General features: G+C 66.6%; 52 protein-coding genes and 2 riboswitches (1 of these 54 running past the window's edge). Of the genes, 24 read left to right on the forward strand and 28 right to left on the reverse strand.

The window, feature by feature from the left end; translation table 11 throughout:
• Positions 1-371: 371 nt before the first annotated feature.
• From FB478_RS19985 to FB478_RS20030, 10 genes are all read right to left on the reverse strand, one after another.
• Positions 372-785, reverse strand: a complete 414-nt coding sequence (locus FB478_RS19985; protein WP_056391090.1) for a hypothetical protein — start codon at positions 783-785, stop codon at positions 372-374.
• 126 nt (positions 786-911) lie between these two features.
• Positions 912-1,178 (reverse strand): GlsB/YeaQ/YmgE family stress response membrane protein, encoded by a 267-nt coding sequence (locus FB478_RS19990; RefSeq protein ID WP_018769627.1) that lies wholly within the window; start codon positions 1,176-1,178, stop codon positions 912-914.
• A gap of 132 nt (positions 1,179-1,310) precedes the next feature.
• Positions 1,311-2,144: an aldo/keto reductase gene (locus tag FB478_RS19995; protein WP_018769628.1), complete on the reverse strand. Its 834-nt coding sequence runs from the start codon at positions 2,142-2,144 to the stop codon at positions 1,311-1,313.
• Between the two features lie 35 nt (positions 2,145-2,179).
• Complete coding sequence (locus FB478_RS20000) at positions 2,180-3,736, reverse strand: long-chain fatty acid--CoA ligase (RefSeq protein ID WP_144601447.1); 1,557 nt, start codon at positions 3,734-3,736, stop codon at positions 2,180-2,182.
• Positions 3,737-3,759: 23 nt separating this feature from the next.
• Positions 3,760-4,956: an acetyl-CoA C-acetyltransferase gene (locus FB478_RS20005; protein ID WP_056391084.1), complete on the reverse strand. Its 1,197-nt coding sequence runs from the start codon at positions 4,954-4,956 to the stop codon at positions 3,760-3,762.
• 31 nt (positions 4,957-4,987) lie between these two features.
• Positions 4,988-6,244 (reverse strand): acyl-CoA dehydrogenase family protein, encoded by a 1,257-nt coding sequence (locus FB478_RS20010; protein ID WP_144601425.1) that lies wholly within the window; start codon positions 6,242-6,244, stop codon positions 4,988-4,990.
• A 118-nt stretch (positions 6,245-6,362) separates the two neighbouring features.
• Positions 6,363-7,073, reverse strand: coding sequence for a TetR/AcrR family transcriptional regulator (locus FB478_RS20015; RefSeq protein WP_166673153.1), 711 nt, complete (start codon positions 7,071-7,073; stop codon positions 6,363-6,365).
• 80 nt (positions 7,074-7,153) lie between these two features.
• Positions 7,154-8,176, reverse strand: coding sequence for an SDR family oxidoreductase (locus FB478_RS20020; protein ID WP_134166056.1), 1,023 nt, complete (start codon positions 8,174-8,176; stop codon positions 7,154-7,156).
• Positions 8,170-9,141 carry an aldo/keto reductase gene (locus tag FB478_RS20025; protein ID WP_056391073.1) on the reverse strand — a complete coding sequence of 324 codons (972 nt, stop codon included), beginning with the start codon at positions 9,139-9,141 and terminating at the stop codon, positions 8,170-8,172. The genes FB478_RS20020 and FB478_RS20025 overlap by 7 nt, the downstream gene beginning before the upstream one ends.
• Before the next feature lie 49 nt (positions 9,142-9,190).
• Positions 9,191-10,024 carry an aldo/keto reductase gene (locus FB478_RS20030; RefSeq protein WP_018769635.1) on the reverse strand — a complete coding sequence of 278 codons (834 nt, stop codon included), beginning with the start codon at positions 10,022-10,024 and terminating at the stop codon, positions 9,191-9,193.
• A gap of 212 nt (positions 10,025-10,236) precedes the next feature.
• On the opposite strand from FB478_RS20030, the gene FB478_RS20035 reads away from it, so the two are divergent.
• Together FB478_RS20035 and FB478_RS20040 are read left to right on the forward strand one after the other, a co-directional pair.
• Positions 10,237-11,136 carry a helix-turn-helix transcriptional regulator gene (locus tag FB478_RS20035; RefSeq protein ID WP_026265828.1) on the forward strand — a complete coding sequence of 300 codons (900 nt, stop codon included), beginning with the start codon at positions 10,237-10,239 and terminating at the stop codon, positions 11,134-11,136.
• A gap of 140 nt (positions 11,137-11,276) precedes the next feature.
• On the forward strand, positions 11,277-11,483 hold the full coding sequence (locus FB478_RS20040; protein ID WP_018769637.1) for a hypothetical protein: 207 nt from the start codon (positions 11,277-11,279) through the stop codon (positions 11,481-11,483).
• An 82-nt stretch (positions 11,484-11,565) separates the two neighbouring features.
• On the opposite strand, the gene FB478_RS20045 is transcribed toward FB478_RS20040, so the two are convergent.
• Both FB478_RS20045 and FB478_RS20050 read right to left on the reverse strand, forming a co-directional pair.
• Positions 11,566-11,778 carry a dodecin gene (locus FB478_RS20045; protein WP_018769638.1) on the reverse strand — a complete coding sequence of 71 codons (213 nt, stop codon included), beginning with the start codon at positions 11,776-11,778 and terminating at the stop codon, positions 11,566-11,568.
• Positions 11,779-11,875: 97 nt separating this feature from the next.
• Positions 11,876-12,580 carry a FadR/GntR family transcriptional regulator gene (locus FB478_RS20050; protein WP_018769639.1) on the reverse strand — a complete coding sequence of 235 codons (705 nt, stop codon included), beginning with the start codon at positions 12,578-12,580 and terminating at the stop codon, positions 11,876-11,878.
• Between the two features lie 174 nt (positions 12,581-12,754).
• Between FB478_RS20050 and FB478_RS20055 the strand changes: the two genes are divergently transcribed.
• The 7 genes from FB478_RS20055 (at position 12,755) to FB478_RS20085 (ending at position 19,916) form a co-directional block, all read left to right on the forward strand.
• Positions 12,755-14,233: a four-carbon acid sugar kinase family protein gene (locus tag FB478_RS20055; protein ID WP_134166058.1), complete on the forward strand. Its 1,479-nt coding sequence runs from the start codon at positions 12,755-12,757 to the stop codon at positions 14,231-14,233.
• A 51-nt stretch (positions 14,234-14,284) separates the two neighbouring features.
• Entirely contained in the window at positions 14,285-15,184 is a 900-nt protein-coding gene (locus tag FB478_RS20060) for an NAD(P)-dependent oxidoreductase (protein WP_018769641.1), read from the forward strand.
• 163 nt (positions 15,185-15,347) lie between these two features.
• Entirely contained in the window at positions 15,348-16,814 is a 1,467-nt protein-coding gene (locus tag FB478_RS20065) for a GntP family transporter (protein ID WP_134166059.1), read from the forward strand.
• A complete protein-coding gene (locus tag FB478_RS20070; RefSeq protein ID WP_144601426.1) occupies positions 16,814-17,677 on the forward strand; it encodes a class II fructose-bisphosphate aldolase in 864 nt (287 codons plus the stop codon). Before FB478_RS20065 ends, FB478_RS20070 begins: the two co-directional genes overlap by 1 nt.
• A 59-nt stretch (positions 17,678-17,736) precedes the next feature.
• Complete coding sequence (locus FB478_RS20075; protein ID WP_144601427.1) at positions 17,737-18,141, forward strand: DUF1304 domain-containing protein; 405 nt, start codon at positions 17,737-17,739, stop codon at positions 18,139-18,141.
• Positions 18,142-18,230: 89 nt separating this feature from the next.
• Positions 18,231-19,571, forward strand: coding sequence for an acyltransferase (locus FB478_RS20080; protein WP_056391053.1), 1,341 nt, complete (start codon positions 18,231-18,233; stop codon positions 19,569-19,571).
• A gap of 15 nt (positions 19,572-19,586) precedes the next feature.
• The gene (locus FB478_RS20085; RefSeq protein WP_018769646.1) at positions 19,587-19,916 is read left to right on the forward strand and encodes a GNAT family N-acetyltransferase; all 330 of its coding nucleotides are present in this window, start codon (positions 19,587-19,589) and stop codon (positions 19,914-19,916) included.
• A gap of 6 nt (positions 19,917-19,922) precedes the next feature.
• Here the strand turns inward: FB478_RS20085 and FB478_RS20090 are convergent, their stop codons facing one another.
• On the reverse strand, positions 19,923-20,246 hold the full coding sequence (locus FB478_RS20090) for a hypothetical protein (protein WP_144601428.1): 324 nt from the start codon (positions 20,244-20,246) through the stop codon (positions 19,923-19,925).
• Between the two features lie 164 nt (positions 20,247-20,410).
• Between FB478_RS20090 and FB478_RS20095 the strand changes: the two genes are divergently transcribed.
• Entirely contained in the window at positions 20,411-21,184 is a 774-nt protein-coding gene (locus FB478_RS20095) for an SDR family oxidoreductase (RefSeq protein ID WP_018769648.1), read from the forward strand.
• Here FB478_RS20095 and FB478_RS20100 read toward each other — a convergent pair.
• Both FB478_RS20100 and FB478_RS20105 read right to left on the reverse strand, forming a co-directional pair.
• Positions 21,152-22,267 carry an FUSC family protein gene (locus FB478_RS20100; RefSeq protein ID WP_018769649.1) on the reverse strand — a complete coding sequence of 372 codons (1,116 nt, stop codon included), beginning with the start codon at positions 22,265-22,267 and terminating at the stop codon, positions 21,152-21,154. The genes FB478_RS20095 and FB478_RS20100 overlap by 33 nt on opposite strands.
• A gap of 208 nt (positions 22,268-22,475) precedes the next feature.
• Complete coding sequence (locus FB478_RS20105; protein WP_018769650.1) at positions 22,476-24,065, reverse strand: MFS transporter; 1,590 nt, start codon at positions 24,063-24,065, stop codon at positions 22,476-22,478.
• Positions 24,066-24,502: 437 nt separating this feature from the next.
• Between FB478_RS20105 and FB478_RS20110 the strand changes: the two genes are divergently transcribed.
• Positions 24,503-24,760, forward strand: coding sequence for a hypothetical protein (locus tag FB478_RS20110; RefSeq protein ID WP_018769651.1), 258 nt, complete (start codon positions 24,503-24,505; stop codon positions 24,758-24,760).
• 125 nt (positions 24,761-24,885) lie between these two features.
• Here the strand turns inward: FB478_RS20110 and FB478_RS20115 are convergent, their stop codons facing one another.
• Positions 24,886-27,429, reverse strand: coding sequence for an ATP-dependent DNA ligase (locus FB478_RS20115; RefSeq protein ID WP_018769652.1), 2,544 nt, complete (start codon positions 27,427-27,429; stop codon positions 24,886-24,888).
• A 40-nt stretch (positions 27,430-27,469) separates the two neighbouring features.
• Here FB478_RS20115 and FB478_RS20120 point away from each other — a divergent pair, with 40 nt between their 5' ends.
• From FB478_RS20120 to FB478_RS20130, 3 genes are all read left to right on the forward strand, one after another.
• The gene (locus tag FB478_RS20120; RefSeq protein WP_144601429.1) at positions 27,470-28,567 is read left to right on the forward strand and encodes a Ku protein; all 1,098 of its coding nucleotides are present in this window, start codon (positions 27,470-27,472) and stop codon (positions 28,565-28,567) included.
• Positions 28,568-28,698: 131 nt separating this feature from the next.
• Positions 28,699-29,541: a class I SAM-dependent methyltransferase gene (locus tag FB478_RS20125; protein ID WP_018769654.1), complete on the forward strand. Its 843-nt coding sequence runs from the start codon at positions 28,699-28,701 to the stop codon at positions 29,539-29,541.
• A 3-nt stretch (positions 29,542-29,544) separates the two neighbouring features.
• Positions 29,545-29,976 carry an SRPBCC domain-containing protein gene (locus FB478_RS20130; protein ID WP_056391037.1) on the forward strand — a complete coding sequence of 144 codons (432 nt, stop codon included), beginning with the start codon at positions 29,545-29,547 and terminating at the stop codon, positions 29,974-29,976.
• A 142-nt stretch (positions 29,977-30,118) separates the two neighbouring features.
• Here the strand turns inward: FB478_RS20130 and FB478_RS20135 are convergent, their stop codons facing one another.
• The 5 genes from FB478_RS20135 to FB478_RS20155 all read right to left on the reverse strand — a co-directional run bounded on the left by FB478_RS20135 (position 30,119) and on the right by FB478_RS20155 (position 34,927).
• The gene (locus FB478_RS20135) at positions 30,119-30,394 is read right to left on the reverse strand and encodes an HPr family phosphocarrier protein (RefSeq protein WP_018769656.1); all 276 of its coding nucleotides are present in this window, start codon (positions 30,392-30,394) and stop codon (positions 30,119-30,121) included.
• Between the two features lie 67 nt (positions 30,395-30,461).
• Positions 30,462-32,558 (reverse strand): fructose-specific PTS transporter subunit EIIC, encoded by a 2,097-nt coding sequence (locus tag FB478_RS20140; protein WP_056391033.1) that lies wholly within the window; start codon positions 32,556-32,558, stop codon positions 30,462-30,464.
• Positions 32,559-32,560: 2 nt separating this feature from the next.
• Positions 32,561-33,598: a 1-phosphofructokinase family hexose kinase gene (locus FB478_RS20145; RefSeq protein ID WP_018769658.1), complete on the reverse strand. Its 1,038-nt coding sequence runs from the start codon at positions 33,596-33,598 to the stop codon at positions 32,561-32,563.
• Positions 33,595-34,401, reverse strand: coding sequence for a DeoR/GlpR family DNA-binding transcription regulator (locus FB478_RS20150; RefSeq protein ID WP_056391029.1), 807 nt, complete (start codon positions 34,399-34,401; stop codon positions 33,595-33,597). The genes FB478_RS20145 and FB478_RS20150 overlap by 4 nt, the downstream gene beginning before the upstream one ends.
• 268 nt (positions 34,402-34,669) lie before the next feature.
• Positions 34,670-34,927, reverse strand: a complete 258-nt coding sequence (locus tag FB478_RS20155) for a DUF6458 family protein (protein WP_018769660.1) — start codon at positions 34,925-34,927, stop codon at positions 34,670-34,672.
• Between the two features lie 172 nt (positions 34,928-35,099).
• On the opposite strand from FB478_RS20155, the gene FB478_RS20160 reads away from it, so the two are divergent.
• The 3 genes from FB478_RS20160 to FB478_RS20170 all read left to right on the forward strand — a co-directional run bounded on the left by FB478_RS20160 (position 35,100) and on the right by FB478_RS20170 (position 39,159).
• Positions 35,100-35,717, forward strand: coding sequence for an alpha/beta hydrolase (locus FB478_RS20160; protein ID WP_056391027.1), 618 nt, complete (start codon positions 35,100-35,102; stop codon positions 35,715-35,717).
• 218 nt (positions 35,718-35,935) lie between these two features.
• The gene (locus FB478_RS20165) at positions 35,936-36,673 is read left to right on the forward strand and encodes an HAD family phosphatase (protein WP_144601430.1); all 738 of its coding nucleotides are present in this window, start codon (positions 35,936-35,938) and stop codon (positions 36,671-36,673) included.
• Positions 36,674-36,813: 140 nt separating this feature from the next.
• Positions 36,814-39,159 (forward strand): glycoside hydrolase family 65 protein, encoded by a 2,346-nt coding sequence (locus FB478_RS20170; RefSeq protein WP_144601431.1) that lies wholly within the window; start codon positions 36,814-36,816, stop codon positions 39,157-39,159.
• A 25-nt stretch (positions 39,160-39,184) separates the two neighbouring features.
• On the opposite strand, the gene lipA is transcribed toward FB478_RS20170, so the two are convergent.
• The 6 genes from lipA to gcvP all read right to left on the reverse strand — a co-directional run bounded on the left by lipA (position 39,185) and on the right by gcvP (position 47,745).
• Positions 39,185-40,198, reverse strand: a complete 1,014-nt coding sequence (lipA, locus tag FB478_RS20175) for a lipoyl synthase (RefSeq protein WP_144601432.1) — start codon at positions 40,196-40,198, stop codon at positions 39,185-39,187.
• Positions 40,199-40,245: 47 nt separating this feature from the next.
• The gene (locus FB478_RS20180; protein WP_144601433.1) at positions 40,246-41,697 is read right to left on the reverse strand and encodes an L-serine ammonia-lyase; all 1,452 of its coding nucleotides are present in this window, start codon (positions 41,695-41,697) and stop codon (positions 40,246-40,248) included.
• A 264-nt stretch (positions 41,698-41,961) separates the two neighbouring features.
• Positions 41,962-43,284 (reverse strand): serine hydroxymethyltransferase, encoded by a 1,323-nt coding sequence (glyA, locus tag FB478_RS20185; protein WP_144601434.1) that lies wholly within the window; start codon positions 43,282-43,284, stop codon positions 41,962-41,964.
• A complete protein-coding gene (gene gcvH, locus FB478_RS20190; RefSeq protein ID WP_018772259.1) occupies positions 43,281-43,664 on the reverse strand; it encodes a glycine cleavage system protein GcvH in 384 nt (127 codons plus the stop codon). The genes glyA and gcvH overlap by 4 nt, the downstream gene beginning before the upstream one ends.
• Before the next feature lie 49 nt (positions 43,665-43,713).
• Positions 43,714-44,862, reverse strand: coding sequence for a glycine cleavage system aminomethyltransferase GcvT (gene gcvT / locus FB478_RS20195; RefSeq protein WP_144601435.1), 1,149 nt, complete (start codon positions 44,860-44,862; stop codon positions 43,714-43,716).
• A gap of 9 nt (positions 44,863-44,871) precedes the next feature.
• The gene (gene gcvP / locus FB478_RS20200; RefSeq protein WP_144601436.1) at positions 44,872-47,745 is read right to left on the reverse strand and encodes an aminomethyl-transferring glycine dehydrogenase; all 2,874 of its coding nucleotides are present in this window, start codon (positions 47,743-47,745) and stop codon (positions 44,872-44,874) included.
• A gap of 160 nt (positions 47,746-47,905) precedes the next feature.
• Positions 47,906-48,006, reverse strand: a riboswitch (glycine riboswitch).
• Positions 48,007-48,297: 291 nt separating this feature from the next.
• A riboswitch (glycine riboswitch) is annotated at positions 48,298-48,396 on the forward strand.
• A gap of 146 nt (positions 48,397-48,542) precedes the next feature.
• On the opposite strand from gcvP, the gene FB478_RS20205 reads away from it, so the two are divergent.
• The 3 genes from FB478_RS20205 to FB478_RS20215 all read left to right on the forward strand — a co-directional run bounded on the left by FB478_RS20205 (position 48,543) and on the right by FB478_RS20215 (position 51,796).
• The gene (locus tag FB478_RS20205; RefSeq protein WP_261377482.1) at positions 48,543-50,090 is read left to right on the forward strand and encodes an amino acid permease; all 1,548 of its coding nucleotides are present in this window, start codon (positions 48,543-48,545) and stop codon (positions 50,088-50,090) included.
• A 172-nt stretch (positions 50,091-50,262) separates the two neighbouring features.
• A complete protein-coding gene (locus FB478_RS20210) occupies positions 50,263-51,063 on the forward strand; it encodes a hypothetical protein (protein ID WP_026266216.1) in 801 nt (266 codons plus the stop codon).
• On the forward strand, positions 51,047-51,796 hold the full coding sequence (locus FB478_RS20215; protein ID WP_144601437.1) for a LamB/YcsF family protein: 750 nt from the start codon (positions 51,047-51,049) through the stop codon (positions 51,794-51,796). Before FB478_RS20210 ends, FB478_RS20215 begins: the two co-directional genes overlap by 17 nt.
• Before the next feature lie 178 nt (positions 51,797-51,974).
• Here FB478_RS20215 and FB478_RS20220 read toward each other — a convergent pair whose 3' ends face one another.
• Positions 51,975-53,252 (reverse strand): DUF445 domain-containing protein, encoded by a 1,278-nt coding sequence (locus FB478_RS20220; RefSeq protein ID WP_018772224.1) that lies wholly within the window; start codon positions 53,250-53,252, stop codon positions 51,975-51,977.
• Between the two features lie 133 nt (positions 53,253-53,385).
• Between FB478_RS20220 and FB478_RS20225 the strand changes: the two genes are divergently transcribed.
• The 4 genes in view from FB478_RS20225 to FB478_RS20240 are tightly spaced (at most 59 nt apart) and all read left to right on the forward strand, a layout consistent with a single transcriptional unit that may run on beyond the window.
• Positions 53,386-54,285, forward strand: coding sequence for a glycerophosphodiester phosphodiesterase family protein (locus tag FB478_RS20225; RefSeq protein WP_018772223.1), 900 nt, complete (start codon positions 53,386-53,388; stop codon positions 54,283-54,285).
• A gap of 7 nt (positions 54,286-54,292) precedes the next feature.
• Positions 54,293-55,678: a CoA transferase gene (locus FB478_RS20230; protein ID WP_144601438.1), complete on the forward strand. Its 1,386-nt coding sequence runs from the start codon at positions 54,293-54,295 to the stop codon at positions 55,676-55,678.
• Between the two features lie 59 nt (positions 55,679-55,737).
• Positions 55,738-56,295, forward strand: a complete 558-nt coding sequence (locus FB478_RS20235; RefSeq protein ID WP_395858367.1) for a hypothetical protein — start codon at positions 55,738-55,740, stop codon at positions 56,293-56,295.
• Positions 56,292-56,885, forward strand: the 5' portion of a protein-coding gene (locus FB478_RS20240) for an AzlC family ABC transporter permease (protein ID WP_134165223.1). Its footprint extends 207 nt past the window's final position; only the first 594 of its 801 coding nucleotides appear in the window; its start codon is at positions 56,292-56,294; its stop codon lies off the right edge, out of view. The genes FB478_RS20235 and FB478_RS20240 overlap by 4 nt, the downstream gene beginning before the upstream one ends.

Below are 56,885 nucleotides of genomic sequence, written 5' to 3' on the forward strand. Positions count from 1 at the left end.
GAGGATGGCAGGGCCGGATCCCTCCCCGCCGGGGACGGCGCGAAGGCGGGCCGGACTCGTCCGCCGGCTGCCGGCGTCGTCAGCGTTCCCGCCGAGCAACCCACCGTATAACCCGCCGAACGGCCCGTCCAGCTGCTCCCCAATGGCCTCCATAACCCAACTCTGCCAGCCACCACCGACAATCAAGAGCCCCCAAAACCCCTATGTGGAAAACCCGGCAGGGCGGCAATGCAGGCCGCGTTAAACGCTGCCGGCCGCCGCGTCCCCCAAGGATCGCGACGGCCGGCAAGGCGATTCAGTTGTAGCACAAAGCCCGCATCTTCCCATGTCATACGCACTTTCATGCGTAATGATGAGGGCGGAAGCGGGAATCAGGCCTTTGTGCCCGTCCCGTCGGACGTACCAAGGTTGGTGGTGTCCGGGTGCGTGCTGTGGGCCGGGATGTGGTCTTCGCCCAGGCTGTTGGCATCGCTCCCCACGGAAGAGGTGGTGGGAGTACCTGTGGAAGGCCCGGATGACTGGCTTCCGCTGGAGCTGCCCTCCCGGTGCATCGCAGAGCCAATGACCGTGCCTGCCCGGCGTGCGGCTTCACCCAACTGGTCCGCAACCTCGGGAGCCTTTTCCTTGATGGCCTCGGTGGCCACGGATACCTTGTCCTGGACCGGCTTGCTGTCCCAGATGCCGGCTGCCCGGGCCTTGAGCTTGTCATAGGCGGCACGGCCTGACCGCGAGCCGAGGACATAACCTACAGCAACGCCTACACCCAAAAGAAGCTTGTTTTTCACGATGAACTCCTGCTCTGCGAGAAGGTTGTCAGTCCCGGCCGGCGTATCGGGCGCCTAATACCGGAGAAAAAGAAAGCCGGCCTGGGGATGGTGTCCCCAGGCCGGCTTCCTGGCTTGCCCGTACAGTTATCCGCGGGCGCTTCGCTTGGTGACCATGCCGTAGATGGCAAGGACGATCAGCGAGCCGACGATCGCCAGCAGCCACGTCTGGATCGAGAAGAACTCCTGCAGTCCGCTGCCGAAGATCATTCCACCCAGCCAGCCACCGAGGAAGGCGCCAACGACGCCCAGGATCAAGGTGATGACCCAGCCGCCACCCTGCCTGCCCGGGAGGATCGCCTTAGCGATCGCACCAGCAATAAGTCCGAGAATCAGAAATGCAATAAATCCCATTTGTTGCTCTCTTCCTGCTTAGAGGAGGCCTCCGGGTTCCGGAGGCACTTCATCCTTCTGCCCCAATAGTAATCATGCTTACTATCTATTTGCCAACCCCGCTTTTGGGAAAAAGAGCAGTTCAGGAGTGTTTTAGTGCCCGGTTTTGTCCGAGTCGTTGCCCGCACCGGGGCCCTCGTCGAGGATCGATAATTCCGCTAGATCCTGCGGGTCCAGGGCGAAATCGAACACGTCCAAATTCTCTGCCATCCGCTCCGGGGAAGCGGTCTTGGGAATCGTTACCAATCCGTTTTGTATGTGCCACCGAAGGACCAGTTGGCCGGGTGTTTTTCCATGCTTTTCGGCCAACTGGGTAAGGATGGGAGCACCCAATAAGCCGGCGCCCGATCCGCCAAGCGGGCTGTAGGATTCCGTGACAATCCCGTGGCGTGCGTGGAATTCACGTTCTGCGGTTCGGGTGATTGCGGGGCTGAGCTGGATCTGGTTTACCGCCGGAACCACATCAGTCTCCGCCATCAGCCGTTCCAGGTGCGCGGGCTTGAAGTTGGACACCCCGATGGACCGGACTTTCCCCTGTGCCTGCAGCCGTTCGAACGTCTGCCACGTGGAGACATACTGGTCCCGTCCCGGCAGCGGCCAGTGGATCAGCAGCAGGTCCACATAATCCAGCCCCAGGCGCTTCAGGGATCCATCCAGGCCCGCCACAGCGCGGTCGTGGCCCTGGAATTCCCCGTCCAGCTTGGTGGTAATGAAGAGTTCGCTCCGGTCCACCCCGCTGGCGCGGATGCCGTTGCCCACGCCGCGTTCGTTGCCGTACTTCACGGCGGTATCGATGTGCCGGTAGCCGGCTTCCACGGCGTGTACGACGGCGGCAGCCACCTGTTCGTCGTCCAGCGGCCAGGTGCCAAGCCCCAGTTGCGGAATCCTGTTGCCATCATTGAGGTCGATGAGGGGTGCAAGTGTCATGCCATCAGTCTGCCCTCCCACGGCCGTTCCTGTCCCTAGGCGGGGTCCTCAGCCAGCTTCCGCTTCAAAATCTTCCCGCTGGGCCCCAGCGGGAGTTCGGAAAGAATCCTGATCACCCGAGGGTACTTGTACGCCGCGAGCTGGTTGCTGGCGAAATCCATCAGCTCAGTTTCGCTGACGGTTGCCCCGGCATCCAGCACGATCGCCGCTGCGATTTCCTGCCCGTGGACGTCATCGGGGATGCCGTAGACGGCAGCACTCACCACAGCCGGGTGGGTCAGCAGGACTTCCTCCACTTCCCTGGGATAGACGTTGTATCCGTTGCGGATGATCATGTCCTTCTTGCGGTCCACGATGGTGAGGTACCCGTCGTCGTCCTTCGTCCCCAGGTCACCGGTGCGGAACCAGCCGTCCACCACCGCCTCCGCCGTTGCCTCCGGCCGGTTCAGGTACCCCTTCATCAGCAGGTGCCCGCGGATGACGAGTTCACCGAGTTCCCCGTTGGGCAGCAGCTCAATGCTCTCCACCGTCTCCGGGCGGGCGATTTCGATGTCGACGCCCCAGATCGGGATCCCGATCGTTCCGGGCCGCGGCGCCGTGCCCACATGGTTGAAGGCCGCCACCGGGGAGGTCTCCGTCAGGCCGTAGCCCTCATGGATTTCCACCCCGAAGACGTCGCGGAACTTGTCCATGACGGCCAGTGGAAGCGATGCTCCGCCGGAGATGCCGTAGCGGAGCGCCGTGGGCCGGTCCGGCACGGTCTTGGCGGCTTCCAGGAGCGCCACATACATCGTGGGTACGCCCAGGAAGATGTTGACGTTGTGCCGTGCCAGCAGCTTCAGGGCGTCCTCGCCGCTGAAGCGCGGCATAAGCACGATGGTGGCCCCTGCGCGCAGTCCGGTGTTGAGGACCACGGTCTGTCCGAAGGTGTGGAAGAGCGGCAGTCCGCCGAAGAGGACGTCGCCAGGCCGGAAGTCCATCACGCTGGTCAGCAGGACACTGGTCTGTTCCACCAGGGCGAAGTGCGTGCCCAGCGCGCCCTTCGGTTTACCGGTGGTGCCCGAGGTGTACAGGATGGTGGCTGTATCCGACGGGCGGCACGGCTCATACGTCCGGATCGGCTCGGTGCGGGCGGCCTCCGCTTCCAGTCGGCGGAACCCGCCGTCGTCGGGAGCCATCACGGTCAGCACGTCAATGCCGTTGGCCGCCGCGCCGGCGGCCCCCTCCGCCAGCAGGGGAGCGGCGCAGACCAGCAGCTTGGAACTGCTGTCCTGGAGGACGTACTCGATTTCGCGTGCCTTCAGCAGGGCATGCACCGGGACAACGATGGCGCCGAGCGACAGGATGGCGTAGTACACCCGGGCGAAGTCCGGGACGTTGGGGATCAGGACGGCGACGGCGTCTCCCGGGCCGATGCCGCGGGCCCGCAGGGCTCCGGCGTAGGCCAGGGTCTGGCTCCAGAGGTCGGCGTAGCTGACCTGGTCCTCCCCAACGACGAGGGCAATGCTGTCCGGAGTCCTTTTGGCTGATTCAGCCAGAACGGCTGCGACGGAGATGGTGGCGAAGCCGTCGGCGGAGTGGGTATTGGTCATGGCCTGCTTCTTCGGTGGGAGGGTCATGCTTTGAGGATGAGGGCGTCGCCCTGTCCGCCGCCGCCGCAGAGGGCCACGACGCCGGTGCCACCGCCGCGGCGCTTCAGCGCCAGCGCCTGGTGCAGCACCAGGCGTGCGCCCGAGGCGCCAACGGGGTGGCCCAGGGCGATGGCACCGCCTTCGGCGTTCACGGCTTCGGGGTCGATGCCCAGGTCGTTGGCGGACTGGATGAGGACCGAGGCGAACGCCTCGTTGATTTCCACCACGTCCAGTTCCTGGACCGTGAGCCCCTCGTCCTTGAGGGCACGTTCGATGGCCCGGGCAGGCTGGGAGTGCAGGGACCCGTCCGGTCCCGCCGTCTGGCCGTGTGCTCCGATCTCGGCGATCCACTCCAGCCCTGCGGCAATGGCGGCCGCCTTGCTGGCGATGACCAGGGCTGCGGCGCCGTCGGAGAGGGGAGACGATGAACCGGCGGTGATGGTGGCCGTCTCCTCCTTGGAGAACGCAGGGCGGAGCTGCGCCAGTGATTCGGCCGTGGTTTCCGGGCGGATGCCCTCATCGTGTTCAAGCGTCACGGCAGGGCCCTTCCGCTGGGGCACCTGGATGGGGGCGATTTCCTCAGCCAGCACCCCGGCGGCCCGGGCCGCTTCGGCGCGCTGGTGGGAGCGGGCCGCCACGGCGTCCTGCCCGGCACGGGTGATCCCGCGCTCGGCGTTGCCGGCGTCGGTGGCCTCGCCCATCAGCTTGCCGCTCACCGGATCCTGCAGCCCGTCGTGGTTCAGGGAGTCGAGCATGGGAGCGTCGCCGATCACGACGCCGGCGCGAAGCCCGGGGACCAGGTGCGGTGCGTTGGTCATCGACTCCTGGCCGGCGGCGACAATGAAGTCGGCTTCCCCGGTGCGGATCATCCGGGCGGCGTCGATCACGGCCGTGAGGCCGGACAGGCAGAGCTTGTTGATGGTGATGGTGGGAACGTCCCAGCCGATTCCGGCGGCCAGGCTGGCCTGGCGGGCTGGGCCTTGCCCGGCACCGGCCTGGATGACCTGCCCCACGATGACGGCGCCGATCTGCTCCGGGGCAACGCCGGTCCGTTCCAGGGCCGCCCGGATGGCGTGGGCACCGAGCTGGCTGGAGGAGAAGGGCGTGAGGCCACCGCGGAACCTGCCGAACGGGGTGCGGGCGCCGCCCAGGATGACGGGGATGTTGGCGTTCTGGTTCAAGAACAGTCCTTTCGGGGATGCGGGGCGGAGATCAGGCGAAGGCGGACATGCCGGTGATGCCCCGGCCGATGATCAGGGCCTGCACAGTCTCGGTGCCTTCGTAGGTGTGGATGGCTTCGATGTCGGCCAGGTGCCGGGCCACGCGGTTTTCCAGCAGGATGCCGTTGCCGCCCAGCAGGTCGCGCGCATTGGACGCTATGCCCCGGGCGGTCCGGGTGCAGGTGTACTTGGCCAGCGACGCCTGCTCCGGGGTGAGTAATCCGGCGTCGTCCAGCCGTGTCATCTGCACCACCATCAGTTGCATGGTGGCCAGTTCGCTGAGCATCCGGGCCAGCCGTTCCTGCACGATCTGGGAGGCGGCCAGCGGCCGCCCGAACTGCTTGCGCTGCCTGGCGTACTGCACGGCAGTCTCGTAGCAGGCGGTGGCGTGCCCGACGGCGGACCAGGCCACGCCCAGGCGGGTGGCCAGGAGGACGCGGGCTGTGTCCTTGAAGGTCCGGGCGCCCGGCAGGACGTTCCCTTCCGGGACAAAGACGTTTTCCAGCCTGATATGGGCCTGCCAAATGGCGCGCAGGGCCAGCTTGCCCTCGATTTTGGTGGCGGTGTAGCCGGGGGAGTCCTGCGGGACCAGGTAGCCATGGACCTGGCCGTCGTCGCCGCGGGCCCACACAACGGTGACGCCACCTACGGAGCCGTTGCCGATCCACTTCTTTTCGCCGTTGAGCAGGAAACCACCGTCGGTACGGGTCGCCGTGCTTTCCAGGGCCACCGAGTCGGAGCCGTGGGTGGGCTCCGTCAGGGCAAAAGCGGCGTACTCGCTGCACCTGGCGATCGGCGGGAGCCAGCGCTCCCGCTGCGCGGCTGATCCGCATTCCGCCACGGACCGCAGGGCCAGGCCGCCCTGGACAGCGATCATGGTTGCCACGGAGCCGTCACCGCGGCTGATCTCCATGTTTACCAGCCCGGCGGCCATGCTGCTCATCGGCGCGAAACCATCAACCGCCACGCCGTCCCGCAGCAGGTCCAGTTCGCCAAGGCGCCGGAGCAGGTGCAGCGGGTACTCGCCGCGTTCCCAGTAGCCGTCGATGACGGGGAGGACCTCATCCTGGACGAAGCGGCGGGCCCGGTCCCAGTACGCGCGGTCCTCATCGCCGATGCGGGTGAAAACGGATGCGGGGTCAGTCCCGAGGGCCTCGGTCAGAAAGTAGTCCGGCTCCACGGTGCCTGCAGGAAAGCCTGCGGGGCTTTCGGTGCGGCCGGACACGTCGGTCCGCGACGTCGTCGTCATTAATCTGCATCCTTTAAATCAGTGGCGGGAAGCATGTGGCTTGCACCACACCGACTAAGGATGCCTTGAAACTCAGTTCCACGTCAAGAAACTGGGTACCACGGAGGGATGCAGCGGACTAGGGAAGGGCGTCGAGGACGGCCTGGGCGATCGCCTCCCTGCCGGCCTGGCCCGGGAGAACGGTGACGACGACGGTCGGCGCGGGTTGGGCGGTGGCGGCGGCACCAAGGAGTGCAGGCCGGAACGTATCTGAGAGGGCACGAAGTTCGGCCGCGAGGGCTGCAGCCCTTTTCCGGTCCCCATCGTCGGTTTCCCCGGCGCCGGGCGAGGCGCGCAACCACTGCCGCAGGAAGGCGTTGTGCACGGCCACCACGGCTGCGGCGAAGGCCACGGCCTTGTATCCGCTCCGCTGGTCGTCGGGCAGCCTGTCGTTCAAGTATTTCAGGAATGCCCGCTCGTACCGGTGCGACGTGACCAGCTCGCGGTCCCTGAGGGCCGGAACCGCCTGCAGCAGTCCATACCGGGCCCGGGACGTATCGCGGTTCCGCATATGGTGTTCGAAGACCAGCAGTGCCGCGTCCGCGACGGCGGCCAGGGGCTCGAGCCTGGATTCCGCGAGCCGGTCATTCACCTGGCGCAGGATCCGTTCGTGGTCGGCGAAGACCACGTCCTCCTTTGACCCGAAGCGTCGGAAGAACGTGCTCCGGCTCATGCCCGAGGCCTCGGCAAGCTCCTCAACGGACGTTGCATCGAAACCCTGCGAGGCCAGGAGCGCGATGGCGGCGGCGACAGGCTTATCGACGGGCTGTTCGGAAGGGGGCAACGTCATGCGCCGAAATTAGCACAGCCGGCAGGCATCGCTGGCCCGCCGCTGGATGCGGCGGCCCCAGCGATACCGGCGACGCAGGCTCAGGCGCCCTGGCGGGACCAGCCGGTGAGCTTGTCCGAAAGCTGCATATAGGCTTCGTCCACCTGCTGCAGCTCCGGGTGGCTGTCGTACCAGTCCACAATTTCCCGGGCCCCGTCCGCGAACGGGATGGTTGCGGTGTAGTCCGGGACCAGGGACTTGATCTTGGTGTTGTCAAAGACCACTGAATGGGACCGGTCGCCCAGGAGGTTGGAACCGAGTTCCTGGTCATGGGCGGCGATGGTCTCGGACGCCACGTGCACCAGTTCCGGCTCCCGGATCCCAGCTGCCCGGGCGAACAGCCGGTAGATCTGGTTCCAGGGCAGGTACTCGTCAGAGGTGATGGTGTAGCTCTCGCCCACCGCCTGCGGCCTTCCGAGCAGCCCGACGAACGCCTTGGCGAAGTCCTTGCTGTGCGTCAGCGTCCACAGCGAGGTGCCGTCGCCGTGGACCATGACGGGGAGGCCGCTGCGCATCCGGTGGATGTCCGTCCAGCCGCCCACCATGGCGATCTTGGTGCGGTCGTAGGTATGCGACGGCCGGATGACTGTCAGGGGGAAGTCCTGCTCCCGGTAGGCCCGGAAAAGCAGTTCCTCGCACGCGATCTTGTCCCGGGAGTACTGCCAGAAGGGGTTCTTCAACGGCGTCGACTCCAGGATAGGCAGCCTGGTGGGCGGCTTCTGGTACGCGGAGGCGGAACTGATGAAGACGAACTGGCCAGTCCGCTCCCGGAACAGGTCCATGCTTGTTTGCGCCTGGTCCGGGGTGTAGGAGATGAAGTCCGCGACGGCGTCGAACTCCCTGCCTCCCAGGACCTCCCGGACCGACGCCGCATCCCGGACGTCCGCGTGCAGCACTTCGGTCCCGTCCGGGACCGGCCGGGTGGACCGGCCCCGGTTCAGGATGGTCAGCCGGTGGCCGAGCTCGACGGCCCGTTCCGCCGCCGCGGTGCTGATGACGCCGGTGCCGCCGATGAAGAGGATGCTCCGCGGCGCCACCGTATCGGCAACAGGCGGGGTTACCACGCGTAGTCTTCCGGCGCCGTGCGGTGTCCCGGGAAGATGTCGTCCAGCCGCTTGAGCGCGTCGTCATCGAGGGAGACGTCCAGGGCGCGGATGGCGGCGTCCAGCTGTTCCTGGGTGCGCGGGCCGACGATCGGGGCGGTCACGGCAGGCTGGTGCAGGAGCCACGCCAGGGCAACGTCGCCGGGCTCATGGCCCAGTTCATCGGCGAAGTCCTCGTACTGGCGGATCTGGTCCTGGTGCTTCTTCAGGGTTTCGGCCGCCCGTCCTTCGGTCCGCCGCACGCCCTGGCGTTCCTTCTTCAGCACACCGCCCAGCAGCCCGCCCTGCAGGGGCGACCAGGGGATCAAGCCGAGGCCATATTGCTGTGCCGCCGGGATGACTTCAAGTTCCACCTGGCGCATGAACAGGTTGTAGATGGACTGCTCGCTGACCAGGCCGGTGTAGTTCCGCCGGCGGGCTGCTTCCTGGGCCTGGGCGATGTGCCAGCCGGCAAAGTTGCTGCTGCCCGAGTAGAGGATCTTCCCCTGCTGGACGGCAACTTCGATGGCCTGCCAGATCTCGTCCCATGGCGTGTCACGGTCAATGTGGTGGAACTGGTACACGTCGATGTAGTCGGTCTGCAACCGCTTGAGGCTCGCATCCAGGGCCCTGCGGATGTTCAGTGCCGAGAGCTTGGATTCATTGGGCCGGTCCGTCATGGTGCCGTAGAGCTTGGTGGCCAAGACGGTGTGCTCGCGGCGCTCGCCGCCCTTGGCGAACCAGCGCCCAATAATTTCCTCGGTCCAGCCGCGGTGGTCTGCCCCGCCGTAGACGTTGGCGGTGTCAAAGAAGTTGATGCCGGACCCGTGCGCGGAGTCCATGATGCTGTGGGCGTCCGCTTCCTCCGTCTGAGGCCCGAAGTTCATGGTGCCCAGGCAGAGGCGGGAAACTTTCAGGCCGGAGCGGCCAAGGTGCGTGTACTGCATGGAAAATCCTTTCGGTGGCGGAGCGTTCCGGCGGCTGGGTTGCCGGACGCTACATCTGGGTGAAGGCGGCGACGGCGGGATCGGACCCGATGCGGGCACCGGACTCCAGTGCCGTGATGGCGGCCAGTTCGTCCTGGGAAAGCTGCAGGGACGAGGCTGCGAAGTTTTCCCGGATCCTGTCCGGGTTCGCCGACTTGGGAATGACGATGTTTCCGCCGGCAAGGTGCCAGGCGAGCACAACCTGGGCTGCCGTGGCGTTGTGGGCATTGGCGATTGCCGTGACGGCGTTTCCGTTCAGGTCCCCGCCCTGCCCCAGCGGACTGTAGGCCTCCACCGCGATGCCCAGGCCCCGGCACTTGGCTGCGAGGTCCGCCTGCTGGTAGCTGGGGTGCAGTTCGATCTGGTTGACGGCCGGAACGGTTTCAGCCGACTCCAGCAGTGTGTCGAGGTGGTCGGAGAGGAAGTTGGAGACGCCGATGGCGCGGATTTCCTTGTTCTCGTACAACCGCTCCATCTCCTTCCAGGCCTGGACGAAGAGCCCCTGTGAGGGGACCGGCCAGTGGATGAGGTAGAGGTCGATGAAGTCCAGGCCCAGTGCCTTGCGGCTGTTCTGGAACGCTTCCTGCGCCCGGCCCTGCTCGCCGTTGCGGAGTTTGGTGGTGACGAAGATGTCCTCACGTGCTATCCCGGTGGCGGCAAGTGCCGCCCCCACCCCTGCCTCGTTGCGGTAGGCCGCGGCGGTGTCAATGTGGCGGTAGCCCGCTTCCAGCGCGTCCTCCACGGTCCGCTGGGTGTCCTCCGGAGGGACCTGGAAGACGCCGAAGCCAAGCTGCGGGATGGTGACGCCATTATTCAGGGTCAGGTTCGGGGTCAGCTCTGACATGGTGTGCTCCTTGGAAAGTCTGGTGCTGGGATTTAGGGCCGGGTGGTGCGGGGGTATGACGCCGTCCAGAAAGCGGTTTCCACCGGCTCACTCCCGAGCCTATGCACTTTTCGCCATCAAGTCAGCAGGCAAGGCTGTTCCTGTTTTTCCTAGGACTGCCAGTCCTACCTTCGTTGTAGAGGAGGGCAGTCATCGCAGGCAGAATGGTCTGCATGGGTCAAAGCGCGGAGTTCGGAAAGTTCCTCAAAGCCATGCGGTCCCGGTTGAGCCCGGACGTTGCCGGAACGGGTCCCAGCACCGGGGCCCGAAGGGTTCCGGGGCTGCGGCGGGAGGAGGTGGCGCGGCTTGCCGGCGTCAGCACCGACTATTACGTGCGGCTGGAGCAGGGGCGGAACATCCACCCCTCGCGGACGGTCCTGGATGCAGTGGGCAGGGCGCTGCGCCTGGACAGCAGCGAACACGCGCACATGCTGGACCTGCTGGAGAACTGCGCCGGCGCTCCCCGCGAACCCGGCGCGAACACTGCGCAGGGTGTCCGCCCGGCGCTGCGCCAGCTCCTCGACGCCGTGGGGGAGGTGCCCGCGATGGTGCTGGGCCGGCGCAGCGATGTCCTTGCAGGCAACCGGATGGCCTTCCTGTTGTTCACGGACTTCCCGGCACTGCCGCCCGCGGAGCGGAACCTCACCCGCTGGACCATCCTGGACCCCGCAGCCCGGGAACTGTTCAGGGACTGGAAGACGGTCGCGGCGGAGGCCACGGGATCCCTTCGGCTGGACGTGGGACGGCACCCCAACGACCCCCAGGCCAGCCACCTGGTGGGCGAGCTCGCGGTCCACAGTGAACACTTCCGCCAGTGGTGGGCCGGGCACCGGGTGGCCACCCGCTCGGCCGGCACCGTCCGGCTGCACCATCCCGCGGTAGGGGACCTGGAGCTGAACTTCGAAAACCTTGTCCTGCCGGAGGATCCTGACCAGACGCTGCGGGTGTACTCCGCGCGGCCGGGATCGCCGTCGTCGGACGCCCTTGCCCTGCTGGGCAGCCTTGGCGCGGGGACGGACGTCCGCCCGGGCCGCGACCCCGCGGCGGTGGGCGAAAGCGGAGAAGCGGGCTGAAAGCCGCCGTGCTCCTGTACATTCGTCCAGCGAAGGGCGGTGATTCTGGCCAGCCGCCCATTGGCCGTTGACCAGGCGTTTCCTAGGGTGGGAGTACACGTTTTCCCTGCCCAGTCTTCACACCCAGGATGGTCTCAACGATGAAACGCATCGCCCTGCTGAAGGAGCGCCAGGCGTCCGCCGGCGCCGCTTCCACCGCCACCGGTTCGCACTGCCCGGTTTCGGGTCTTTGGAGCCCGGACCTCGATCCGCACACGGTCCTGTCCTTCTTTGAGGGCCACGTTTTCCCCGCGTTCGACGGCGTCCCAACAGTCTGGCGGCGGCGCAGCCAGGGCACAGCGAACTAGGGCGCCTTAAAGCAGAACTGACCCGCAGTCACCGTCGTTAAAACCAGGTTTTGCGACGATGGCTGCGGGTCAGTTGCTTAAGTCAGTGCTCTTCCAGGCGGAAGCCAATCTTGATGGTGACCTGCCAGTCTGCGATCTTCCCGTCCTCCAGGTGGCCGCGGACCTCCTTGACCTCAAACCAGTCAAGGTTCCGCAGGGTCTGGGATGCCTTGGCAATACCGTTGCGGACGGCGTCATCCACGCCCTGGGTGGAGGTGCCGACAATTTCAGAAATGCTGTACGTGTGGTTGGACAACTTCGCTCCTCGTGATCATCGTTGCTCCCGGTTGCGGGCCGTCCCTGAAGCCTAGTGGGACTGCGGGAGCGTTGAACAGACCCTGTCCGCGCGCCGGCTACTTGGCTTCCAGCACCAGTTGCTTCAGGTCGTCGAGGGTTTGCTGCATGTGGGCGTCCATGGCCTGGCGTGACCGGGCTGCATCGCGGGACTCCAGGGCCTCGGCAATGTTCTGGTGATGGCCGATGGCGTGCTCCTGGATTGCCGGAACGGCAGAGGTCTCAGTCCGGCGCTTTTCCAGCACGCGGTGCAGCGGCTCGAACAGGACCGATACGAAGACGTTCCCGGATGCGTGCAGGATGACGTCATGGAAGGCCAGGTCTGCCTCCACGAAGGCCGCGACGTCGTTGATGCTGTGGGCGGCCTTCATTGCCGCGATGTAGTTGAAGAGGGCCTTGATGTCCTCCTCGGCGATCCGTCCGGCCGCAAGCTCGCAGGCTCCCGTTTCGAGCATCCGGCGGAGTTCGATGAGCTGGATGGAGGCGTCTGCATCATTTTTGCCCTCGGACGCGGCCCGGAGCACGGCTTCCAGCGAAGCCCAGCGGCTCAACGGGTTGACGAATGTTCCCCGGCCCCGCTCCACGCTCAGGATGCGTTGGGCCTGCAGCGTCTTCATGGCTTCGCGGACGGTCATTCGGCTGACCTCGTGGCGGGCACTCAGTTCGTGCTCGCCGGGAACGGTGGAACCGGGTGGAAACTCGCCTTCGATGATGCGGTCCAGCAGTTCGTCCGCCACCACGCCTACCAGTGACTTCCGTGCCATGTTGCCCCCCGATCCCTGTGCCCGGCCGACGCCTGGCGGATATGTCAGACAAGTGTACTTGCGCGTCCGTATGCCGTGTGCCACACTAACATTCAAATGCAAGATGTCAGACATCTTACAGTTACCCTTACATCAGGATCCGTCCGCCCGGATCGCTACACAACGGAGTGCACTGTGACGCTTGAAGCAGACGTTCTGGCCGCCTACCCGGCTGACATGGAGATCCCCGCCGGGCTGGTTGCCGGCGCGCTGGCCGCTTCCAACGCGGAGGTTCCCCGTGTCCTGGTAGTGCTCGACGACGACCCCACCGGCACGCAGTCCGTGGCGGACCTGCCCGTTCTCACCCGCTGGGACGTGGAGGACTTCACCTGGGCCTTCGGCCAGGACAAGCCCGCCGTCTACGTCCTCACAAACACCCGCAGCCTCGACCCGGCAGAGGCCGCGGCCCGCAACGGCGAAGTGGTCCGGAACGCCCTGGCAGCAGCAGGTTCCGGCCTGCGCCTGGGCTTCGTCAGCCGCAGCGACTCCACCCTCCGGGGCCACTACCCGCTGGAACCGGACGTCATCGCAGCCACTGTTGCCGCCGTGAGCGGGGAAACGACCGACGGCGTTGTCCTGGTTCCCGCATTCCCCGACGCCGGCCGGCTCACCATCGGCGGCGTCCACTACATGCGCGGCACCGGTGACGCCAAGGGCACCCTGGTCCCCGTCTCCGAGACCGAGTTCGCCAGGGACGCCTCCTTCGGCTTCAGCACATCCGTCATGGCCGACTACGTGGCGGAAAAGTCGCAGGGCAGGTTCCCCGCAGACTCCGTGATCGTCCTGGACCTGAACATCATCCGTGCAGGCGCCGCCGCGCAGGACCCGGCCATCTCCGCCAAGGCCATTGCCGATGCCATCGAGCCGGCCACCGACTCCACGCCCATCGTGGCCGACATCGTCACCGAGAACGACTTCCGGGCACTGGCCCTGGGCCTTGAAGAAGCGGAACGCCGCGGCAAGAACCTCCTCTACCGCGTCGGCCCCCCATTCGTCCGCGGCCGCATCGGCCAGGAAATCCGCACCGCGCTCACGGCCGAAGAGGCCTATGCCGGCAACACCCCGTCAGAGGCGGGCGGCCTGATCGTGGTGGGCTCGCATGTTGGCCTCACCACCCGGCAGCTGAACGTCCTCACGGCCCAGCACAGCTCCGCGCGCATCATCGAGATCGACGTCGAAAAGCTCCTCGGCGCCGAACCGGACGCCAAGGCGCACCTGGACCAGACGGTGGACGCCGTCGTCGACGCCCTCCGCGCCGGTGACGTCATCGTCCACACCAGCCGCCTGCTCATCAAGACGGACGACCCCGCCGAGAGCCTGCGGATCGCCCGGACCGTCTCCGCCGCCGTCGTGGACGTGGTCAACCGGACCCTGAAGACCTTCCCTCCGCGGTTCGTCATCGCCAAGGGCGGCATCACCTCCTCCGACGTCGCGGCCCACGGCCTGGAAATCCGCCACGCCATTGTCCGCGGCCCCATGCTGCCCGGCATCGTCAGCCTCTGGGAACCGGTGGACGGACCTGCCAAGGGCATCCCGTACATCGTGTTCGCCGGCAACGTTGGCGACGACGACTCCCTGGCCCAGGTCACCCGCAAACTCAGCAACACCTTCTGATCCCCACCCGGCACGAACCCTGATTCCCGCAAGAATTCAATGGAGAACACCATGACCAGCAATTACACCGTCACCGTCCTGGGCCTTGGCGCCATGGGCCTGCCCATGGCCACCCGCCTGGCATCCCAGCTGACCGTCCACGGCTTCGACATCGCCGAGCCCCGCCTCAAGTTGGCGGAAGAAGCCGGCATCGCCACCTTCACCACGGCACGCGAAGCCGCCAAGGGCGCCAACGCAGTCCTCCTGGCCGTCCGCAACGGCGAACAGCTCAACGACGTCCTCTTCGGCGAGAACGGCGTGGCCTCCGTTCTCGAGCCGGGCGCCGTCGTGATCCTCGGCAGCACCGTGGGCACGGACGCCATTCCCGCCACCGTGGCCAAGCTGGCCGAATACGGCGTGGACCTGGTGGACGCCCCGCTGTCCGGCGGACCCAAACGCGCCGGCGAAGGTGACCTGTTGATCGTCGTGGGCGCTTCCCCCGAAGCCCGCGAGAAGGCCGCCCCGGCCCTGGACCTGCTGGCCTCCACGCTCACGGTGGTGGGCGACAACCCCGGCGACGGCCAGGCCCTGAAGACCGTCAACCAGCTCCTGTGCGGCGTGCACATCGCCGCTGCGGCCGAGGCCCTGGCCCTGGCCGACGCGCTGGGACTGGACCAGGCCAAGACCCTCGCCGCCCTGGAAGCCGGTGCCGCAGGTTCCTTCATGCTCTCCAACCGCGGCCCCCGCATCCTTGAGGCCTACGACGAGGACGGCGCCGAGGTCCTGTCCCGCCTGGACATCTTCGTCAAGGACATGGGCATCGTGGGCAAGGCCACCCGTGCCGCCGGCCTGGCAGCCCCCGTTGCCGCCGCCGCCGAGCAGCTCTACCTCCTGGGCCAGGCCCAGGGACTCGCCGCCGCCGATGACTCCGCCGTCATCAAGGTCGTTGCGCCCACCAAGCGCACCAAGTAGGCCTACCCGGCAGTAGGCCCTCAAACGGTGCGACGACGGCGGTCCCCCCTCCGCCGTCGTCGTACCTCCCAGCGCTGCCGGCTTTGTTCCGCAGCGTTCCATCCCCGCCGTAAGACCTGATGCCCGTCTGCCCCGGACGGCACGTCAAAGGAGACATTTTCCCGTGAACCACCTCATGACCCCGCTGATACAGCGGGCGGCCGACGCCCCGGCCATCAAGCCCGCCGTTGAGCTGGGCACCCCGGTACTGCTCACCATCGCGGCGGTGGGCATTGCCATCCTGCTGGTGATGATCATCCGCTTCAAGATCCAGGCCTTCGTGGCCCTGCTTACCGTCAGCATCCTGGTTGCCGTGGCTGCCACCATCCCGCTGCAGGACATCTTCACGGTGGTGTCCGGCGGCGTGGGCAGCACCATGGGCAAGGTGGCCATCCTGATTGCGCTTGGCGCCGTGCTGGGCCGGATGATCGAGGTGTCCGGCGGCGTCCAGTCCCTTGCGGACCACTTCACCCGCAAGCTGGGCGCCAGGCGGGTGGCCGTAGCGCTCACCGCCGTCGGCTTCCTGGTGGCCATCCCCGTCTTCTTCGAAGTCGGCATCATCGTGCTGGTGCCCATCGTGTACGCGTTCGCGAAGATCGCCAAGGTCCACCCGGTCAAGTTCGGCCTGCCCATGGCCGGCATCATGCTCGCTATCCATGTGGCAGTCCCGCCGCACCCCGGGATTGTGGCCGGTGCGGGCGTGCTCGGTGCCGACATCGGACTCATCGCCCTGATCTCCCTGCTGATCTGCATCCCGCTGGGGTTCCTGTCCTACTGGGTTGCCGCCATCATGAACCGCAAGGATTACGAATTGCTGCCCGCCGTCAAGGCCCAGGTGGAGGAGTTCGGCTCCGACTCGCTGGTCAAGGTGGGCCACGACGGCCCCGGTGCCGCCGCCATCGCACCTCCCCGGCCGGCCCTGATCATCTTCCTGATTGCCGCGCCCATCGTGCAGATCCTCCTGGGTACCGCCGGCACCCTCATCCTCCCCAAGTCCCACCCCCTGTATGGCCTGGCGGCCTTCGTTGGCAACCCCTTCCTGGCGCTGCTGGTGGCAGTAGCGCTGTCTTTCTTCCTGCTGGCCGTCCGCCGCGGCTGGTCCTTCAAGGAAACCGGCGAAATCTTCGAAGGCTCCCTGCCTCCCATCGCCTCCATCCTGATGGTGGTGGCCGCCGGCGGCGTGTTCGGCAACGTGCTGCAGGTTTCAGGTATCGGTTCGGCGCTCTCCAAGACCCTGGACACCCTGGGCGTACCCCTGCTGCTCCTTGGCTTCATCATTTCGCTGGCGCTGCGTGCGGCCCAGGGTTCAGCCACGGTGGCCATCGTGACCACCACCGGCCTGCTGTCCGCAGCGGTCAGCGGCGGCGGCTACAGCCCGGCGCAGATCGCCGTGATCGTGATCGCCATCGGCTTCGGCGCCCTGGGCCTGTCCCACGTGACGGACGCCGGCTTCTGGGTTGTGGTCCGCTACTACGGGCTCACCGTTTCCGACGGCCTGAAGACCTGGACCGTGCTGACCACCATCCTGGGCCTGGCCGGCTTCGCGCTGACCTTTGTGGCCTGGATCCTGGTGGGAGGACTGGGCGCCTGATGCAGACCCGACTGGACCACCTGGTCACCTCCGCCCTGCAGCAGGGTTCCGCGGTACCCGCTTTCACCTGCTACGACTTCACCACCGCGCTGGCCGTGGTGGGCGCCGCAGAGGAATCCGGCCGGGGCGTAATCCTGCTGGTGGCACCCAAAACCGCCGCCACCGCAAACGGACTCCGGCTCATCGCGGCGCTGCGCGGCCTGGCCGACGCTGCCGCGGTGCCTGTCGCGGTGCAGCTCGACCACGCCTCCGACCTCAAGGTCATGGCCGACGCCGTCGCGGCAGGGGCGGATTCCGTCCTCGCCGACGGTTCATCACTTCCGTATGAGGAGAACATCTCACTTGTCCGGGCGGCCCGGGCCCTGCTGGGCGCCGACGTGGTGCTGGAAGCGGAACTGGGCGGCCTTGCAGGCGACGAGGACCGTGCCTTCTCGGCCGAGCAGCCGGCCGGCCAGTCCGGCGTGGACGTGGCAGGACTGACGGACTCGGCGCAGGTGGAGGACTTCGTAGCCCGCACCGGTGCGGAACTGCTGGCAGTGGCCGTTGGAAATGTCCACGGCAAGTACAAGGGTGAGCCGCGGCTGCGCTGGGACGTGCTGCAGGACATCGCGGCGCGGGTCCACATTCCGCTGGTCCTGCACGGCGCCTCCGGCATCCCCTCCGGGGAGCTCGTCAAGGCTGCGGCCATGAACGTGGGCAAGGTCAACTTCAACACCGAGCTCCGGACCGGGGTGCTGGCCACCCTCCAGGACCAGCTTCCCGCCCACCGCGCGGACGGCGAGAACCTGCAGGGCCTGCTGGCCATCTGGAACCGGTCGGCCAAGGGCTTTGCCGCCACCACGCTGGCCACGCTGGCACGCTGACGTCGCAGCAGGCGCCGCCGCTGGATTGGCGGACCCCACAGGGAGGCTAGGATCAAGCAATGGTCCTGGCCTCCCTTCTTTTTGCCTTCCTCGCCGGCGCGCTGCACGTCTTCATCTTCACCATGGAGTCGCTGACCTGGACACGTCCTGCCACCTGGAAGCGCTTCGGCCTGGCCTCCCAGTCCGATGCCGAGACCACCAGGCGCATGGCCTACAACCAGGGCTTCTACAACCTGTTCCTGGCCATCGGGGCATTCATCGGCATAGGACTCGTGGCGCTTGGCGGCCCGGGATCGGCGCAGGACGTGGCAGGGTGGACGCTCATCTTCAGCTGCTGCGGCTCCATGCTGCTGGCGGCCGCCGTCCTGGCCTTGACCGGGCGAAAGTACCTCCGCGCCGCCCTGACGCAGGGCACCACACCGTTGGTCGCCGTCGTGCTGGGACTCCTGGCAACGCTGCAGTAAGGATCCACAACCGGCTTAAGTCCTTAAATCCGCGCGGCCGCCGGGGGCACAATGGTGGCATGGGCAGCGTCAAGTCCTTATAGGCCCCCATGGGAAGCGCCGGGACGCGGGGGACAGTAACCGGAACGGACACGGCAGACCGTGATCCGGCCATCGACCTTGTCCGCCTGGTCTGCCTGGTCCTGGTGGTGGTGGGGCACTCCATGATGGTCAGCCCGGTCCTGCACCCTGATGGGACCGTGACCACCGAGAACACCCTGGCCGAGCAGGACTGGTTCGAGCCCGTCATCTGGATCTTCATGGTGATGCCCCTGTTCTTCGTCACCGGCGGCATCACGGGCCTGCAATCCTGGCGCCGGCTCAAGGCAGGCGGCGGGACGGCGGCCCAGTTCATCCGTGCGCGCCTCCTGCGGCTGCTCCGCCCGGCCACGGCGCTGCTGGCAACCATGGTGGCGGGCCTGTCCGCGGCAGCCGCGCTGGGCGTGGACCGGCAGGTGGTCCAACTCGTGGCCACCGGGGCGGGCATGCCGTTGTGGTTCCTGGCAGCCTACCTCGCGGCGCAGTTGAACATTCCAGTCCTGGCGGCGCTCCACCACCGCGCGCCCTGGCTGACCCTTGCGCTGCTGGCCGGCCTGGTGGTTGCCGTGGACTGCTTCAGGGGGGCGTTGCCGGACCTTGCCAATGTCAACCTGGTGTTCGTGTGGTGCGCCGTACAGCAGCTGGGTTTCCTGGCCGCCGATGGCTACCTGGCACCGCTCTCCCGCTCCGGACTTGTGGGCGTCGCGGTGGCGGCACATCTGCTGCTGGGACTGGTGACGGGGCTGGGCCTGTACCGCGGCAACATGCTGGTCAACCTCAACCCGCCCAACCTGACCCTGGTGATCCTGGGCGTTTCCCAGCTGGCGGTGATGGAACTGGCGCGGCCCGTCCTGGCACCCCTCGCCGGGATCCGCTGGATCGCCCGGCTCCTGCAGCTGGCGGGTGCCAGGTCGCTGACGGTCTACCTGTGGCACCTGCCCCTGTTGGGCGCCATGTCCGGGTTGCTGCTCCTGACGCCGGTCCCCAAACCGTCGTCCGGTACCGCTGGATGGTGGTGGTCGCGCCCGCTGGTGGTCCTTGCGCTGGTCCTCCTGCTCCTGCCGGCGACCGCAGCCTTTGGCCGCCTGGAGGAACGGACGACGGCGCCCCAGGCCTTCCGCTGCAGGCCCGCCGCCGCCGGGGCCGCCGTCGTGGTGGTCTTTATTCCCGTGGCGGACGCCGCCCTCAACGGCCTCTCACTGGGCCTGCTGGCAGCGGGTACCGTGTGTTTCGCCGTGGCGATCCTCCTGCTGGGCGGTTTGCCGCTGCGGCGGCGGAGAGCCGTCCCCGGGGGCCGGAAGCGGGGTCCGGGGAAGAGGGGCCCACGGGGCATTGCCAGCGGCGTGAAGTAGTGCCAGTGTCGAACCATGACCGAGAACACCGCGTCCACGGAGGACACCTTCACCGCCAATGTCTCGCTGCAGCGCAACGACGCCGAGCACCGGTATGAGCTTCTGGTGGATGGAAGGCTGGCTGTCAAGGCCTTCTTCCGCGACCTTCCCGGGCACATCGACTTCACCCACACCGAGACCGGCGAGGAGTTTGAAGGCCAGGGCCTTGGCAAGGTCCTGGCGCATTTTGCCCTGGACGACGTGGTGGCCACCGGGAAGCGCATCATTCCGCACTGCCCGTTCATCTCCAGCTACCTCCGCAAGCACGAAGGCTACGGCCAATTCGTCGACTGGCCGGAACGCTGAGCGGAACTAGCTGGCCAGGGCCTGGTCGGTGACGGGCATGGCGGCGCCGGGATCGTCGATGGTGAAGCCGCAGGCGCACCGGTAGGTGACTACGCTCTCCGGGACGGACCCGGGCCCCAGGGCAACGATGGAGTTCCCGTCGACGTAAACGGGCTCCCGGACCGACATCTCCGCATGGTCTACGCGCTGCATCGGCATACGGCAGTGCATGCGGGAATTCAGGGTCATGAGCAGCCCAGCGTCCACGGGTACGGTGGTGGCCAAGAGCTGCCCAGCTGCCTCGCTGCGTTCCCCAAACGCCGTCAGCTGGTTTTCCGGTGCGGTGGTCATTATGTTCTTCCTTGGGCTTTTCACGGAACCGCCGGCGTTGGCAGCCCCGCCGCGAACTGCTTGCGGAGGTTCATCTACGCCATAAGCAAAGCATGCTTACTAAATAATGCACAAGTCAGGGCCGCCCATACAGTGGTTGTCCATCCCGTGGTTAGGCTTGCAGCATGACGCCTACCACCTCCCGAACCACAGCACTCGTCACCGGGGCCAGCGCCGGGCTCGGCCACGAATTCGCCAGGCAGCTTGCCGCCCAGGGGCATGACCTGGTCCTGGTGGCGCGCAACGCGTCCCGGCTGGCGGAAACAGCAGAGGACCTCCGTCGCCGGTACGGAATCACGGCTGAGGTGCTTCCCGCAGACCTGACGGACGATGACGACGTTGCCGCCGTCGTCGAACGCCTGGAAGACACCAGCCGCCCGGTGGGAATCCTGGTGAACAACGCAGGGATCGGCCTGCTGCACAACTTCGAGGACAACCACGCGGCAGAGGAGAAGAAGCACCTGAAGCTGCACACGGAAACGGCCATGGTGCTGACACATGCGGCGCTCAAAGGCATGCTGGAGCGCGGGCAGGGCAGGATCATCAACGTGGCCAGCGTGGCGGCGTTCCTGCCGCGCGGCACGTATTCGGCGGCCAAGGCCTGGCTGGTGAGCTTCAGCCGGTGGGCCAACCTGGCTTACCGCAGCCGGGGCATCAAGGTCACGGCGGTCTGCCCCGGCTTCACCCACACCGAGTTCCACGACCGGATGGGGATGGACAAGTCCGTGGCCCCGTCCTGGACGTGGCTGCGGGCGGATCGGGTGGTCCGTGAAGGGCTGGCGGACAACGAGCGCGGCAAGGCCGTGTCCATCCCGTCCAAGCGCTACAAGGTGGTGGCAGCGGTGGCCAAGGTTGCTCCGGCGCGGCTAATGGCGGGGCCGGCGCGGAAACCGAAGTAGCGCCGGGAACGCGGCAGGCGTGCGGGCGCCGGGGCGGCGGACAGCCACCACCACCAGGATCCCCAGCAGTGCGCCCACCAGCGTTTCCACCGCTCGCTCAAGGATCAGGACCTGCGGTTCGGCAGGGAAGGCCAGCTGGGTCATCAGCAGAATCACCGGCGTGAACCAGACCATCGCCAAGCCATAGTGCCGGGTCATGAACAGCTCGGTGGCGAACTGGAAGAGGATGACCAGCAGGGCCAGCACCGTGGCGTGGTGCGCCGGCTCCTCAAAGGCGGGGTAGAGCGCAGCGAGCGCCCAGGGGCCCGGAAGAATGACGACGGCGGTAACCGCCAGGCCAAGGAACGTCCCCACGATGCGGTGGACACCGCGCCGGACGCTGCTGGGCAGGTCTGCGCCGGCGAGCGGTACGGCGGCTGCGGCCATGGCCCAGTGCGGGTGGCCGCTGCCGCTGATGACCCCCACGGTCCCGGCAGCACCGACGGCCAGGACGTACCTGGCAGCGTGGACGGCCAGCTCGCGCCGTCCCGCCGACGAGCGGGCCGGCACGCTCCTGGTGGCGCCGGGTTTCCAGGCCCTCCGGCGCATCCAGCCGCTGAAGCCGATCAGTATGGAGAAGAGCGCGGACCCGCCCGCGATGAGTATGGCGGCGTACCAGGGGACTGTGGTGGGAACGGAGGCGCAGGCACCCAGGGCAAGGATGCCGAAGAAGGGCCCGTTCGGTTTCAGGTGTACACGGTCCGAGTACACCGAGCCCACTCCAGCCAGCGTGGCTTCCACCGCCACCAGCCACCAAGAGTGGATGTGGTTGATGGACAGCGTCACCCCCACGGCTACCCCGGTGAGCAGCACCAGGGCGGCCTGGCCCTGATGCCGGAGCCGCAGCTGGTGGGGTTCTGACCGGCCGTACATGCCGGTCAATGCGCCGAACACGGCGTAGATCATGAGGTCGGTCCGGCCCGCGGCCAGCAGGAGCAGCGACGGGACCGCCACGCTGAGGGCCACGCGCAGGGCGGCAAGATGGTCGTTGTTGGCAGGTTCAAGCCGGTGCAGCGCGCGGACCTGTTCCATGACGCGCTTCATTTTCCCGACCTGTCCTGTCCTGTTGTCCTGCAGCGGGCCCGGGGCCTTTGGGAACGTACCACCGGCACCGGCCGGAGTCATATTGCCGGCAGTCACACTTGGACATCCGGCAGGAACGCCAAGGCCCGTCCGGCGTGCTTCCCCCAAGGAAACACGCGGGACGGGCCTGTGAGCGTGGGCTACAAGAGTGCCCGGGCGGCCGGCGGGATTATGCTCCCGCCGGAACCTTCCGGCCAGCCTGGGCGTCGATGCCGTCCTGGGTTTCAAACGGCAGTTCGTCCAGGTCGATCAGCGGGTTCTCATCCTGGGTGGCCACCAGTTCCTTCGCCTCCGCCTGGGTGTCCACGCTGGGCATGGAGCCCGGCAGGGGACGGTTGGCGGATTCCTTCAGGAAGTAGATGGCGATGGCGCCCACCAGGGAGGTTGCCATGAGGTAGTAGGCAGGCATCATGTCGTTGCCCGTGGCGCTGATCAGGGCTGCCACGATGAACGGCGTGGTCCCGCCGAAGATGGCCACGGCGAAGTTGTAGGCAATGCCCATGGCTCCGTAGCGGCTGGACGTGGGGAACTGTGCCGGCAGGGCCGAGGCCAGGTTGGCCACGTAGAAGGTCACCGGGAAGGCAATCAGCGAAAGCCCTGCAAGGGTGGACCAGATCTGCCCAATGCCGATCAGCATGAATGCCGGAACAGCCAGGACGATGGTGCTCACGGCGCCGATCCATAGCACCGGGCGGCGGCCGATCCGGTCGGACAGCTTGCCGGTCAGCGGGATGCACAGGCTCATGACCACCAGCACCGGAATGGTGAGCAGCGTGCCGTGGACTTCGTCGTAGCCCTTGGACTCCGTCAGGTAGGTGGGCATGTAGGAGGTGAGGGCGTAACCGGCGGTGTTGGCAGCGGCCACCACCACCATGGCAACGATGATGGGGCGCCAGTAGGCCTTGACGATGCCCACAGGTCCCTTGGCCGTCGCGGTGTCTCCGGCGGATGCATTCTTGGCGTTCTCTTCCTGGGCATCAAGGGTTGCCTGGAACTGCGGCGATTCCTCGATCTTGCTCCGGAAATAGACGGCGATCAGGCCCAGCGGACCTGCCACCAGGAACGGAATGCGCCATCCCCAGTCCTCCATGGTGTCCTGGCCAAGCGTGAGCTGCAGGACGGAAACCAGGGCGGCGCCAATAGCGAAGCCGAGGTAGCTGCCCAGGTCCAGGAAGCTGGCGAAGAAGCCGCGGCGCTTGTCAGCCGCGTATTCGCTCACGAACGTGGTGGCACCGGCATACTCGCCGCCGGTGGAAAAGCCCTGGACGACCTTTAGGAGCACCAGCAGCGCGGCGGCCCACAGCCCGATCTGTGCGTACCCGGGCAGGAGGCCGACGGCGAAGGTGCTTGCCGCCATGATCATCAGCGTGGTGGCCAGGATCTTTTGGCGGCCCACCTTGTCGCCCAGCCAGCCGAAGATGACGCCGCCCAGGGGGCGGGCGATGAAGGTGGCGGCGAAGGTTCCCAGCAGGAACAGCGTCTGGGTGGTGGGGTCGGACTCGGGAAGGAATACCGGCCCCATGGTGGTGATGAGGTAGCCGAAGACGCCTACGTCGTACCATTCCATGGTGTTGCCAACAATGGTTCCGCCGAGCGCCTTTTTGAGCATGGGCTGGTCCACCACGTTGACATCTGATTCCTTGAGCCGGCGGCGCGGCAGCAGCCTGGGCTTCTTGGCAGCCACGGGGGCTGCCAGGTCTGTTCCGCTGGCGTTCCTGGCGCCTGCTGGAGAGTCGGTCCTGCTTCGGTCTGTGGGCATTTGGGCAACTCCTATGGAGGTCATTTGCTTGCGACTTGTAGCTGCCCCGCTCTGGGCAGGCCTTCAATTTTACGGGATTTCTGTAGCGCGTCGGCAGTTCAATGGCGTAGAGTCCGCCCTTTTGGGCCACTCCAGGGGTGGATTCCGCAATTTTTTGTGCCGTGTTTTCCCGCGCCCTTACTGGGAAGCACGCTGATCAACGGCGGTGTTACCAAAAATTTTCCCTCCGGAACCGTTTCAGGTCCCATTTTTGGGTGATGGCGGCCGCGAAAGTGACCGGGGCCACGGCGTTTGGAGGGGGTTCACAGGACCCCGTGGCATGCCTATGGTAGAGCGATGAACACACCTCTTTCCGGGTAACAGTCCGCGCGCGCCCGGACGCTTTTCGTTGGCGTTTCGTTTCAAGGAAGAACGAAGGAAAGAAGGGAAGAACCACAATGGGTGAACAGTCCAACCAGTTCCATATCAACCCCGAGGTGGCGGACCACCTTGCGGCGGCCATGGATGCGCCGGTGGCCCCGGGCCCTGCGGTCATGGGCACCGGCCCGATGGAGCAGCAAAGTGGATGGCCGGACGGCTACGGGAAGCGCCGGCATCCCAAGGACCGGGCTGCCGGCCATGGCCGGATGGGACATGAGGCGGCCGTGACCGCCGTCCACCGCACCGGCCGGCCGCAGATGCCGCACTCCTCGTAACCGGCACCTAAAGTAACCGGCACCTAAAACCGCCGTCGACCCGCAAATTACCTGGCGCCCCCGAAATCTGGCGGGCGCCAGGTAATTTGCGCGTCGTGGGGTGGTTGGCGCGTCGAAAACCCGGGTCAGGCTTCCCGAACCACTTCGGCCGGGTCCTTGTCCACGCGCCAGCCGCGCCACCGGGGATGCCGCAGCCTGCCCGGCCCGGTCCATTCGCCGTAGGTCACCTCGCCCACGAGTTCCGGCGAGACCCAGCGGGCGTCGGCGGCGTCGGGGCGGGGGACGTCATGGAACGGCGACGTCTTCCGGCCAAGCCGCTCCACCGTCTGCCGCAGTTCCGTGAGTTCGCGCATGCTGAAACCGCTGCCCACCCTGCCGACGTATTGCAGCTTGTCGCCGTCGGGAATTCCCACCAGCAGCGACCCCACCGTGTCCTGGCGTCCGCCCTTTCCCGGCCGCCAGCCGCCCACCACCACTTCCTGGGTCTGTTCTGTCTTGAGCTTGATCCACGTCCGGGTCCGCTGGCCGCTCACGTAGCGGCTGTCCGTCCGCTTGGCCATGATTCCTTCCAGCCCAAGCTCCTGCGCGCTTTCCATGAGGAGGTCCACAGGTTCGTCCAGCACCATGGAGAGTTCCACGGGGCAGCCGGACGGGCGGAAGAATTCCTCCAGCCGGCGCCGCCGGGTGCTGAGCGGCTTGCGCCGGAGGTCTTCTCCGTTGTCGAAGAGCAGGTCGAACAGCATCAGCTGGACCGGGATGGTGGTGCGGGCTTTGGCGACGTCGGCGGCCCGGGTCAGCTTCATCCGTCCCTGCAGCAGGCCGAAGTCGGGTTTCCCGCCGGGCCCGACGGCGATGATCTCACCGTCCGCCACGAAAGGGTGCTCCGGCCAGCAGGCCCGGTCCGTGAACTCGGGATAGGTGCGGCTGACGTCGTTGCCGTTGCGGGAGAAGATCCGGACCCTCTCCCGGTCTGCCACCAGGATGGCCCGGACGCCGTCCCATTTGAGCTCGTACTGCCATGCGCTGCCCTGCAGGTCACTGGTGTTCCCGGAGGTGGCCATCATGGGCTGGTATTCCAGTGGGTCTGCGGGAGCGCCGTTGGCAGGGTCCACAGTTTCAGCAGGCGCGGCGGCCGGTGCAGGGTCCACTGCGCCTGCTTCCTGCGACGGCTCCGTCGCTGCCGGGGCCGCGTGCCGCCGTCGTCCGCCTTGATGCTCCTGGTCCATCAGGTGGACCAGCCACTGGCTCTCGGCGTCCTTGCCCTGTCCGCGGCCCGTATGGATAAGCGCGATCTTCCTGGTCCCGCCAAGGCCGCCGCCCTCCGACCCGGTCAGGGTGACGATGACTTCCTTTCCGTTGATCCACTTGTGCAGTTCGTACGTGCCGGTGTCCCAGATGGTCATGACGCCCGCCCCGTACTGTCCCTTGGGGATTGTGCCGTGGAAGGTGAGGTAGTCCATGGGATGGTCCTCGGTCTGGACCGCCAGGTTGTTCTTGGCCCCGGACTCCGGAATGCCCTTGGGCAGGGCCCACGACACCAGGACACCCTCGTGTTCCAGCCGGAGGTCGTAGTGCAGCCGGCTGGCGTGGTGCTCCTGGATCACAAAGCTGTTGCCACCGGCCGGGATGCCCGCGAAGGGCTCGGGCGTTGCCTTGGGATCGCGCATGGAACGGTACCTGCCCAGGCGGGGATCGCCGTCGTGGGATGCCTCCCCCTGGCCGGGGCCGCCGTCGGGAGTGGCGTCAGCGCCTTCCGCAGCGCCGGCTGCGGCACGGGCCCCGGCATTGACGACGGCGGCGAAAGGGTCCTTGCCGTCGCGCACCCGGCGCTGGACCTCCTGGTAGTCCAGGTGCTTGAGCCCCTGGGATTCGATTTCCCGCCAGGTCCGTGGTGCGGCCACCAGGGGCGTGGGCCGGCCCCGCAGTGAGTAGGGGACCACGGTGGTCTTCGCGGCGTTGTTCTGGCTCCAGTCCACCAGTACCTTTCCCGCACGGAGCGACTTCTTCATGTCGCTGACGGCGAGGTCCGGGTGGTCCGCTTCAAGGGCCCGGGCCAGTTCCCGGGCGAAAGCGGAGATCTGCTCAGAGGTCTGCGTCCCGTCCAGCGCCGCGTAGAGGTGGATGCCCTTGCTGCCGCTGGTGACCGGCACCGGGTCCAGGCCCACATCCTGCAGGATGGACCGCGCCAGGAGGGCCACCTCGCGGCATTCGGGCAGCCCGGCCCCTTCGCCCGGGTCCAGGTCGAGCACCAGCCGGTCCGGGTTGAGTTGGTTGCCATGCGAATCCACCCGCCACTGCGGTACGTGGATTTCGATCGAGTTGATCTGGCCGAACCAGGTCAGGGTGGCGGCGTCGTTGACCAACGGGTAGTAGATGGTCCGGTCCTTGTGGGTGATCGCCGCCCGTGGCAGCCAGCCCGGCGCTGAATCCTCCAGGTCCTTCTGGAAAAACACCTCACCCGGCTTGTCCGCGGTGCCCACGCCGTTGACCCACCGCTTGCGCGTGGCGAGACGGTTGGCCGCCGCCGGGATCAGGACGTGGGCCACCGCGGCGTAGTAGGCCAGCACGTCCGCCTTGGTGGTGCCGGTCTCCGGATAGATGATTTTGTCCAGGTTGGTCAGCGTCAGTTCGCGCCCCGCTACCCGGACACGTTCCCTACTCCCGGCCACGGGGCTTCACCTCCGGCCCGCTCTGATGTTGACTGTATGAATGAGAGCCATCTGGAAAGGTGCCATCGCGTTCGGGCTGGTCAACGTGCCCGTCAAGGTCTACAGCGCCACTGAGGATCATGACATCAGTCTGCACCAGGTTCACAATGCCGACGGCGGCAGGATCCGTTACCAGCGCCGGTGCGAAGTGTGCGGCGAGGTGGTGGACTACTCGGACATCGAGAAGGCGTTCGAGGAGGACGGCCGCACGGTGGTCCTGTCCAGGGATGAACTCAAGTCCATTCCCGCGGAGAACAGCCACGAGATCGAGGTGGTGCAGTTCGTCCCGTCTGAGCAGCTCGAACCCATGATGTTCGAGAAGAGCTATTACCTGGAGCCGGACTCCAAGTCGCCCAAGGCCTACGTGCTGCTCCGCCGGGCCCTGGAGGACACGGACCGGGTGGCCATCGTCCAGTTCGCGCTGCGGGAGAAAACCCGGCTGGGGGCCCTGCGGATCAAGAACGACGTGCTGGTGCTGCAGTCCCTTCTCTGGCCCGACGAGGTACGGGAGGCGAACTTTCCCGCCTTGGACGCCGACATCAGGATCTCCGCCCAGGAACGGGACATGTCCGCGGCGCTGGTGGAGTCCATGGCTGCCGATTTCGACCCCACGTCCTTCACCGACGAGTACCAGGTGCAGCTCCGCCAGCTCATCGAGGCCAAGCTCGAACAGGGTGAATCGCTGGACACGGAGGAGACCTTCGGCGTCGAAGCCGGTGAGGGCGGCAAGGGCGAGGTCATCGACCTGATGGAGGCCCTCAAGCGGAGCCTGGACAGGAAGCGTGGCGGCGGCGAGGCCGCTGCCACGGGGACTTCCGACGACGAAGCAGATACCGGGGAGGAGGAGGCCGAGCCCGCCAAACCGGCGCGGAAAGCGTCCGCGAAGTCCCCGGCTCCGAAAACCGCTGCCGCCAAGTCGAGCGCAGCCAAATCGACGGCTTCCAAGTCAACGGCCGCCAAATCGGGTGCAGCCAAATCAACCGCCTCCAAATCAACAGCGTCTAAATCAGCGGCCAAGTCCACGGACACCAAGTCCACTGGAACCAAGACCGCAGAAAAGCCTGCGGCCAAGGCCACCAGGGCGCGCAAGCCTGCCTGACCCGGGCGCCCAGCCGCAATCCTGCCTTTACAGCGGCCTGTATCGCGTCCACAATGAGTCGCATCGCAGCCTCCGCTGTGCCAACAGTGTGCTGTCGCCCATTTTGAACGGACACGTAGAGGGGCACGGACATGGACAACCAGACCGACGTGATGGACGCTGACCGGGAGCTGAAGAAGAAGCACCGGGCCATGTGGGCGTCAGGTGACTACCCGGCCCTCGCCGATGAGATGCTCCTGGAACTGGGCGCCGTCCTCGTCGAAGCCTCCGGTATCAGGCCGCGCCAGCGGGTCCTCGACGTGGCGGCAGGAACCGGCAATGCAGCCATTCCCGCAGCCATGATGGGTGCCAAAGTGGTGGCCAGCGACCTCACCCCCGAGCTTTTCGAGGCAGGGCGCCGGGAAGCCGCAAACCGCGGCGTCAGCCTGGAGTGGCAGGAAGGCGACGCCGAAGCCCTGCCCTTCGGCGATGCAGAGTTCGACGCTGTGATGTCCTGCATCGGCGTCATGTTCGCGCCGCACCACCAGGCGGCGGCCGACGAGTTGCTCCGGGTGTGCAAGCCGGGAGGGTCCATAGGGCTGCTGTGCTGGACGCCGGAAGGGTTCATCGGGCAGATGTTTACCGCGATGAAGCCGTTCGCTCCACCGCCCCCGCCGGGTGCGCAGCCGGCGCCGCTGTGGGGGAGCGAGGAGCATGTCCGCGAACTGTTGGGCGACAGGGTTACCGAAATCCATACCCGCAAGCAGAACCTGGCGGTCAAGAGCTTCCACCAGCCCGCGGACTTCGTCAGGTACTTCAAGTCCCATTACGGCCCCATGATCTCCGTGTACAAATCACTGGGCGAGGACCAGGACAAGGTCAAGGCACTGGACCAGGCCCTCACGGAGCTGGCGGACTCGTTCGGCGACGCCCACGGTGATGTGCCCTTCCAGATGGAATGGGAGTACCTGCTCTTCACGGCCAGGAAAGCCTGAGCCATGGCGGAGAACCATGTGGCAACGTCCGCCACCACCATCAACGCAAGTCCTGGGCGGGTGTGGGAGGTGATCACGGACCCGGCTGCCGTAAAGGAGTTCATGTTCGGGACCACGCTGGAGACCGACTGGAACGTTGGAAGCCCCATCACCTGGCAGGGCGAGTGGGAAGGAAAGGCGTACCAGGACAAAGGCGAAATCCTGGCGGTTGAACCGGGACGGAAACTGGTCCACACCCATTTCAGCCCGTTGTCCGGCCAGGAGGACGAGCCGGACAACTACCACACACTCGAATGGACGCTCGAGGACCAGGGCGGCGCCACCCGGCTGACACTGGCCCAGGACAGGAACCCCACCGAGGAAGCCGCCGCGCACTCGAAAGCCATGTGGGACAAGCTCCTGGCCGACGTCAAGGCGCTCGCTGAACGCCGCTGACCCGCCCGCCCTTGGAACCAACGCTTAACCGGGGTGCCCAACGCTTAAAAGCCAAGCGGCCGCCGTCGGATGTTCTTCCAATGGGGGAACATCCGACGGCGGCCGCCGGCTTGTGTGCTGCCCTCAGGCAGCGTGGCTGCTGCTAGGCGTCGTGGTCCGTTTCCAGGATCTGCACCAGGTGGTCCAGCGCATCGTCCGCACCGGCACCTTCGGCGCGGAGCACCACCACGTCGCCGTGCGACGCGCCCAGGCTCATAAGGGACAGGATGCTGGCGGCGTCCATCGCCTCGTCGACCGGCTCGCCTTCACGGGCGATGGTGATGTCCAGGTCGTACTCGCCGGCTGCCTCTGCAAAGATGGCGGCGGGGCGGGCGTGCAGGCCCACGCGGCTGGCGACGGTTGCGGTGCGTTCTGGCATTGTTGCTCCTTTAGTCTTTCGGCGTGCTGAGGGTTCAGCGGCCGGTGGGGTATGCGGCTAAGCCGGTTCAGACGGTTACGGGAACCGGTTCAACCGTATCAACGGTCTTCTTGACTGCCCAGCGCTTCAGGGCGATGACCGACAGCGCGGTGATCACCGTGCCGACGGCGATTGAGACGACGAACATCAGGAAGTTGTCGATGGCGAAGAACACGAAGAGTCCGCCGTGGGGTGCTTTGGACCCGACGCCCGCCGCCATCGAGATGGCTCCGGTCACGGCCCCGCCCAGCATGCTGGCGGGGATGACGCGCAGCGGGTCGGCTGCGGCGAAGGGGATTGCACCTTCGGAGATGAAGGAGGCCCCCAGCAGCCAGGCGGCCTTGCCGTTTTCCTGCTCAGCCAGGCTGAAGAGCTTCTTGTTCAGGACGGTGGAGGCCAGTGCCATGGCCAGCGGGGGAACCATGCCGGACGCCATGACGGCTGCCATGATCTGCCACGGTGCCTGGTTGTCCATGGTTGCTGCACCCAGGCCGGCGACGGCGAAGGAGTAGGCAACCTTGTTGACCGGTCCGCCGAGGTCGAAGCACATCATCAGGCCCAGGATTACGCCCAGGGCGATGGCGCCGGCGCCGGTCAGGCCCGACAGCCACGCGTTCAGGCCCTTGGTGATGGCCACGATCGGTCCGCCAAGGATGACGAACATCAGGCCGGAAGCCACCAGGGATGCCAGCAGCGGGATGATGACCACCGGCATCAGGCCGCGCAGCCACCGCGCCACCTGCAGGCGGCCCACCACGTGGGCGATGTAACCGGCGAGCAGGCCGCCGACGATACCGCCGAGGAAGCCGGCTCCCATGAATCCGGCCACTGCACCGGCAACGAAGCCGGGGGCGATACCCGGACGGTCAGCGATCGCGTAGGCGATGTAGCCGGCCAGCGCCGGGACCAGGAAGCCCAGTGAAAGCGCACCGATCTTGAACAGCACCGCGCCCAGGTAGGCGCCCAGCGGGCCCCAGGCGTTGTCAGGGAACTCGGTGGGCAGGTTGAAGAGGCTGTTCTGGACCACTATGTTGTCTGCGTACTTGGTGATCAGGTAGCCGCCCATGAGGAAGCCGAGGGCGATCAGGAGGCCACCACCTGCCACGAACGGAATCATGTAGCTGACACCGGTGAGCAGGGCCTTCTTGAGCTTCTGCCCGATGTGCTCGCCCTTTTCCTCAGCCTCGTGCTCGGCCTGCTCCTCAGCCCCGAAGTGCGGGACGCGCCGGGCATTGGGGTTGTCGGCTGCGGCGAGCGCTTCCTGGACCATCTTGTCCGGCTCGTCGATGCCGCGCTTCACGGGGGCGTTGATGACGGGCTTGCCGGCGAAGCGCTCCTTGCCGCGCACGTCAACGTCCACGGCGAAGATCACGGCGTCCGCCGCGGCGATGACGGCGGGGTCCAGCGCCTTGGCGCCGGAGGAACCCTGGGTTTCCACCTGCAGGTCCACGCCTGCTTCCCTGGCGGCTGCCACGAGGGAATCGGCCGCCATGTAGGTGTGTGCGATGCCGGTGGGGCATGCGGTGACGGCGACGAGGCGCTTGGGGCCCTTGCCGGCGGAACCTGCCGATGCCCCTGCGGGCGCACCGGCAGCAGCCGGGGAACCGGTTGAACCGACGCCGGCGCCAACCGGGACTGCGTCAGCGGGGGCGGGTGCGGCGTGTGCGGCCGGCTTGTCAGCCAGTGCGCCTTCGACCAGTTCCACAATCTCCGTTTCCGATGAAGCGTTGCGGAGGGCTGCGGTGAAGTCCTTCTTGATCAGGGACCGTGCCAGCTTGGACAGCAGCTTCAGGTGCTCCTGGTCCGCGCCGTCCGGAGCGGCAATGAAGAACACCAGGTCTGCCGGTCCGTCCTTGGCGCCGAAGTCCACCTTCGGGTTGAGCCGGGCCATGGCCAGGGTGGGCACGGTGACCGCTGCAGAGCGGCAGTGCGGGATGGCGATGCCGCCGGGGATTCCGGTGGCCGTCTTCTGCTCGCGGGCGAAGGCGTCTGCGAACAGGCCTTCGACTTCTGAGGCGCGTCCGGCGGCAGCTACCTTGCTTGCCAGATGCCGGATCACCGTTTCGGGGGCATTGCCCAGGTTCTGGTCGAGCTCGACCAGTTCCGTGGTGATGAGCTGGGTCACTGTCAATCCTTTCGAAGGGCCGTGATGGTTACGGCATCCGGGGTGGTTTGGTTTACTGCCGGAACAGTGGAACCCGGCAGGGAGGCAGCGGCGGCACCATGGGCCACCGCCTGGCGAAGGCAGTCGGCAGGGGCGGCGCCCCGGCCGTGGGCAAGCAGGTAGCCGGCAAGAGCGGAATCGCCCGCGCCTACCGTACTGACCGCGGCGACCGGCGGGTGCGTGGCCAGCCACGCGCCGTCGGCCGTAACAAGGACAGCTCCCTTGGAACCGAGAGTTGCCAGCACAGCACCCACACCGGAACGTACGACGGCGGCTGCGGCGGCCGCGGCAGCAGCCGGGTCCGCTTCCAGTTCGTCACCGGAGGCCGGGGCGAAGCCGGCGGCTGCGGCCAGCTCCGCCAGTTCCTCGGCATTGGGCTTGAGGAGGTCCGGTTTCCCGGAACCTGTGGTTGTTCCGCCGCCGGTGCCTGGTCCGCCGCTGGTTCCGGCGTCAGAGGCGCCGTTGCCAGTCAACGCGGCGGCCAGGGGCGCCCCGGAGGAGTCGACGGCGATCAGCGGCGCAGTGCCGTTGCCCGCCTCCCGGATCCGCCGGGCCACCGTGGCGTAGAAGTTGTCCGGGAATCCAGGCGGCAGCGAGCCGGCCAGGACCACCCAGCTGGCACCGCGGGAGCTTTCCAGCAGCAGCTTGACGAGGGCTTCCTGCTGGTCGGCGCCCAGGACGGGGCCGGGTTCGTTGATCTTGGTGGTCACGCCGCCGGGCTCGGTGAGCGCCACGTTGGTGCGCAGCGGCTCATCGATGGGGAGCGAGACGAAGGGAACTGCGCTTTCACGCAGGCCGGCGAGGACGGGATCGCTGTCCGCCCCGGGGAGGACGGCAAGCGACTCCAGGCCGGAAGCCACCAGTGCACGGGAGACGTTGACGCCCTTACCGCCGGACTCCTGGCGGACGGAGACGGCGCGCTGCACCTCACCCCTTTCCAGCGGGCCCGGGAGGGCGACGGTCCGGTCAAGGCTGGGGTTGGCCGTGAAGGTGATGATCATGCGACCACCACGTCTACGCCGGCATCTTCCAGGGCGGCTGCGAGCTCAGGTCCGGGTTCACTGTCTGTGATCAAGGTGTCCAGATCTTTCAGGGAGGCGAACTGGACCAGGGTTTCCGTGTCCAGCTTGGAGGAGTCGGCCAGCACCACAATGCGGCGTGCCGACTGGACGAAGGCTGCCTTGACGGCTGCTTCTTCAGGATCGGGAGTGCTGACACCAAAAGTGGCGTGGATGCCATTGGTGCCGATGAACGCTATGTCGGGGCGGATGCGGGCGGCGGCGTTCACGGTTGCCTGCCCCACGGCCACCTGGGTGATTCCGCGGACCCGCCCGCCCAGGATCTGCAGGGCAACGCCGGGAACGTTGGAGAGCTTGCTGGCGATGGGGACGGCGTGGGTGATGACCACCAGTTCGTGGTGGGGTCCGTTCCCGTCGGAAGGTTCGACGGCGGTGCGCCGCGCCAGCATGTCTGCCAGCACCTCGGTGGTGGTGCCGCCGTCCATGAGGACGCTGGCGGACGAGTTCCGGGGGATCAGGGCCAGGGCGGCTTCGGCAATCCGGATTTTTTGGTCCGGCCGCTGGATGGCCCGGTCAGTAACGCTTTCCTCGGTGGTGCTGAAGCGGTCTGCCGCTACCGCGCCGCCGTGGACACGGCGGACAGTGCCGGCATTTTCCAGGGCTGCAAGGTCCCGGCGGACTGTTTCGGTGGTGATACTGAAGCGCTCAGCCAGCAGGGTCACACTGACCCGGCCACTGCCGGCGACAAGCTCGGCAATCTTTTGCTGGCGCTCCTCGGCGAACACGTACCCTCCGTTGCGTAGGTCCTGCTGTTTCTGTTGCCTTGCGGGTTCCCGACATCGACGTGACTGGCATCACATCGATGTTGGGTTACTTGACTTTATCTTTGCTTCTGTTGGTTTGTCAATGGAAACCAACATGAAACAATATTTGCGTTTCTTTGGGGGACGTTGCCGGGAATGGCGAAAGCCGGGCTGGACAGGTTCTGTCCAGCCCGGCTTTCCGGGTTTTCATCGACGCCTCTCCGGGCACCTGCCCCGAATTGCGCCTTGCTTAGACGCCGCCGTCGCGGCTTTCGTGCCGCGTGATGCGCTCGCCGGTATTGGGGTCAATGACGGAGCGGGACTCGCTCACGCGGCGGCTGCGGCCGGGGGAAGCGAGGATGAGCGAAGCGATAAGTCCGATCACGCCCACGGCCATCAGGATGTAGCCCACCAGCTGCTGGTCCACGAATGGAATCAGCCCTGGAGCAACGGCCCAGGCAAGGATGGCGCCGAGGGCGATGAGGAAGATTGACGAGCCGATTCTCATGACTTGCTCCTTAGGGCCGCGTCCTGCGCGGCGCTGGTAGGGCCTGACGGAAAGGTGGTGCGTACACTTCGAAAGCTAAGCCTGCTGTCTGTCAAGCGTCACGCTACCTCCCTGTGATTCCGGATTCAACGACCCGCCCGGGACGGCGCGGTTCCATGGCTAGGCTTGTCCGGTGGAAACAGTTGTGTGGTCCAGGCCGGAAGGGCAACGCGCCGGCACTCCCTTACTGGTGATGATGCATGGATACGGGACGGACGAGTCGCGGATGGTGCGCCTGTTCGAGTACCTGCCGCAGGAGTTCACCTTCGCGGCGCTGCGGGCCCCCATGCCCATCGGCGACCACTGGGGCTGGTTCCTGCTCGACTACTTCCTGGCCAACGACTTTGCGGACGTCATCTCGGCCGCCAACGCGGTGCACGCCTGGATCAGTTCCGTCAAGGACCGGCACAGCAGCGTCAGCCTCATGGGGTACTCCCAGGGCATGGCCATGGCCAGTACCCTCCTGCGGCTGCATCCCGAAGACTATAAGGCCGTCGTGGGGCTGTCCGGCTTCGTACTCAACAACGAGCTCCTCTCCGTGATGGATTCGTTCGAGGCCAAGCCGCCGTTCTTCTGGGGCCGGGACAAGGCGGACCTGGTAATTAACGAAGACGCCGTTGCCTACACCGCCGAATGGCTCGAAAAGAACACGCTGTTGACTGCCCGCACCTACCCGGGGATGGGGCACGCCATGTCCAAGGCGGAAATGGTGGACGTCAGCGCCTTCCTGCGCCATTACGTGCTGCGCTGACCCCTATGCCGCTGCATGGCCGTGGGCAGTTGTGTGAACGGCTAAAAAAACATTTGCAAGTCAAATTTGCAAGCGCTTACACTCGTCTACGGCCATGATCGGTCCTGCAGTGGGCGGGCAAGGAAGCGATGCTGTGCGCAAATGCGCCGGCAGCACCTTCCTTCAGGCTGTCCCGGCAGGGCCGGTAGTCCGCAACCCGAGAGGACACCGCACTGCTGATGACACAACAAACTGCAGCTGATACCGCCGCCTGGACCGGCGCGGCAGCAATCCTGTTTGACCTGGACGGGGTGCTGACGCCCACGGCCACTGTGCATGAGCGTGCCTGGCAGGAACTGTTCGACGGATACCTGGCCTCGCAGCCGGGGGTCTCCGGTTACAGCGAAAGCGACTACTTCGACCATATCGACGGCAAGCCCCGCTTTGACGGAGTGCGCGACTTCCTGGCGTCCCGGGGACTCACGCTGCCGGAAGGCCCGCTGGATGACGACCCTTCCAATGACACGGTCCAGGGCCTGGGCAACCGGAAGAACGCGATCTTCAACGACATCGTGAGCGCCGGCGTCGAACCGTTCGAAGGCTCGGTGCGCTTCCTCCAGGCTGCGCTTGAGCACGGACTTAAGGTCGCCGTCGTCTCCTCCTCCCGTAATGCCCCCGCCGTCCTGAAGGCCGCCGGACTCAGCCACCATTTCGCCGTCGTAGTGGACGGGGTGGTGGCCGCAGAGCGTGGCCTCCCCGGAAAGCCAAGCCCGGCCACCTACGAATACGCAGCCAAGCTGCTGGACCTGTCCAGCTCCGGGTGCGTGGTGGTGGAAGACGCCGTGTCCGGCGTGCAGGCCGGACACGCGGGATCGTTCCACTCGGTCATTGGCGTGGACCGGGGCGCAGGGCGGCAGACGCTGCTCGATGCCGGAGCCACCCTGGTGGTCAACGACCTCCAGGAACTTCTTCCCTAAACCCGCCGCCAGAAACCCCGTTGCCTTCCCCCGGGCAACCCCTGCTGCTTCCCCGGCAGCACCAATTCGAATACCGCATTCCCCCGAATATTCCGTGCCGGCCCGCCCGCCCGCACGGCATCGCCAAAAGGACCCCGACCATGGCACTGATCACCGCGGACCGCGAACGGTTCCCCGACACCCCCTGGCAGCTCGTTGAAACGCGCCATGAATCCGAAAACGCGGGAACGCTTGAGACCCTGTTTGCCCTGGGCAACGGGCACCTGGGCATCCGGGGTGCCCATTGGGCTGCGGCCGACGCCGAACTCCCGGGCAGCTTCATCAACGGGCTGCACGAAATCTGGGACATCAAGCACGCCGAGAATGCGTTTGGGTTCGCCCGGACGGGGCAGCGCATCCTCTACATCCCGGACGCCAACAACTTCACGGTGGTGGTGGACGGGGAAAGCCTGAGCCTGGCCGAATCCGAGGTCGTCGACTACCGGCGCAGCATCGACTTCTGCACCGGCATCTACGAATGCCGCATCACCTGGCAATGCCGGTCCGGCGCCGTGGTGACCACCACGGAACGGCGGGCCGTTGGCTTCGCCTCCCGCGGCAGCCTTGGTATTTCGCTTGACGTTGCCACGGACCGCCAGGTCTCCCTGGACGTCACCTCCTCCGTCATCAACCGGCAGGACCAGCCGGTGGAAGACCACTCCGTGCATGATCCGCGCCGCGCGGGCCGCCACGCCGGGCGCGTGCTTTTGCCCGTGCGGCTCGACGGCGGCGATGGCTCCCTGCGCCTGTCCTGGGAGGCCTCCGAATCAAAGCAGCGCGTGGGGATCGCGGTTGACCACTGGACGTCCCCCGGGCACCAGCCGTTCGAGACTCTGGTGGACCAGGACGACAGCAGCGTCCGGTACGTCCTGGCAGTGGATGCCGCCGAGCCGTTCCGGCTGGAAAAGAGCGTCAGCTACGCCGCCGGCCGCACGGTGCAGGACCCTGACGTCGACGCAGCTGCAGTGGCCGAAGAGGCGCTGCGCCCGGTGAATGACATCTTTGCCGAGAGCGAAGCCCATTTCCGCGGCTACTGGGCCACATCGGACATTGTGGTTGAGGGCGGCGGGCCCGGCATGCAGCAGGCTATCCGGTGGAACCTGTTCCAGCTGGCGCAGGCCACCGCGCGCGCCGATGTTGCCGGCATCCCTGCCAAGGGCGTGACGGGCTCGGGTTACGAGGGGCACTACTTCTGGGACCAGGAAGTGTACCTGTTGCCGTACCTCACCTACACCAATCCCGACGGCGCCCGGCAGGTTTTGGAGTTCCGCCACGGCATGCTGCCCGAAGCCAAGATCCGCGCCAAGGAACTGAGCGTTGACGGCGCCCTCTTCCCGTGGCGCACTATCAACGGGCTCGAGGCCAGCGCCTATTACGCCGCCGGCACCGCGCAGTTCCACATCGCGGCCGCCATCGCCTTTGCCACCAACAGGTACCTTTGGGCCACCGGCGACGCCGCCTTCCGGGAAGGAATGGGTGCGGAGCTGCTGATCGAGACCGCCCGGATGTGGATCTCCCTGGGCTTCTTCGGCAAGGACGGCCTCTTCCATATCCACGGCGTCACCGGCCCTGATGAGTACACGGCCGTGGTGAACGACAACCTGTACACAAACGTGATGGCCCGCTTCAACCTGCGTGCCGCCGCCGCGCTTGAGCATGCCGAAATCACCAACGAAGAGCGCCAGATGTGGGAGGCCGCGGCCAGCCGGATGCAGCTTCCGTTCGACGAGCGGATGCAGGTGCACTCCCAGGACAATGACTTCATGACCCTGGAGGCCTGGGACTGGACCACGCCGAGGTCCAAGTATCCGCTGCTCCTGCACTTCCACCCGCTGGTGATTTACCGCCACCAGGTCCTCAAGCAGGCCGACACGGTGCTTGCCATGTTCCTGCAGTGGCAGGATTTCACGGCGGAGGAAAAGCAGCGCGCCTTTGACTTCTACGATCCCATCACTACGGGCGACTCCACCCTGTCCGCCTGCGTCCAGGGCATCATGGCCGCCGAGGTGGGCTACTTCAAGGAGGCCCTGGACCACTTCACCAACGCCGTGTTCATCGACCTCGACGACACCCACGGCAACACCATCGACGGCGTGCATATCGCGTCCACAGGCGGCGTATGGAGTTCCCTGGTGTGCGGTTTCGCCGGTCTGCGCGACCAGGGCCCGGTCCCGTTTTTCGATCCGCGCCTGCCTGGACAGTGGGAAGGGCTTGCTTTTCACCTGAAGATCCGCGGCCGCCTGCTGCTGGTCCGGCTTTCTGCCGACGCCATTACGCTCACGGTCCAGGAGGGCGAACCCCTGGAGGTGGACGTCCGCGGCCAGCGGTTGATGGTCACGGGCCAGCCCGTGCAGGTGCACCTGGAGCGCATCCCGGAGCCGGAGCCCACGGTCTTCCCGAGCGGACCACCGACGGCGAGCATTCCCGTGGTGCGCGGCAGAAGCTAGGTTCACGGGTGCGTGCAGGGGCGCGTTAGCCTGCCAGGAGGGTGGCGGCTTCCTGGCGGGTGGTGCCGGAGTCCTGGATGCCGTCGGCGATGTGGGCGAGTTCGGCGGGGATGTCGCGGCCTTTTTTGCGCATGGCGGTGGCCCAGAGCCGGCCGGCGCGGTAGGAGGAGCGGACCAGGGGGCCGGACATGACGCCGAGGAAGCCGATTTCCTGGGCTTCGTGCTGGAGGTCCACGAATTCCTGGGGTTTGACCCAGCGGTCCACGGGCAGGTGCCGTTCGGAGGGGCGCAGGTACTGGGTGATGGTGATCAGGTCGCAGCCGGCTGCGTGGAGGTCGCGGAGTGCTTCGCTGATTTCTTCGCGGGTTTCGCCCATGCCCAGGATGAGGTTGGACTTGGTGACCATGCCCAGGTTCCGGCCCTGGGTGATGACGTCCAGGGAGCGGTCGTAGCGGAACGCGGGGCGGATCCGCTTGAAGATCCGGGGCACGGTTTCGACGTTGTGCGCGAAGACCTCGGGGGCGGAGTCGCAGATGGCCTTGATGTGCTCGGGTTTGCCGGAGAAGTCCGGGATGAGCAGTTCCACGCCGGTGCCGGGGTTCAGTTCGTGGATTTTGCGGACGGTTTCGGCGTAGAGCCAGACGCCTTCGTCTTCCAGGTCGTCGCGGGCGACGCCGGTGACGGTGGCGTAGCGCAGCTGCATGGATTGGACGGAGCGGGCCACCTTGGTGGGTTCGAACCGGTCCAGGGGTGAGGGTTTGCCGGTGTCGATCTGGCAGAAGTCGCAGCGGCGGGTGCATTCGGAGCCGCCGATCAGGAAGGTGGCTTCCTTGTCTTCCCAGCATTCGAAGATGTTGGGGCAGCCGGCCTCTTCGCAGACGGTGTGCAGGCCTTCCTTTTTCACCAGGTTCTTGAGTTGGACGAATTCCGGGCCCATCTGGACCTTGGCCTTGATCCACTCCGGTTTGCGTTCCACCGGGACCGCAGCGTTGCGCTGCTCAATCCGCAGCATCTTCCGGCCTTCAGGTGCCAATGTCATGGTTGTTTCCTTTGCTTGCTTGGGGATTCGCGGCAGGTTGTTGCCGGTCAGCATTCGACGACGTTGACGGCGAGGCCGCCCATGGCGGTTTCTTTGTATTTTGAGGACATGTCCTTGCCGGTTTCGCGCATGGTGATGATGACTTCGTCCAGGGACACGCGGTGGGTGCCGTCGCCCCAGAGCGCCATTTTCGCGGCGTTGATCGCTTTCGCGGCCGCGATCGCGTTCCGTTCGATGCAGGGGACCTGGACCAGCCCGCCGATCGGGTCGCAGGTCAGGCCCAGGTTGTGTTCCATCGCGATTTCCGCGGCGTTCTCCACCTGCGCCGGGGTCCCGCCCATGACCTCGGCCAGGCCCGCGGCCGCCATCGAGGACGCCGACCCCACCTCGCCCTGGCAGCCGACCTCGGCCCCGGAGATCGAGGCCTGTTCCTTGTACAGCACCCCCACCGCGCCCGCGGCCAGCAGGAACCGCACCACCACCGCGTCCCGGTCCTCCTGGGTGGCCTTGTCCATGCCCGGGGCGAAATGCAGGGCGTAGAACAGCACCGCGGGGATGATCCCGGCCGCCCCGTTCGTCGGGGCGGTGACCACCCGCCCGCCGGAGGCGTTCTCCTCGTTCACCGCCAACGCCACCAAATTAACCCACTCCTGCCAATACCTGGCATCGAACGGGCCCGCGTCCCACGCCGCATCCGTCTCCTCTTCCCGGTTCCGGTCCGGGGCGCCCGCGGATTCCTTCTTCAACCGGTCGTACCAGTCAGGGGCGCGGCGGCGGACCTTCAACCCGCCCGGCAGCACCCCCGCCCGCCTCAACGAGGCGGCCACGCAGCCCTCCATCACCGACCAGATCTGCAGCAACCCCGCCCGGATCTGCTCCTCGTCCCGGGAGGCTTTTTCGTTCACGAGCATCACGTCGGCGATGCCCAACCCGGTCACCGCGCAGTGCCCCAGCAGCTCCGCCGCGGTCCGGAACGGCAGCGGCAGCTCCTGTTTGGACGCGTCCAGTTCCTGCTGCGCCGCGTCCTCCTCGCCCTCCCGGACGATGAACCCGCCACCCACCGAGAAAAACGTCGCCGCATGCAGCACCTCCCCGGCCGCATCAGTGACCGTGAACGTCATCCCGTTCGTGTGCCGCGGCAACACCGTCAACGGCCGCAGCACCATATCCTTCACCCCGTACGGCAAGGCCACAGCACCGGCCAGGTTCAGCACCCCGGTCTCCGCGATCGAGGCCAGCCGCTCCTCCACCTCGGCGGGCAGGATCAACTCCGGATGGAACCCCTCCAACCCCAACAAAACGGCGGTCATCGTCCCATGCCCATGACCCGTCGCCGCCAACGACCCATACAAATCAACCCGCAACCCCGCCACATCACCCAGGACACCCAGGCCCTTGAGCTCCTCAGCGAACACCGCAGCAGCCCTCATCGGCCCCACAGTATGCGAAGACGAAGGCCCAATCCCGATCGAAAACAGGTCAAAGACACCAACAGCCATAACTAAATCCTTACTGAAACTGTGGTTCGGTTGGTGTGGCCGGGCTTGGGTGGGCGGCAGCGGAATTCCTCCGCGTGCTGGCTCGTTCCTCGCCTCTGACGCACGCTTCCGGATGCCCCGCCCACTCCGAGGGTCTGTCACCAAGGCGACATGCCCACGAGGGGCCGGCGGAGCCGGACTTTTCGAAAGCCTGCGTCAAAGCGACGAAGGAGCAGCAGGCGTGAAAATGTCCGGTCCGCCGAGCCCGTTAGCGATCACGATCCCTCAGGACAGGGGTGCCACGCCCGGGTAGAGCGGATGCGCTGAAGCCAGGGCCTCGACGCGGTGACGCAGACCGGAGAGGTCGGCGTCGGCGTCGGCGATCAAAGCTTGGGCGATGATGTCCGCAACCTCGCGGAAGGCGTCCTCGCCGAACCCGCGGGTGGCCAGTGCGGGCGTGCCGATGCGCAGGCCTGAGGTGACCATCGGCGGGCGGGGGTCGAAGGGAACGGCGTTGCGGTTGACGGTGATGTCAATGGCGGCGAGCCGGTCTTCGGCCTGCTGCCCGTCGAGGTCGCAGTTGCGCAGGTCAACGAGGACCAGGTGCACGTCGGTGCCGCCCGAGATCACGCTGATGCCCTTGGCGGTGACGTCCGGCTGGACCAGGCGTTCCGCCAGGAGGCGGGCACCGGCAAGGACTCGCTCCTGCCGCTCGCGGAACTCTTCGGACGCTGCGATCTTGAACGCCACGGCCTTGCCGGCGATCACGTGCTCCAGCGGGCCACCCTGCTGACCGGGAAACACAGCCGAGTTGATCTTCTTGGCGATGTCGGCGTCGTTGGTCAGGATGATGCCGCCGCGCGGACCGGCCAGGGTCTTGTGCGTGGTGGACGTGGTGACGTGGGCGTGCGGGACCGGCGACGGGTGCAGCCCTGCCGCGACAAGCCCGGCGAAGTGCGCCATATCCACCATCAGGTAGGCCCCCACGGAGTCGGCGATCCGGCGGAATTCTGCGAAGTCCAGCTGGCGGGCGTAAGCGGACCAGCCGGCCACGATCAGCTGCGGCTTGTGCTTCTGGGCCAGCCGTTCCACCTCTGCCATGTCGATGGTGTGGGTGTCCTCGCGGACCTGGTACGGGACCACGTTGTAGAGCCTGCCGGAGAAGTTGATCCGCATGCCGTGGGTCAGGTGGCCGCCGTGCGCCAGGTTGAGGCCCATGATGGTGTCGCCGGGCTTGATCAGGGCGTGCATGACGGAGGCGTTGGCCTGTGCACCGGAGTGTGGTTGGACGTTGGCGAACCCGGCGCCGAAGAGGTCCTTGACCCGGTCGATGGCGAGTTGCTCGATGACGTCCACGTGCTCGCAGCCGCCGTAGTAGCGCTTGCCGGGGTAGCCTTCGGCGTACTTGTTGGTCAGGACCGAGCCCTGGGCCTGCATGACCGCAGCGGCCGTGTGGTTCTCGGACGCGATCATCTCCAGGCCGTCGCGCTGGCGGCCAAGCTCGTCGTCAATCTTCGCGGCAACCTCAGGGTCCAGGACGGACAGGTCGGCGTTCAGGCTTGGGGAGGCCACCTGCTCGAAGGCGCCCACTTCTGCCGGGGCGCTCACAGCTCGCCGCCGTTTGCTGCTGCGTATTCCTCTGCCGACATGAGCGGGCCTTCCTCGGTAACGGCCACCTTGAAGAGCCAGCCCGCACCGTAGGGATCGCTGTTGATCAGGGCGGGGTCCGTGACCACGCCGTCGTTGATCTCGGTGACCTCACCGGTCACGGGGGCGTAGAGGTCGGAGACGGATTTGGTGGATTCCACCTCGCCGCAGGTCTCGCCGGCCGTCACGGTGGAGCCGACCTCGGGGAGGTCCACGTACACGATGTCGCCCAGGGCGTCGGCAGCAACGGCGGAAATCCCGATCCCCGCTGGGCCGGATCCGTCAACAGCAACCCACTCGTGCTCGGCGGAGTACTTCAGTTCAGAAACAACTTTGCTCATTGTCTACTTTCCTTCTCTTCAAAACCTGTTGTGGTTGGGCGAAATCGATTTACTTCTGGCGCTTGTAAAAGGGGAGGGGGACGACTTCGAAGCGCTCGGGCTTGCCGCGGAGGTCGATGTCCAGGACGGTCCCGACTTCAGCAAATTCGACGTCGACGTAGGCCATGGCGATGGGGTATCCGAGGGTGGGGGAGGGCTGGCCGGAGGTTACTTCGCCCACCAGGGTGCCGTCCTTGAGGACGGGGTAATGGGCGCGGGCAGCGCGGCGTCCGGCACCCTTGAGGCCCACCAGCTTCTGCCCGATGCTTGAACCGACTCCTGCGGCCTTGATGGCGGCCAGGGCGTCCTTGCCTACGAAGCCGCTCTCCTTCGCCAGCGACACCACGGGGCCCAGGCCGGCCGCGTAGGCGTTGACGTGGCGGGAGAGTTCGTTGCCGTAGAGCGGCATCCCGGCTTCGAGGCGGAGCGAGTCGCGTGCGGCCAGTCCGGCTGGAACCAGGCCGGAGCCGTCGCCGGCCTGGAGCAGGGCCTCCCACAGTGCGGGGGCGTCCAGGTTGGGAACGTAGATCTCGAAGCCGTCCTCGCCGGTGTAGCCGGTCCGGGCCACGAGCAGGTCCTGGACCGTACCGTTGACGGCGATGCCCACCTCGACGGCGGCGTAGTACTTGAGCCCGGTGAGCAGTGCGTGCTGTTCGGCCGGGACCAGCGTCAGGAGGATCGCTTCGGAATTCGGTCCCTGGACGGCGATCAGCGAGGTGTCGGCGGAGGCGTCCTCCACAGTGACGTCGAAGGCGGCGGCGCGTTCCAGCAGTTCCATGGCCACCACTGCGGCGTTGCCCGCGTTGGGCACCACCAGGTACCTGTCCACGCCCTCTTCGGGGGATGGCCGGCGGTAGGTGATGAGGTCGTCGATGATGCCGCCATCGGCGTTGCAGATCAGCGAGTACTTTGCCTTGCCCACGGCCACCGCGGACAGTTTGCCGGCAAGGGCGTAGTCCAGGAACGCGGCGGCGTCGGGGCCGGTCACCCAGACCTCGCCCATGTGGGAGAGGTCGAACAGGCCGGCCGCCCTGCGCACGGCATGGTGTTCCGCGAGTTCCGACTCGTACTTGAGCGGCATCTGCCACCCGCCGAAGTCCGTGAACGAGGCCCCGGCCTTCTTGTGCTGCTCGAAAAGAGCGGTGTAGTTCTCAGTCATTGGAAGTCCTCAGTTCTCAAATTCGGCTGTGCTGTCCTCGAACGCTTCGAGGGGCGGGCAGGAGCAGACCAGGTTCCGGTCGCCGGCGGCGCCGTCGATCCGGCCGACGGGCGGGAAATACTTGTCCTGGCGGAGCGAGGCAACGGGGAAGGCCGCCTGCTCCCGCGGGTAGGCGCGGTCCCAGTCAGAGCTGACGACGGCGGCGGCCGTGTGGGGTGCGTTGCGCACCGGGGATGCCTCCAGGGTGATGTCGCCGCTGGCCACCTGCTGGATCTCGCCATGAATGGTGATCATGGCCTCGATGAAGCGGTCGATCTCGGCCAGGTCCTCTGACTCGGTGGGCTCCACCATCAGCGTGCCCGCGACAGGGAACGAAAGGGTGGGGGCGTGGAAACCGAAGTCGATCAGCCGCTTGGCCACGTCCTCGGCCGTGACTCCCGTCTTCGCCGTGAGTTCGCGCAGGTCCAGGATGCACTCGTGCGCCACCAGCCCGCCTTCACCGGTGTAGAGGACCGGGAAGTATTCGTTCAGGCGGGACGCGACGTAGTTGGCCGCCAGCAGCGCGGACTTGGTGGCCTCGGTCAGGCCCTCACCGCCCATCAGCTTCACGTAGGCCCAGGAAATCGGCAGCACGCCGGCCGAACCGAACCGGGACGCCGAGATCGCCACACCGTGCCCGGCTTCGTGCGCCGCCTTGTTCGCGTCGCCCGGCATGAACGGTGCCAGGTGCGCCTTGGCGGCAACGGGCCCGACGCCGGGTCCCCCGCCGCCGTGCGGGATGCAGAAGGTCTTGTGCAGGTTCAGGTGGGACACGTCCCCGCCGAACTGGCCCGGCTGGGCCAGCCCTACCAGGGCGTTGAGGTTGGCGCCGTCAACGTACACCTGGCCGCCCGCGGCGTGGATCGCGTCACAAACTTCGCGGACATCCCCATCGTAGACACCGTGGGTGGAGGGGTAGGTGATCATGATGCAGGACAGGACGTCCTTGTTGGCCTCGATCTTGGCCGTCAGGTCGTCGTGGTCGATGGTGCCGTCGGCAGCCGTGGCCACGACGACCACCTTCATGCCCGCGAGCACGGCGGAGGCGGCGTTGGTGCCGTGCGCCGAGGCCGGGATCAGGCAGACGTTGCGCTGCTGCTCGCCCCGGGAATGGTGGTAGCCGCGGATCGCGAGCAGCCCGGCGAGTTCGCCCTGCGAGCCCGCGTTGGGCTGGATGGACACCTGGTCATACCCGGTGATCGTGGTCAGGTCCGCTTCCAGGCCGGCGATGAGTTCGCGCCAGCCTTCGGTCTGGGAGTCCGGGGCGAACGGGTGGATCGAGGCGAACTCCGGCCAGGAAATGGCTTCCATCTCGGCCGTGGCGTTCAGCTTCATGGTGCATGAACCCAGCGGGATCATGGTGCGGTCCAGCGCCAGGTCGCGGTCCGAGAGCTTGCGGATGTAACGCAGCAGCTGGGTTTCAGACCGGTGCGTGTTGAAGACCGGGTGCTGCAGGTAGGCCGAGGTGCGCACAATGGTGTCGGGCAGTTCGAATCCCTGGGCGTCACCCACCGGACCGGCGCCAAAGGCGACGGCGACGGCGGAAAGTGTTGCCGCCGTCGTCGTCTCATCAACGGAGACGCCCACCGTGTCCGGATCGATGAAGCGCAGGTTGATGCCGCGGGCTTCAGCGGCGGTGATCACCTTGGCGGCCTTGCCCGGAACGCGGACGGTGAGGGTGTCGAAGAAGGAGTCCGTGACCAGTTCGCGGCCCAGTGACGTGAGTGCTGTTGCCAGGACCCTGGCCTTGTCGTGGACGGTCTCTGCGATCGCCTTCAGGCCGTCGGGGCCGTGGTAAACGGCGTAGAAGGAGGACACGATGGCCAGCAGCGCCTGGGCGGTGCAGATGTTGGACGTGGCCTTCTCGCGGCGGATGTGCTGCTCGCGGGTCTGCAGGGCCAACCGGTAGGCAGGCGTGCCGGCGTTGTCCTTGGAGACGCCCACGATCCTGCCCGGGAGGGTACGTTCCATTCCCTTTTGGACGGCCATGTAGGCGGCGTGCGGCCCCCCAAAGAACAGCGGCACGCCAAAACGCTGGGTGGAGCCGACGGCAATGTCCGCGCCCTGCTCGCCCGGAGGTGTGATCAGTGTCAGGGCCAGCAGGTCCGCAGCCACGGTGACCAGCGCGCCCCGGTCCTTGGCAGCGGCGATCACGGCGGATTGGTCCCACACGCGGCCGGAGACCCCGGGCTGCTGCAGCACGACGCCGTTGATGTCGCCGTCGGGCAGGCCCTTGGACAGGTCGGCGACCTCCACCTCGAAGCCGAGCGCCTCCGCCCGGCCCAGCACGATGGCGATGGTCTGGGGGAGGCAGTCGGCGTCGAGCACCGTCTTGCCGTCCTTCGCTGCCTTGGACTTGTTGGCGCGGCGCATCAGCAGCACGGCCTCGGCCACCGCCGTTGCCTCGTCCAGCAAGGAAGCGTTGGCTACCGGGAGCGCCGTCAGGTCCTGCACCATGGTCTGGAAGTTCAGCAGCGCCTCAAGCCGGCCCTGGGAAATCTCCGGCTGGTAGGGCGTGTAGGCGGTGTACCAGGCCGGGGATTCCAGGATGTTGCGGCGGATCACCGGCGGAGTCACGGTGTCGTAGTAGCCCTGGCCGATCATCTGGACTGCCGTCTTGTTCTTGGCGGCAAGCTTCCGCAGTTCCGTGAGGACTTCAACCTCGCTGAGGGCGTCGGTCAGCTTGAGCGCAGTTTCCTGGCGGATGGGCGCGGGGACGGCCACGTCAACCAGGCCATCCAGGCTGTCGTAGCCGATGGCCTTGAGCATGGTGTCGATGTCGGCCTGGCGGCGCGCGCCGATATGGCGGTCAACAAACGATGTTGGATGCGAATGAATCGTCATGAGGAACTCCAGATCTGGCCGGCCGAAGGTGGCACGGCGTGGGATGGGTTCCTCCCCGCTCTGTATTGGACCTGAGAGATTCCGCGTTGCCTGCTGTTGGCAGGGGACCGCTTGCACCGTCGGTGAACCAGGCAGAAGCCTGATTGCTTTCCAGAGTCGCCTCGCCGTGACGGTACGGGGGCCTGAGAGATTCCTGGGGAGGATTTGCTCCTACGGCGCCTGACCGGTGTTTCGCCGGGAGGACTCTCCCGTCACAGCTCGAAAGGCTTATTCAAATGTGGGTGATTCGGCTCACAAGGTACCGGGATAGACCCGTCCGTGGCAAATCGGGCGGCTTCCGTGCGGGGCTCGAGGGGCACGTGACGCCGTTCTTCCCCGCTTGTGTCGGGAGGGGTTTGACATTCGATCGTGACGGACACCACACTGAACCCCGGGATTGGCGCCGCCGGTGGCTGGCTCAGCGTATCCGGAGCAGCCCACCAGTCGGCGCCTGTCCCATTGCATGACCGGCCGTGGCCCAAAAAGCCTGCGGCTTCCAACTGAATACGCCTTCGACCTGCGGCGGGAGAGCCCTGCCGGGTACATCCAGCAGGCGCCGTAGGAGCAAACCCTCCCCAGGAAACTCTCAGGCCCACGTACCGCCGCGGACAGGCAACTCTGGAAAGCAGCCGGGCATGACCCTGGCTCACCGGCGGTGCAAGCGGCTTTTGCTGCGGAAACTCTCAGGTCCACTACAGAGCGGGGAGGAACCAAATCTTTTGCGGCACCCAAAAGCCGCTTTATCGATGGAGTTCCTCATGGCGATTCATCCCCCCACGTCCAACGGCGAACCAGCCCGCACCCCGGGCGCTGCCACGGCAGCCCGCAGCGAGCCTCCCCACCTGGAGCGGCAGCTCACCAACCGGCATATCCAGCTCATCGCCATCGGCGGCGCGATCGGCACTGGCCTGTTCATGGGTTCCGGCAAGACCATCTCCGCTGCCGGCCCATCCGTGATCTTCGTATACATGATCATCGGCTTCATGCTTTTCTTCGTCATGCGGGCCATGGGTGAACTGCTGCTCAGCAACCTGAACTACAAGTCCTTCAGTGATTTCGCCGCCGATCTCCTGGGGCCGTGGGCCGGATTCTTCACCGGCTGGACGTACTGGTTCTGCTGGGTGATCACCGGAATCGCCGACGTCATCGCCATCGCAGGGTACTCAAAGGAACTTTGGCCGGCGCTGCCACTTTGGATCCCGGGCCTGGCCACGGTGGGCATCCTGCTCCTGCTGAACCTCGCCACCGTCAAGGCGTTCGGCGAGACCGAGTTCTGGTTCGCCCTCATCAAGATCGTCGCCATCGCAGCCCTGATCATCGTGGGACTCTTCATGATCTTCACCGGTTTCGGTTTCCAGAGCGACGCGGGCACCGCAAGCTTCACCAACCTGTGGAGCCATGGCGGGTTCTTCCCCAATGAGTTCATGGGCTTCGTGGCCGGATTCCAGATCGCAGTCTTCGCCTTCGTAGGCATCGAACTGGTGGGAACCACCGCCGCCGAGGCCAAGAACCCCGAGCGCACGCTGCCCAAGGCCATCAACGCCATCCCCGTCCGCGTGCTGCTCTTCTATGTCGGTGCGCTGGTCATCCTGATGGCGGTCACCCCGTGGACCCAGTTCGCCGCCGGCCACAGCCCCTTTATCGGGATGTTCTCCCTGGCCGGCCTCGGCGCCGCGGCCACGGTGGTCAACCTGGTGGTCCTGACTTCGGCGATGTCCTCCGCGAACTCCGGCATCTACTCCACGTCCCGCATGGTCTTCGGCCTGGCCCAGGAAGGCGATGCCCCCGGTATCTTCAGCCGGCTCTCCACGAGGAAGGTGCCCAGCAACGCGCTGTTCCTGTCCTGCGTCCTGCTGCTGTCCGGCGTCGTACTCATGTATGCCGGCCAGGATGTTGGCATGGCCTTTGAAATGGTGACCACGGTGTCTGCGGTCTGCTTCGTCTTCGTCTGGTCGATCATCCTCGCCAGCTACATCTCCTTCCGGCGCCGCCGGCCGCACCTGCATGCGGCGTCGAAGTTCAAGATGCCCGGTGGCATTCCCGCCGTGTGGGTGGTGTACGCATTCTTCGCCTTCGTCCTTTGGGCCCTTACCACCCAGCCCGACACTCTCGTTGCACTGCTGGTAACCCCCATCTGGTTCGTCATCCTGGGAGTGGCTTGGGCCATTCTGCGGCGCCGTCCCGCCCACCTGGCCCGCTTCGAGGTCTTCCGTGCCGAGCTTCAGGCAGACCAGGCCACTGCCGCGCGCAGCGGCGGCCAGGACGCCGGGGCGGCGGGGCGCGAGGTCCAGCAGGCCGGGAAGTAACGTCCGACGGCGGGTTGCAGCGGCGGCGGTGAGGTGCAGGTACCGCATCCTGCCGCCGCAGCGCGCCGGACGAAGCCACGGCCCGGAAGTTAAGCATGCTTAGTGTCTATCCACATAGGATGGAAAGGCACGGCAGCCTACCCGCTGCAGGTCGATTTGAATGAAGGTGACCATGGCCCGGCGCAGCAACCCCGCAGTACGCATCGCACAGGAAACCGCCCACAACGCAATGTTTGACGCCGAGGGCAAGCCCAAGCCCGGCGTCCACAACATGCTCCTGAAAGCAGTGCAGATCCAGCGGCCCCTGGTGGTTGGCTACATCCGCAGGCTCCAGAAGAGGCATCCGCGGGCGACGGCCGCGCAGCTGGCGGACATCGCAGAGCGCGACTACCTGCGGGCTGTTGCCGGAGGGGGAGCCCTGGTGGGTGCCACCGCCGTCGTCCCCGGCGTTGGAACCGTGGCGTCGCTGGGACTTTCCGCAGCCGCCACCGTTGGCTTCCTGGAAGCCACAGCCCTGTACGCAACCTCGCTGGCTGAACTGCACGGCATCCGGCTGACCAACCCGGAAAAGGCCGGCACCATGGTCATGGCCATCATGCTCGGCGAGGAGGGCACCGCCCTGCTGGGCACGCTCAGCGGCCAGGCATCCGGCGGCGCCACCAACACCTGGGGCAACGCGCTGTCCAAATCCATGGTGGTGCCGGGTTTCGGCAGCGTCCGGAAGAGGATCCAGCATGCCTTCCTCAAGAACCTGCTCAAGCGCCAAGGGACTGCCTTGTTCGGGCGGGCCCTCCCGTTCGGCATAGGGGCCGTTGTCGGCGGAGCCGGTAACCTCGTGATGGGCCGTGCGGTGGCCAAGAATGCCCGGGAGGCGTTCGGGCCGATGCCGGACACCATTCCCGGGGAGCTGACTTCCGCTGCCGGGCCGGACAACCTGACGCTGGAAGGCAACATCATTGGATCTCAACGCTGACGTAGGCCAATCATTCGGCTCCTGGACCGCGGGAGGCGATCCGGCGATGCTCCAGCTGGCAACCAGCGCCAACGTAGCCTGTGGCCTCCACGCGGGGGATCCCGTCACCATGCTCGACAGCTGCAGGGCCGCGTACGAACTTGATGTCACCGTCGGTGCGCACCTGGGCTACCGGGACCTGGCCGGCTACGGGCGCCGCATGCTTGGCATGAGCTTCGACGAGCTCTTCGGGGACGTGCTGTACCAGCTGGGCGCGCTCGACGGGGTTGCGCATGCCGTGGGCGCCTCCGTGGACTATGTGAAGGCGCATGGAGCGCTGTACGACACCACGATCCATGACGCCGAGCAGGCCTCCGCCGTAGTGGCTGCGGTCAACGCCTACGATCCAGGCCTTCCGTTCCTGGGCTTCCCGGGCTCGGAGCTGCTGAAGCAGGCCAAGGAAGCCGGGCACCCGGTGTTCGTTGAGGCTTTCGCCGACCGTGCCTACCTCGCCGACGGCAGCCTGGTGCCGCTCTCCGAGGACGATGCCGTCCTGTACGACGTCGATGCGGTGGTCGAACGGGCCGTCCGCCTGGCCACGCAAGGCGAAGTGGTTGCCGTGGACGGATCCGTAATTGCGGTACGGCCCGACTCCCTGTGCATTCACGGTGGGACCCCTGACGCCGTAGAAATGGCGGCCCGGATCAGGGCAGGACTTCAGGACGCAGGCGTCGGGTTGGAGTCCTTCGCCTAGGAGCCTGCAGCCGTACGGCGGGCCGACTCCATTCCAACAATTCCAGCGTCACTCCAGCCCTCCGTGCCGCCGTCGTACGCCTTATCGACACGCACATTCCTTTTCGCACCCCAAATATCCCGAGCGAAAAGGAAGATGCGCAGCGCCAAGTCCACCCGGGACCTACAGCAGCGGAAAACTACCCAAAGATCAGCTGCGCCACCGTGAAAATCCCCAGCCCGGCCAGGGACCCCACCACGGTGCCGTTGATGCGGATGAACTGCAGGTCCTTACCCACCTGGAGCTCGATCTTCTGCGAGGTTTCCTCGGCATCCCACCGCGCCACGGTGTCCGTAATAACGCCTGCGATGTCCGAACGGTAGGTGCGGACCAGGTACCCGGCGGCGTCACCGATCCATGCGTTGACCTTCCCGGCCAGTTCGGGGTCGTCCACGAGCCGTGACCCAAAATCGCGCACCGCAGCCTTGAACTTGATGGTGAGTTCGCTGTCCGGATCATCCACGGCGCCCAGCAGCGCGTTCTTGACCGTTCCCCAGGTCCGCGAGGCCAGTTCGCGCACTTCGGGGTCGCCCAGGACCTGCGCCTTGATGTCTTCCGCGCGCGCAATCATCGCGGGGTCATGCTGCAGGTCCTGTGCCAGGTCGTTGAGGTACTTGTCGATTGACTGCCGCACCTGGTGGCGGGGGTCAGCCTGGACGGCACGGACGAACTTCAGGATCTCGATATAGACCTTGTCGCCCACCAGTCCGTCCACGAACTGCGGAACCCACGTGGGGGAGCGGTCGGACACCAGGCGGGTGACGGTTTCGTGGTTGTCGTCCACCCAGTCCGCCGCGCGGTCCACCAGCAGGTCCACCAGCGTGTGATGGTGCCCGTCATGGAAGATGCGCTCCGCCAGCCTGCCCACGGGAGGTCCCCACGGCGGGGTGAGCAGATGCTTGCGCACCATGCCCTCGATGACGGCCTGGACGTCGTCGTCATTCAAAACCTTGAAGGCGCCGCGGATAACGGCAGCTCCCTCCTTGGCCACGCGTTCGGCACCACCAGGGCCGGCCAGCCAAACGCCGGCCCGCCGCGCGATGTTGACGCTGGCCAGCTTCTCCTGGACCACCTGCTCGGAGAGGAAATTGGTCTCCACGAACTCGCCCAGCGAGGCCCCGATCTGGTCCTTGCGGCGGGGAATGATGGCGGTGTGGGGAATCTTGATGCCCATGGGGTACTTGAACAGGGCCGTCACGGCGAACCAGTCGGCCAGCGCGCCCACCATTCCGCCCTCGGCCGCCGCGCGCACATACTGCAGCCACGGGTAGTCCTTCTGCAGCGCGAACGCAAAGACAAAAATCACGGCCATGGCGATCAGCAGGCTCAGCGCCAGCAGCTTCATCTTCCGCAGCGCTGCCGCTTTCTCGGCGTCGCCGGCACCGGGCTGGCGGCTTACGACGGCGCCTGCCGCCATAGTGCCAGGGCGCACCTGCTGTGCGGCCTCGGCGGGGGGATCCTGCGTGGTTGGCCCAGTAGTTGCCTCAGAGTTCACCTGCATGTGCCAAGCCTAGCCCCGAAGGCGGGGGCCGGTCGGCTACCGTGTGTCCATGACAATTGACGAGTCAGTGCCGCAGCGGCCGCTGGTCTTTGCCCATCGTGGTTCCAGCGGCGCATACGCCGAACACACCCGGGCCGCCTACCTGCAGGCATTGGCTGACGGGGCCGACGGGGTGGAGTGCGATGTCCACCTCACCCGGGACCAGCACCTGGTCCTGCTCCATGACGCCAACCTGGACCGGACGTCGGACGGGACCGGGCCGGTGGCTGAACGGACCCTGCGTGAGCTGCACCAGCTGGACTTCTCATCCTGGAAGGGGGTCCGCATTCCCGAAGAGTATGGAGCACGTTCGGAACAGCTGCTGACCCTCCCGGAGCTGCTGGACATCCTCCGCGGGGCGGGCCGCCCGGTGAAACTCGCCATCGAGCTCAAGCATCCCAGTCCCTACCAGCTCAAACTGGAGGACCGCGTGCTGGAGGTGCTCCGCAGCGAGGGCTGGGACCCGCAAAGCTCCACCGTGGACAACGTGGCCGTGACCTTCATGAGCTTCAGCCCGGACTCGGTCCGCCACCTGCTCCAGTCCGTCCCGCCGCAATACATCTGCCAACTGGTGGACGACCTCACCATCCATGAGATCCGCGGCGGGCTGGGCCTGGGCCTCATTACGGGGAGCGCCGTCGCCAACCTCATGAAGGCCACCCAGCTGGAGGGTGAACGGATCCTGGACGACCGGGAAGTAGGAATGGCCGGCCCCGGCATCGACTACGTCAGGGAGCGCCCGGCCACAATCCGCCGATGGCTGGACTCCGGGCGGCGCTTCCGGGTGTGGACCGTGGACTCCCCGGAGGATGTGGCACTTTGCCAGGAGCTGGGCATCCACGAGATCACCACCAACGTGCCGGCCCGCGTCCTGGACCAGCTCCACGCAGCCTCTCCGCAGGGAAAGTAGGGCGGACGTGGACGCGCACCACGTCAATCCGCTCCCGTATTCGCCCCGACGCTGGTGGGCCGGCGCCCTCGACGTCGAAGGCCTGGCACTGTACTCGGTGGGAGCCGCGGCGGAAGCGGTGAACCTGTATGCGCGCACGCCCGGCCGGTTCAGCACCACGCCGGCGCTTACCGCGGCTGCCTTCGATTCCTTCGGCCACCTGCGGATTGCCGGACGCAAGCCACAGGGCTTCGCGCCCCTGTCGGGCTTCCGGCAGACCCGCGATGGCTGGATCCGGCTCCACGCCAACTACCCGCACCACGAGCAGCGGCTGCTGCGCGCCTTGGGAGCCGCCTCCGCGGAAGGGGCGGAACAGGCTCTTCGTTCCATGGCGGCGCTTGAGGCTGAGGCCGCCATCCAGGGCCACGGCGGGATCGCTGCGGCCGTGAGGACGCGTGACGAATGGCTTGCGTCCGGCATGGGCCGGGCGGCGGGATCCGGACCCTGGATTGCCGTGGAGCATACCGACGGCACCACGGCCGGTCTGGGACTGCAGGACTTTGCCGCGGCGGCTACTACGGCAGGCGGCGAGGGCATCGGTGGCGGCAACAAACCGCCGCTGGAGGGGCTGCGGGTCCTGGACCTGACCCGGGTGATTGCAGGGCCGGTGGCCACCCGCCTGCTTGCAGCATTGGGAGCCGATGTCCTGCGGATCGACCCGCCAGCCTTCCCGGAAATCGAAGACCAGTTCGTGGACACCGCGTTCGGCAAGCGCAGCGCGGAAGCCGATCTGGGGCTTCCGCAGAACCAGCACAGCCTCCAGCAGCTCCTGGCCCGCGCCGACGTCGTGGTCACGGGTTACCGGCACGGCGCCCTGGACCGTTTCGGGCTCAACCCGCGGGAACTGCTGGCCTCGCACCCTGGGCTGGTGGTGGTCACCCTCAACAGCTGGGGGAGCGCCGGGCCATGGAGCGGTATGCGCGGTTTTGACAGCATTGTCCAGGCCGCCTGCGGAATCGCGCACGTGTACGGGAAGGACAATGACGACGGCGGGTGGCGCCCGGGTGCCCTGCCTGTCCAGGCGCTGGACCACGCCACAGGATACGGGGTGGCTGCGGCGGCCGTCCGCCTCCTGGACCGACGCCGGGCGGCTGGGATGGGTGCCTGTGCGCACCTGTCCCTTGCCCGCACCGCCGAGGAACTGTTTTCCCTTCCAATGGGCACCGAAGCAGGGGACACCGAACCAGGGGTCACTGACGGCCCGGCAGAGCTACCCGGACCCCACCACAACTCCATGGACAGCACCTACGGGCAGCTCCGCTACGTCGGTCCACCGTTGCTGGACGCGGGCCGGCCGGTGGACTACCTGTCCCCGCCGCCCCCGTATGGAAGCTCTCCGCCCGCCTGGAATTGAGGGACCTTGCCTCACAGGCCGGTTTCTGGCGGCCACCGTGGCTGTGATTGAGTGGTTCCATGCCTCTTCCCTGGTCCGGTCCTGCAGTCAGGGGCTTGTCCGTACCGAACTTTTCCCTTCAGGGCCCCGCCGTTCAGACCCTGTCCGCGGCTGCCATGGGAGCCCTCCTGCTGGCCAGTGCGGGCAAGCACTTCAGGGGTCCCGGCTTCTACCGCGACGTCGTTCCGGACTACCTCTGCCGCCGGGACGCGGAACCGGATCCGGAACCCGGTGCGGCCCACACTGTGGTGCCCAACCATCCTGTGCCCAACCATCCCCTGGCCGTCCTGTCCCGGGATGAGTGGATCGCCGTGAGCGGACTGCTGGAGCTGGCCGCCGCCGTCGGAATCCTCCTCCCGCCTACCCGGAAGCTGACCGCCACCGCCCTCACAGCGATGTTTACCGCATTCCTGGCGGGACACGCTGACGCACTGGCGAAGGCTTACGGTCCGCAGGGTACGCCCCGCCGGCGGAAGATCCACACCGTGCGGTTGCCGCTCCAGGCACCGTTGATCCTCTGGGCCTGGAGCCTCCGGAAGCCCATCCAAAAGGCACGCAAACCTGGAGGTTGCGTGTGAAACTCCTGGCCTCGCCGGCGGTCAGGGTGGGGATTTCCATCAGCATCGCCACCGGCCTTTACGGGGTGTCCTTCGGAGCGCTCGCAGTGACCTCGGGGCTCAACCTGTGGCAGACCATGGCCCTGAGCCTGCTCCTCTTCAGCGGTGGTTCGCAGTTCGCGTTTATCGGTGTGGTGGCAGGTGGAGGTTCGGGCATCGCCGCAATGAGCGCAGCAACCCTGTTGGGCATGCGCAACGGCATCTACGGCATGCAGTTGAACGCACTGCTGCGGCCCACCGGCTGGCGCAAGTTTGTCGGCGCGCAGCTGACCATCGACGAATCAACGGCCACCAGCACGGGCCAGACGGACCCGGCCGAGCAGCGGCGGGGATTCTGGACTGCAGGGATCGGCGTCTACGTGCTGTGGAACCTCTTCACCGCCGTGGGCGCGCTCGCCGGGAGCGGACTGGGCGATCCCAAGCAATGGGGGCTCGACGGCGCCGCGGTGGCCGCCTTCCTGGCGTTGCTCTGGCCGCGGCTTAAGGGCCGCGAACCCATTGCCATCGCGGTGGTGTGTGCGGTGGCCACCGTTGTCGCCGTTCCTTTCGTG

It is taken from the genome of Arthrobacter sp. AG367 (genome assembly GCF_007828995.1).
Classification (GTDB): Bacteria; Actinomycetota; Actinomycetes; order Actinomycetales; family Micrococcaceae; genus Arthrobacter.

Bases quoted from the DNA above. Each gene is read 5' to 3' on its own strand.
- FB478_RS19990 (WP_018769627.1), bottom strand. From the start codon at position 1,178: ATGGGATTTATTGCATTTCTGATTCTCGGACTTATTGCTGGTGCGATC.
- FB478_RS19995 (WP_018769628.1), bottom strand. From the start codon at position 2,144: ATGACACTTGCACCCCTCATCGACCTCAATGATGGCAACAGGATTCCG.
- FB478_RS20000 (WP_144601447.1), bottom strand. From the start codon at position 3,736: ATGACCAATACCCACTCCGCCGACGGCTTCGCCACCATCTCCGTCGCA.
- FB478_RS20010 (WP_144601425.1), bottom strand. From the start codon at position 6,244: ATGACGACGACGTCGCGGACCGACGTGTCCGGCCGCACCGAAAGCCCC.
- FB478_RS20015 (WP_166673153.1), bottom strand. From the start codon at position 7,073: ATGACGTTGCCCCCTTCCGAACAGCCCGTCGATAAGCCTGTCGCCGCC.
- FB478_RS20025 (WP_056391073.1), bottom strand. From the start codon at position 9,141: ATGCAGTACACGCACCTTGGCCGCTCCGGCCTGAAAGTTTCCCGCCTC.
- FB478_RS20030 (WP_018769635.1), bottom strand. From the start codon at position 10,024: ATGTCAGAGCTGACCCCGAACCTGACCCTGAATAATGGCGTCACCATC.
- FB478_RS20035 (WP_026265828.1), top strand. From the start codon at position 10,237: ATGGGTCAAAGCGCGGAGTTCGGAAAGTTCCTCAAAGCCATGCGGTCC.
- FB478_RS20040 (WP_018769637.1), top strand. From the start codon at position 11,277: ATGAAACGCATCGCCCTGCTGAAGGAGCGCCAGGCGTCCGCCGGCGCC.
- FB478_RS20050 (WP_018769639.1), bottom strand. From the start codon at position 12,580: ATGGCACGGAAGTCACTGGTAGGCGTGGTGGCGGACGAACTGCTGGAC.
- FB478_RS20060 (WP_018769641.1), top strand. From the start codon at position 14,285: ATGACCAGCAATTACACCGTCACCGTCCTGGGCCTTGGCGCCATGGGC.
- FB478_RS20070 (WP_144601426.1), top strand. From the start codon at position 16,814: ATGCAGACCCGACTGGACCACCTGGTCACCTCCGCCCTGCAGCAGGGT.
- FB478_RS20075 (WP_144601427.1), top strand. From the start codon at position 17,737: ATGGTCCTGGCCTCCCTTCTTTTTGCCTTCCTCGCCGGCGCGCTGCAC.
- FB478_RS20080 (WP_056391053.1), top strand. From the start codon at position 18,231: ATGGGAAGCGCCGGGACGCGGGGGACAGTAACCGGAACGGACACGGCA.
- FB478_RS20085 (WP_018769646.1), top strand. From the start codon at position 19,587: ATGACCGAGAACACCGCGTCCACGGAGGACACCTTCACCGCCAATGTC.
- FB478_RS20090 (WP_144601428.1), bottom strand. From the start codon at position 20,246: ATGACCACCGCACCGGAAAACCAGCTGACGGCGTTTGGGGAACGCAGC.
- FB478_RS20095 (WP_018769648.1), top strand. From the start codon at position 20,411: ATGACGCCTACCACCTCCCGAACCACAGCACTCGTCACCGGGGCCAGC.
- FB478_RS20100 (WP_018769649.1), bottom strand. From the start codon at position 22,267: ATGAAGCGCGTCATGGAACAGGTCCGCGCGCTGCACCGGCTTGAACCT.
- FB478_RS20105 (WP_018769650.1), bottom strand. From the start codon at position 24,065: ATGCCCACAGACCGAAGCAGGACCGACTCTCCAGCAGGCGCCAGGAAC.
- FB478_RS20110 (WP_018769651.1), top strand. From the start codon at position 24,503: ATGGGTGAACAGTCCAACCAGTTCCATATCAACCCCGAGGTGGCGGAC.
- FB478_RS20120 (WP_144601429.1), top strand. From the start codon at position 27,470: ATGAGAGCCATCTGGAAAGGTGCCATCGCGTTCGGGCTGGTCAACGTG.
- FB478_RS20125 (WP_018769654.1), top strand. From the start codon at position 28,699: ATGGACAACCAGACCGACGTGATGGACGCTGACCGGGAGCTGAAGAAG.
- FB478_RS20130 (WP_056391037.1), top strand. From the start codon at position 29,545: ATGGCGGAGAACCATGTGGCAACGTCCGCCACCACCATCAACGCAAGT.
- FB478_RS20135 (WP_018769656.1), bottom strand. From the start codon at position 30,394: ATGCCAGAACGCACCGCAACCGTCGCCAGCCGCGTGGGCCTGCACGCC.
- FB478_RS20145 (WP_018769658.1), bottom strand. From the start codon at position 33,598: ATGATCATCACCTTCACGGCCAACCCCAGCCTTGACCGGACCGTCGCC.
- FB478_RS20155 (WP_018769660.1), bottom strand. From the start codon at position 34,927: ATGAGAATCGGCTCGTCAATCTTCCTCATCGCCCTCGGCGCCATCCTT.
- FB478_RS20165 (WP_144601430.1), top strand. From the start codon at position 35,936: ATGACACAACAAACTGCAGCTGATACCGCCGCCTGGACCGGCGCGGCA.
- FB478_RS20170 (WP_144601431.1), top strand. From the start codon at position 36,814: ATGGCACTGATCACCGCGGACCGCGAACGGTTCCCCGACACCCCCTGG.
- lipA (WP_144601432.1), bottom strand. From the start codon at position 40,198: ATGACATTGGCACCTGAAGGCCGGAAGATGCTGCGGATTGAGCAGCGC.
- FB478_RS20180 (WP_144601433.1), bottom strand. From the start codon at position 41,697: ATGGCTGTTGGTGTCTTTGACCTGTTTTCGATCGGGATTGGGCCTTCG.
- gcvH (WP_018772259.1), bottom strand. From the start codon at position 43,664: ATGAGCAAAGTTGTTTCTGAACTGAAGTACTCCGCCGAGCACGAGTGG.
- gcvT (WP_144601435.1), bottom strand. From the start codon at position 44,862: ATGACTGAGAACTACACCGCTCTTTTCGAGCAGCACAAGAAGGCCGGG.
- gcvP (WP_144601436.1), bottom strand. From the start codon at position 47,745: ATGACGATTCATTCGCATCCAACATCGTTTGTTGACCGCCATATCGGC.
- FB478_RS20205 (WP_261377482.1), top strand. From the start codon at position 48,543: ATGGCGATTCATCCCCCCACGTCCAACGGCGAACCAGCCCGCACCCCG.
- FB478_RS20210 (WP_026266216.1), top strand. From the start codon at position 50,263: ATGGCCCGGCGCAGCAACCCCGCAGTACGCATCGCACAGGAAACCGCC.
- FB478_RS20220 (WP_018772224.1), bottom strand. From the start codon at position 53,252: ATGGCGGCAGGCGCCGTCGTAAGCCGCCAGCCCGGTGCCGGCGACGCC.
- FB478_RS20225 (WP_018772223.1), top strand. From the start codon at position 53,386: ATGACAATTGACGAGTCAGTGCCGCAGCGGCCGCTGGTCTTTGCCCAT.
- FB478_RS20235 (WP_395858367.1), top strand. From the start codon at position 55,738: ATGCCTCTTCCCTGGTCCGGTCCTGCAGTCAGGGGCTTGTCCGTACCG.